The sequence below is a fragment of the Bradyrhizobium sp. BRP56 genome (genome assembly GCF_020194035.1).
In the GTDB taxonomy this organism is placed as follows: Bacteria; Pseudomonadota; Alphaproteobacteria; order Rhizobiales; family Xanthobacteraceae; genus Bradyrhizobium; species Bradyrhizobium australafricanum.
Window position 1 is genome coordinate 1 of sequence record NZ_JADYVV010000058.1, and the last position, 57,546, is coordinate 57,546.

Annotated in this window: 48 protein-coding genes and 1 pseudogene (1 of these 49 only partly in view); 24 read left to right on the top strand and 25 right to left on the bottom strand. The window is 64.9% G+C overall.

All coding sequences use genetic code 11. From position 1 onward, the window contains the following. A pseudogene (locus tag I6F38_RS31880) lies at positions 1 to 450 on the bottom strand (hypothetical protein); the annotation flags it as partial. A 477-nt stretch (positions 451 to 927) separates the two neighbouring features. On the opposite strand from I6F38_RS31880, the gene I6F38_RS31885 reads away from it, so the two are divergent. Together I6F38_RS31885 and I6F38_RS31890 are read left to right on the top strand one after the other, a co-directional pair. After that, positions 928 to 1,671, top strand: coding sequence for a thermonuclease family protein (locus I6F38_RS31885; RefSeq protein WP_225163201.1), 744 nt, complete (start codon positions 928 to 930; stop codon positions 1,669 to 1,671). Positions 1,672 to 1,743: 72 nt separating this feature from the next. Next, the gene (locus I6F38_RS31890) at positions 1,744 to 3,237 is read left to right on the top strand and encodes a M48 family metalloprotease (protein ID WP_225163202.1); all 1,494 of its coding nucleotides are present in this window, start codon (positions 1,744 to 1,746) and stop codon (positions 3,235 to 3,237) included. A gap of 114 nt (positions 3,238 to 3,351) precedes the next feature. Here the strand turns inward: I6F38_RS31890 and I6F38_RS31895 are convergent, their stop codons facing one another. Beyond that, a complete protein-coding gene (locus tag I6F38_RS31895; RefSeq protein ID WP_225163203.1) occupies positions 3,352 to 3,753 on the bottom strand; it encodes a c-type cytochrome in 402 nt (133 codons plus the stop codon). Between the two features lie 191 nt (positions 3,754 to 3,944). On the opposite strand from I6F38_RS31895, the gene I6F38_RS31900 reads away from it, so the two are divergent. Beyond that, entirely contained in the window at positions 3,945 to 4,754 is an 810-nt protein-coding gene (locus I6F38_RS31900) for a transporter (protein ID WP_225163204.1), read from the top strand. A gap of 137 nt (positions 4,755 to 4,891) precedes the next feature. Here the strand turns inward: I6F38_RS31900 and I6F38_RS31905 are convergent, their stop codons facing one another. Continuing rightward, complete coding sequence (locus I6F38_RS31905; protein WP_225163205.1) at positions 4,892 to 6,181, bottom strand: MFS transporter; 1,290 nt, start codon at positions 6,179 to 6,181, stop codon at positions 4,892 to 4,894. A gap of 232 nt (positions 6,182 to 6,413) precedes the next feature. On the opposite strand from I6F38_RS31905, the gene cyoA reads away from it, so the two are divergent. From cyoA to I6F38_RS31945, 8 genes are all read left to right on the top strand, one after another. Continuing rightward, the gene (cyoA, locus tag I6F38_RS31910; RefSeq protein ID WP_225163206.1) at positions 6,414 to 7,580 is read left to right on the top strand and encodes a ubiquinol oxidase subunit II; all 1,167 of its coding nucleotides are present in this window, start codon (positions 6,414 to 6,416) and stop codon (positions 7,578 to 7,580) included. 10 nt (positions 7,581 to 7,590) lie between these two features. Further along, positions 7,591 to 9,594 carry a cytochrome o ubiquinol oxidase subunit I gene (gene cyoB / locus I6F38_RS31915; RefSeq protein WP_225163207.1) on the top strand — a complete coding sequence of 668 codons (2,004 nt, stop codon included), beginning with the start codon at positions 7,591 to 7,593 and terminating at the stop codon, positions 9,592 to 9,594. Further along, positions 9,591 to 10,223 carry a cytochrome o ubiquinol oxidase subunit III gene (gene cyoC, locus I6F38_RS31920; RefSeq protein WP_225163208.1) on the top strand — a complete coding sequence of 211 codons (633 nt, stop codon included), beginning with the start codon at positions 9,591 to 9,593 and terminating at the stop codon, positions 10,221 to 10,223. The genes cyoB and cyoC overlap by 4 nt, the downstream gene beginning before the upstream one ends. Beyond that, complete coding sequence (gene cyoD / locus I6F38_RS31925; RefSeq protein WP_225163209.1) at positions 10,220 to 10,621, top strand: cytochrome o ubiquinol oxidase subunit IV; 402 nt, start codon at positions 10,220 to 10,222, stop codon at positions 10,619 to 10,621. Before cyoC ends, cyoD begins: the two co-directional genes overlap by 4 nt. A gap of 2 nt (positions 10,622 to 10,623) precedes the next feature. Beyond that, positions 10,624 to 11,454: an SURF1 family protein gene (locus tag I6F38_RS31930; RefSeq protein ID WP_225163237.1), complete on the top strand. Its 831-nt coding sequence runs from the start codon at positions 10,624 to 10,626 to the stop codon at positions 11,452 to 11,454. Continuing rightward, the gene (locus I6F38_RS31935; protein ID WP_225163210.1) at positions 11,426 to 12,811 is read left to right on the top strand and encodes an ATP-binding protein; all 1,386 of its coding nucleotides are present in this window, start codon (positions 11,426 to 11,428) and stop codon (positions 12,809 to 12,811) included. The genes I6F38_RS31930 and I6F38_RS31935 overlap by 29 nt, the downstream gene beginning before the upstream one ends. Beyond that, on the top strand, positions 12,801 to 13,337 hold the full coding sequence (locus I6F38_RS31940) for a response regulator transcription factor (RefSeq protein WP_057015515.1): 537 nt from the start codon (positions 12,801 to 12,803) through the stop codon (positions 13,335 to 13,337). Before I6F38_RS31935 ends, I6F38_RS31940 begins: the two co-directional genes overlap by 11 nt. 209 nt (positions 13,338 to 13,546) lie before the next feature. Then, positions 13,547 to 13,909, top strand: coding sequence for a hypothetical protein (locus tag I6F38_RS31945; RefSeq protein ID WP_225163211.1), 363 nt, complete (start codon positions 13,547 to 13,549; stop codon positions 13,907 to 13,909). A 335-nt stretch (positions 13,910 to 14,244) separates the two neighbouring features. Here I6F38_RS31945 and I6F38_RS31950 read toward each other — a convergent pair whose 3' ends face one another. The 6 genes from I6F38_RS31950 to I6F38_RS31975 all read right to left on the bottom strand — a co-directional run bounded on the left by I6F38_RS31950 (position 14,245) and on the right by I6F38_RS31975 (position 22,128). Continuing rightward, positions 14,245 to 14,799 carry a hypothetical protein gene (locus I6F38_RS31950; protein WP_225163212.1) on the bottom strand — a complete coding sequence of 185 codons (555 nt, stop codon included), beginning with the start codon at positions 14,797 to 14,799 and terminating at the stop codon, positions 14,245 to 14,247. A 292-nt stretch (positions 14,800 to 15,091) separates the two neighbouring features. Next, complete coding sequence (locus tag I6F38_RS31955) at positions 15,092 to 15,898, bottom strand: CarD family transcriptional regulator (protein ID WP_080686805.1); 807 nt, start codon at positions 15,896 to 15,898, stop codon at positions 15,092 to 15,094. Positions 15,899 to 16,308: 410 nt separating this feature from the next. Continuing rightward, entirely contained in the window at positions 16,309 to 16,647 is a 339-nt protein-coding gene (gene fdxA / locus I6F38_RS31960; protein ID WP_016844914.1) for a ferredoxin FdxA, read from the bottom strand. Between the two features lie 136 nt (positions 16,648 to 16,783). Next, on the bottom strand, positions 16,784 to 17,068 hold the full coding sequence (locus I6F38_RS31965) for an RNA-binding S4 domain-containing protein (RefSeq protein ID WP_225163213.1): 285 nt from the start codon (positions 17,066 to 17,068) through the stop codon (positions 16,784 to 16,786). A gap of 30 nt (positions 17,069 to 17,098) precedes the next feature. Continuing rightward, on the bottom strand, positions 17,099 to 20,632 hold the full coding sequence (locus tag I6F38_RS31970) for a helicase-related protein (RefSeq protein WP_225163214.1): 3,534 nt from the start codon (positions 20,630 to 20,632) through the stop codon (positions 17,099 to 17,101). Positions 20,633 to 21,315: 683 nt separating this feature from the next. Next, positions 21,316 to 22,128, bottom strand: coding sequence for a DUF3108 domain-containing protein (locus I6F38_RS31975; protein ID WP_225163238.1), 813 nt, complete (start codon positions 22,126 to 22,128; stop codon positions 21,316 to 21,318). 372 nt (positions 22,129 to 22,500) lie between these two features. Between I6F38_RS31975 and rpmB the strand changes: the two genes are divergently transcribed. From rpmB to I6F38_RS31995, 4 genes are all read left to right on the top strand, one after another. Next, entirely contained in the window at positions 22,501 to 22,809 is a 309-nt protein-coding gene (rpmB, locus tag I6F38_RS31980) for a 50S ribosomal protein L28 (RefSeq protein ID WP_016843498.1), read from the top strand. Positions 22,810 to 23,234: 425 nt separating this feature from the next. Then, positions 23,235 to 23,828 (top strand): hypothetical protein, encoded by a 594-nt coding sequence (locus tag I6F38_RS31985; RefSeq protein ID WP_225163215.1) that lies wholly within the window; start codon positions 23,235 to 23,237, stop codon positions 23,826 to 23,828. Between the two features lie 1,300 nt (positions 23,829 to 25,128). Beyond that, complete coding sequence (locus I6F38_RS31990; RefSeq protein ID WP_028336196.1) at positions 25,129 to 25,356, top strand: hypothetical protein; 228 nt, start codon at positions 25,129 to 25,131, stop codon at positions 25,354 to 25,356. A gap of 299 nt (positions 25,357 to 25,655) precedes the next feature. After that, positions 25,656 to 26,861, top strand: coding sequence for an ABC transporter substrate-binding protein (locus tag I6F38_RS31995; RefSeq protein ID WP_225163216.1), 1,206 nt, complete (start codon positions 25,656 to 25,658; stop codon positions 26,859 to 26,861). A gap of 269 nt (positions 26,862 to 27,130) precedes the next feature. Here the strand turns inward: I6F38_RS31995 and I6F38_RS32000 are convergent, their stop codons facing one another. From I6F38_RS32000 to I6F38_RS32015, 4 genes are all read right to left on the bottom strand, one after another. Then, on the bottom strand, positions 27,131 to 28,093 hold the full coding sequence (locus I6F38_RS32000; RefSeq protein ID WP_225163217.1) for an alpha/beta hydrolase: 963 nt from the start codon (positions 28,091 to 28,093) through the stop codon (positions 27,131 to 27,133). A 196-nt stretch (positions 28,094 to 28,289) separates the two neighbouring features. Beyond that, a complete protein-coding gene (locus I6F38_RS32005) occupies positions 28,290 to 30,068 on the bottom strand; it encodes an NAD(P)/FAD-dependent oxidoreductase (protein ID WP_225163218.1) in 1,779 nt (592 codons plus the stop codon). Between the two features lie 75 nt (positions 30,069 to 30,143). Next, positions 30,144 to 33,614, bottom strand: coding sequence for an acyl-[ACP]--phospholipid O-acyltransferase (locus I6F38_RS32010; protein WP_225163219.1), 3,471 nt, complete (start codon positions 33,612 to 33,614; stop codon positions 30,144 to 30,146). Positions 33,615 to 33,900: 286 nt separating this feature from the next. Then, on the bottom strand, positions 33,901 to 34,158 hold the full coding sequence (locus tag I6F38_RS32015) for a hypothetical protein (protein ID WP_092083143.1): 258 nt from the start codon (positions 34,156 to 34,158) through the stop codon (positions 33,901 to 33,903). A gap of 52 nt (positions 34,159 to 34,210) precedes the next feature. Here I6F38_RS32015 and I6F38_RS32020 point away from each other — a divergent pair, with 52 nt between their 5' ends. Then, positions 34,211 to 34,831, top strand: coding sequence for a TetR/AcrR family transcriptional regulator (locus I6F38_RS32020; RefSeq protein ID WP_225163220.1), 621 nt, complete (start codon positions 34,211 to 34,213; stop codon positions 34,829 to 34,831). A 20-nt stretch (positions 34,832 to 34,851) separates the two neighbouring features. Here the strand turns inward: I6F38_RS32020 and I6F38_RS32025 are convergent, their stop codons facing one another. Next, positions 34,852 to 35,850: a winged helix-turn-helix domain-containing protein gene (locus tag I6F38_RS32025; protein ID WP_225163221.1), complete on the bottom strand. Its 999-nt coding sequence runs from the start codon at positions 35,848 to 35,850 to the stop codon at positions 34,852 to 34,854. Between the two features lie 150 nt (positions 35,851 to 36,000). Here I6F38_RS32025 and I6F38_RS32030 point away from each other — a divergent pair, with 150 nt between their 5' ends. Beyond that, on the top strand, positions 36,001 to 37,179 hold the full coding sequence (locus tag I6F38_RS32030; RefSeq protein ID WP_225163222.1) for an ABC transporter substrate-binding protein: 1,179 nt from the start codon (positions 36,001 to 36,003) through the stop codon (positions 37,177 to 37,179). 160 nt (positions 37,180 to 37,339) lie between these two features. On the opposite strand, the gene I6F38_RS32035 is transcribed toward I6F38_RS32030, so the two are convergent. After that, positions 37,340 to 37,759, bottom strand: a complete 420-nt coding sequence (locus tag I6F38_RS32035) for a hypothetical protein (protein ID WP_225163223.1) — start codon at positions 37,757 to 37,759, stop codon at positions 37,340 to 37,342. A gap of 220 nt (positions 37,760 to 37,979) precedes the next feature. Between I6F38_RS32035 and I6F38_RS32040 the strand changes: the two genes are divergently transcribed. Together I6F38_RS32040 and I6F38_RS32045 are read left to right on the top strand one after the other, a co-directional pair. Then, complete coding sequence (locus I6F38_RS32040) at positions 37,980 to 40,247, top strand: DUF2235 domain-containing protein (RefSeq protein ID WP_225163224.1); 2,268 nt, start codon at positions 37,980 to 37,982, stop codon at positions 40,245 to 40,247. Positions 40,248 to 40,478: 231 nt separating this feature from the next. Then, entirely contained in the window at positions 40,479 to 42,161 is a 1,683-nt protein-coding gene (locus I6F38_RS32045; protein ID WP_225163225.1) for a phospholipase D-like domain-containing protein, read from the top strand. 66 nt (positions 42,162 to 42,227) lie between these two features. On the opposite strand, the gene I6F38_RS32050 is transcribed toward I6F38_RS32045, so the two are convergent. Both I6F38_RS32050 and I6F38_RS32055 read right to left on the bottom strand, forming a co-directional pair. Next, positions 42,228 to 43,328: an LLM class flavin-dependent oxidoreductase gene (locus I6F38_RS32050; protein ID WP_225163226.1), complete on the bottom strand. Its 1,101-nt coding sequence runs from the start codon at positions 43,326 to 43,328 to the stop codon at positions 42,228 to 42,230. A gap of 105 nt (positions 43,329 to 43,433) precedes the next feature. Beyond that, positions 43,434 to 44,072, bottom strand: coding sequence for a TetR/AcrR family transcriptional regulator (locus I6F38_RS32055; protein ID WP_225163227.1), 639 nt, complete (start codon positions 44,070 to 44,072; stop codon positions 43,434 to 43,436). A 55-nt stretch (positions 44,073 to 44,127) separates the two neighbouring features. On the opposite strand from I6F38_RS32055, the gene I6F38_RS32060 reads away from it, so the two are divergent. Further along, positions 44,128 to 45,639: an FAD-dependent monooxygenase gene (locus tag I6F38_RS32060; protein ID WP_225163228.1), complete on the top strand. Its 1,512-nt coding sequence runs from the start codon at positions 44,128 to 44,130 to the stop codon at positions 45,637 to 45,639. Between the two features lie 21 nt (positions 45,640 to 45,660). On the opposite strand, the gene I6F38_RS32065 is transcribed toward I6F38_RS32060, so the two are convergent. The 5 genes from I6F38_RS32065 to cobS all read right to left on the bottom strand — a co-directional run bounded on the left by I6F38_RS32065 (position 45,661) and on the right by cobS (position 51,311). After that, positions 45,661 to 46,773 (bottom strand): NADH:flavin oxidoreductase/NADH oxidase, encoded by a 1,113-nt coding sequence (locus I6F38_RS32065; protein ID WP_225163229.1) that lies wholly within the window; start codon positions 46,771 to 46,773, stop codon positions 45,661 to 45,663. A gap of 138 nt (positions 46,774 to 46,911) precedes the next feature. Continuing rightward, on the bottom strand, positions 46,912 to 48,000 hold the full coding sequence (locus I6F38_RS32070; RefSeq protein ID WP_225163230.1) for an esterase-like activity of phytase family protein: 1,089 nt from the start codon (positions 47,998 to 48,000) through the stop codon (positions 46,912 to 46,914). 3 nt (positions 48,001 to 48,003) lie between these two features. Then, positions 48,004 to 49,902, bottom strand: a complete 1,899-nt coding sequence (gene cobT / locus I6F38_RS32075; RefSeq protein ID WP_225163231.1) for a cobaltochelatase subunit CobT — start codon at positions 49,900 to 49,902, stop codon at positions 48,004 to 48,006. Continuing rightward, positions 49,899 to 50,309 carry a GNAT family N-acetyltransferase gene (locus I6F38_RS32080; protein WP_028343272.1) on the bottom strand — a complete coding sequence of 137 codons (411 nt, stop codon included), beginning with the start codon at positions 50,307 to 50,309 and terminating at the stop codon, positions 49,899 to 49,901. Before I6F38_RS32080 ends, cobT begins: the two co-directional genes overlap by 4 nt. Before the next feature lie 3 nt (positions 50,310 to 50,312). Next, positions 50,313 to 51,311: a cobaltochelatase subunit CobS gene (gene cobS / locus I6F38_RS32085; RefSeq protein ID WP_057015539.1), complete on the bottom strand. Its 999-nt coding sequence runs from the start codon at positions 51,309 to 51,311 to the stop codon at positions 50,313 to 50,315. Between the two features lie 292 nt (positions 51,312 to 51,603). Here cobS and I6F38_RS32090 point away from each other — a divergent pair, with 292 nt between their 5' ends. After that, positions 51,604 to 52,266: a DedA family protein gene (locus I6F38_RS32090; protein ID WP_225163232.1), complete on the top strand. Its 663-nt coding sequence runs from the start codon at positions 51,604 to 51,606 to the stop codon at positions 52,264 to 52,266. On the opposite strand, the gene I6F38_RS32095 is transcribed toward I6F38_RS32090, so the two are convergent. Next, positions 52,267 to 53,490: a citrate synthase family protein gene (locus I6F38_RS32095; RefSeq protein ID WP_225163233.1), complete on the bottom strand. Its 1,224-nt coding sequence runs from the start codon at positions 53,488 to 53,490 to the stop codon at positions 52,267 to 52,269. A gap of 76 nt (positions 53,491 to 53,566) precedes the next feature. On the opposite strand from I6F38_RS32095, the gene I6F38_RS32100 reads away from it, so the two are divergent. Beyond that, on the top strand, positions 53,567 to 54,661 hold the full coding sequence (locus tag I6F38_RS32100; RefSeq protein ID WP_225163234.1) for a citrate synthase/methylcitrate synthase: 1,095 nt from the start codon (positions 53,567 to 53,569) through the stop codon (positions 54,659 to 54,661). 325 nt (positions 54,662 to 54,986) lie between these two features. On the opposite strand, the gene I6F38_RS32105 is transcribed toward I6F38_RS32100, so the two are convergent. Then, complete coding sequence (locus I6F38_RS32105; protein ID WP_028338207.1) at positions 54,987 to 55,625, bottom strand: DnaJ domain-containing protein; 639 nt, start codon at positions 55,623 to 55,625, stop codon at positions 54,987 to 54,989. A 109-nt stretch (positions 55,626 to 55,734) separates the two neighbouring features. Here I6F38_RS32105 and I6F38_RS32110 point away from each other — a divergent pair, with 109 nt between their 5' ends. Beyond that, positions 55,735 to 56,010 carry a BolA family protein gene (locus I6F38_RS32110; RefSeq protein ID WP_028338206.1) on the top strand — a complete coding sequence of 92 codons (276 nt, stop codon included), beginning with the start codon at positions 55,735 to 55,737 and terminating at the stop codon, positions 56,008 to 56,010. Between the two features lie 118 nt (positions 56,011 to 56,128). Continuing rightward, the gene (locus tag I6F38_RS32115; RefSeq protein WP_225163235.1) at positions 56,129 to 56,578 is read left to right on the top strand and encodes a hypothetical protein; all 450 of its coding nucleotides are present in this window, start codon (positions 56,129 to 56,131) and stop codon (positions 56,576 to 56,578) included. Between the two features lie 146 nt (positions 56,579 to 56,724). Here I6F38_RS32115 and I6F38_RS32120 read toward each other — a convergent pair whose 3' ends face one another. Continuing rightward, on the bottom strand, positions 56,725 to 57,546 hold the 3' portion of the coding sequence (locus I6F38_RS32120) for an HlyC/CorC family transporter (RefSeq protein ID WP_057015543.1). The gene runs 486 nt beyond the window's last position; the window shows 822 of its 1,308 coding nt (coding positions 487-1,308); its start codon lies beyond the right edge, outside the window; it ends in the stop codon at positions 56,725 to 56,727.

Genomic DNA, 57,546 nt, shown 5'->3' on the forward strand with positions numbered 1-57,546 from the left:
GTTCAGCGTGACGTTGGCGTTCTGTCCGACGAACAGGCCGCCGCCGAGACCCGCGCCGCCGCCGCCACCGCCGACCCCGCCATTGCCGCCGCTCGCAACCGCGTTGACGATTGTGAGGTTCTTGAACGTCACCGTGCCTGAGGTGACGACGAAGCCTTGGTAGCCGCGCGCGTCGATGACGTCGCTATAGTCCTGTCCGCCGAGCTGATTGTTGTAGTCGGAGTTGCCGTCGAAGGTCAGCGTTGAGCCGTTCATCAGATTGATGGCCGGCAGATCGTCCAGCAATTGCAGCGTGCGCGCGCCGGACGAGAGCGAGAAGTTGATGACGTAATCGGTGTTGGCCGCAGCCAGACCACCGCCGACGCTGATCGCCGAGATCGCGTTGTAGAGCTGGAGATAATCGTGGAGCGGATCGCTGGTCGTCAGCGTCAGAACAACGGGATTCGACACAAGGACCTCGGCAATATGCGTGAGCGACCGCAATCGGTCGCCTTTCAAAAAATTGCCGAATAGTTACCTTGCGCCGCAAGTCATTGGCAACAATAACGAATTCTCATTCCGCGCACGGAGTTGCGATCATGAATGGGTAAGGTTGACGCGTGTGAGGGCCGCTCGACGCACGATCGGACGGCAATTTTCGTCACGACAAGGGGTGCTGAAGACGAGTTCGTCTCGCGACAGGCACGCATTGGTGTGAAACACCAATTTCGCCTGTGCACGCGATGAGAAGCGCCGCAGAAAAATTGACCACCGAATCAACGATGGCATCCCTCAATGCGATTTCGCTTCGCTGTGGTAGTTCTGAAGCGATCTTTCCGTCAGACTGTCCTTGTTGGCGACCACGATCCGAGCGGAGCGCGCCGAAGTGACGAGTGCCGCATGACACCTCCACGCGATAGAGCATGGCGTCGCCGTCCGCGGGGGGTGATGACAGCATGCGTCCTCGCGATCGGCGCGTGCATCGGACGCGCCGAAGCGGCTGGCTGCAATTTCGAGACTCAGGGCGAGGGTCGCGTCGCCGCCATCGTCGATGCGCGCAGCCTGCGGCTCGACGACGGCCGTGAGGTCAAGCTCGCCGGTATCGAGGTGGCCGACAAGGCGAAGACCATCGCTGCACTGACGGCGCTGCTGGTCGGCCGCGAGGTGACGCTGCGCGGACAGGACGACACGCCGGACCGCTATGGCCGGCAGCCGGCCTACGCATTCCTCGAAGGCAGTGAGAAGCCCGTGCAAAGCGAGTTGCTGCGCCAGGGCCTCGCTGTGGCGTCATCCGAGGTCGCCGACAAGGACTGTGCGGCGGCGCTGATGGCGGCCGAGGCCGAGGCCAGGGCCGCCCGATCGGGAACCTGGGCCGAGGCCACCGTCATAAAAAACGCCGAAAGTTCCGCCGATATTTTGACCGGGATCGGGCGTTTTACAGTGGTCGAGGGCAGGGTTTTGTCCGTGCGTCAGGCGGGCGCGACGACCTACCTGAATTTCGGTCGAAACTGGACTCAGGACTTTGCTGCGACTATTTCAAGGCGCATAGTCCCTGCGTTCGAGGCGGCCGGGCTTGCGCCCAAGTCTCTGGAAAATCGTAAGATTCGTGTACGAGGCTGGGTGGAAGCACGACGTGGGCCGCGAATCGAACTGCTCCGAGTGGGGCAGCTTGAAGTGCTCGGCGGGAACTAGAGGCCCAAGGGACTCAAGAAACCCAGGGGCCCTGCCCCGGTCTTTTTACGGGACAATTTGTGAGTTTTTGACGTGATTGAGCGCGCAGGACGGCGTGAAGAGGGGACTGGCCGCCGCCTTTTGGCTGCGCCGGCGCTCGTCTGCGCCGCCCTGACGCTGTCGGCCTGCGGCAATGTCGGCCGGTTCGAGCAGGCCGCGCCCACGGCAGCGGCGGCGCCGGTAAAGCCGAACCGCGCGGTGCAGCAGACGCCCACGAGCGAACGCGAGCATGAGCGCATCCTGTCGTCCTATGGCGGCGCCTATGACGACCCGAAGCTCGAGGCCCTGATCAGCAAGACCGTCGAGCGGCTGGTCGCCGCCTCCGAACGGCCCGACCAGGCCTACAAGGTCACCATCCTCAATTCCGGCGCGGTCAACGCCTTCGCGCTGCCGACCGGCCAGCTCTATGTCACGCGCGGCCTGATTGCGCTCGCCAGCGACACCTCCGAGCTGTCCTCGGTGCTGAGCCACGAGATGGCGCATGTGCTGGCCAAGCACGCGGCGATGCGCGAGGACCAGGCCCGCCAGGCGGCGGTGGTGACGCGCGTCGTCACCGACATGAGCACCGATCCCGATCTCACCGCGCTGGCGCTCGCCAAGACCAAGCTGACGATGGCGAGCTTCTCGCGCCAGCAGGAGTTCGAGGCCGATGGCATCGGCGTCGGGATCGCCGCGCGCGCGCATTTCGATCCCTACGGCGCGGCGCGCTTCCTGACCGCGATGGAACGCAATGCCGCGCTCAAGATCGGCAAGACCGCGCTCGATCCGCGCGCGCAGGACTTCACCTCGTCGCATCCGGCGACGCCCGAGCGCATCAACAACGCGCAGACCACCGCACGGCAGTACTCATCGCCCGAGAGCAACGAGCGCGACCGCGAGACCTATCTCGCCGCGATCGACAACATCGTCTATGGCGAGGATCCCAGTGAAGGCTTCGTGCGCGGCCGCCGCTTCCTGCATCCCAAGCTCGGCTTCACCTTCACCGCGCCCGATAATTTCACGCTCGACAACACCGCGCAGGCGGTGATCGGCGTGCGCGAGGGCGGCAGCCAGGCGATGCGCTTCGACGTGGTGCGGGTGCCGGCCGAACAGTCGCTCGGCGATTACCTGAATTCGGGCTGGATGGAAGGCGTCGAGAAGTCATCGACCGAGGACCTCAACATCAACGGCTTTCCGGCGGCGTCGGCCACCGCGCATGGCGACCAGTGGCAGTTCAAGGTCTACGCGCTGCGCTTCGGCAGCGACGTCTACCGCTTCATCTTCGCCGCCAAGCAGAAGTCCACCGAGAGCGAGCGCAACGCGCGCGAGACCGTCAATTCGTTCCGCCGCCTGACGCTCGACGAGATCCAGGCCGCGCGCCCGCTGCGCATCAAGGTCATCAACGTGCAGCCCGGCGACACCGTGGAATCGCTGTCGCACCGCATGTCCGGCGTCGACCACCCGTCCGAGCGCTTCCGCGTGCTCAACGGCCTCGACGCCCATGCCCAGGTGAAGCCGCGCGACCGCGTCAAGATCGTGGTGGATTGAGGCAGCAAGAAAACGTGACCCATAGCCCGGATGAAGCGAAGCGCAATCCGGGACGTGTATCAGTGGAAGGAAAGTCCCGGATTACGCTGCGCTCCATCCGGGCTACTAGGAATACTACTTCGCCTTCTCCTTGAGGAAGGCAATGATGTCGGCCCGATCCTTCGGATCCTGAACCTCGTAGAACATTTTGGTGCCCGGAACCATCGTGTCCGGGCCGGTGAGCCATTTGTCGAGATTTTGCTCGGTCCACACGATCTTCGAGTTCTTCAGCGCCGGCGAGTAGTCGTAGCCTGCGACGGAGCCGGCGAGGCGGCCGACGACACCCTTGTGCATCGGGCCGACGTCGTTCTTGTCGATCGAGTGGCAATCGCCGCAGCCCTGGTACAGCGTGGCGCCGCGCGCCGCATCTCCCGCGGCACGGGCGCTGTTCAGGGTGAGCAGAATCGCGATGGCCGCCATCGCGGCAATTTTGGCTTGCCGCGGCGCCAGCACGCCTGCGATCGAACGAATGGTCATTCCCGGGGTCTCCTGTTTGCCACCACAACAGGAGCAGCCATGCTGCCATTCTATTCCCTGAAATGCCGCGCGCTCGCGCCGCCGACGACTGACGAAGATTTTTGAGCCAACCGGGAATTTCCCCGCGCGCCGCCGATCTCTATCGAAAGCTGCCACCTCCGCAGCGGCGCCGGGCTATTGGAGCATCCCCAGTGTTTCAGAATCGGTTCGGCGCCGTCGCTCGACTTGCCGAACTCGGGTGCGTGCTTGCTGCGCTCACACTCGCAGCAGCCACCGCCGCGCGCGCGGACGGCTGTCCCAAGCCGGGCGACGAAATCGCGACCGACCGGCCCGACGTCACCAATTCGAGTATCGTCGTGCCGGTCGGGAGCTTGCAGAACGAGAACGGCATCAACCTGACCGGCCGCAGCAGTGGCCGCAGCATCGACGGCAGCAATAGCCGCTGGCGGCTCGGGATTGCGCCCTGCCTCGAAGTGCTGGTCGACCTGCCGAGCTATGTCGGCACTGTGAAGTCGCCCGGCGCCTCGGGCTTTTCCGACGTCGCGCCGGGGATCAAATGGCAGATCAGCCCGGTGCCGGGAAAGATCGACCTGTCGATCACCGCCGGTGTCGCGCTGCCGACCGGCGCGGCCGAAATCGCCGGGCGCGGCGCGCAGCCCTACATCCAGCTGCCATGGTCATGGGAGCTGCATGACGGCTGGGGCCTCAGCGGTATGTTCACGGAATTCTTCCGCCCGGCCGAGCTGACCGGCCAGCACGTGTCGGAAACGACCTTCGTGATCGAGAAGAAATTGACCGAGCGGATCAGCGTGTTCACCGAATATGTCGGCGACTATCCCGATGGTGCGCGGCCGACCCAACTCATCAACTCCGGCGGCCTGTACCAGATCACGCCGACCCAGCAGGTCGATTTCCACGTCGCGTTCGGGCTCAACCGCAACTCACCGAACTACATCGTCGGCGTGGGCTATTCGTTTCGCGTCGACGGATTGTTCCGCTAGCCCACCTCCCCTTGAAAAGGGGAGGTCGCTTTGCTCGCCAGAGCAAAGCGGGTGGGGATCTGCTCTCTCCGCTTGCAGCGGAGCCTGTGGCTGACCCCCATCCCAACCTTCCCCCTTTCAGGGGGAAGGAGAAGAGCTCAACCCTCCGCTTCGCGCAATCCGCTCAGCCACAGCGCCAGCAGCGTCCACACCGCGCCCGACAACAGGTAGGCGCCGGCCGAGATCAGGCCGAAATGCGTCGCCAGCAGCAGCGCCGCGAGCGGCGCGAAGCCGGCGCCGAACAGCCAGGCGAGATCCGAGGTCAGCGCCGAGGCCGTGTAGCGATAGCTGCGCGCGAAGCTCGAGGCGATCGCGCCTGACGACTGGCCGAACGACAGGCCGAGCAGTACGAAGCCGAGCACCATGTACACCGTTTCGCCGAACGCCCCGGCATCGAGCAGCTGCGGGGCAAAGCCGCTATACACCGCGATCGCGACCGCCGAGCCCAGCAGCAGCGGCTTGCGCCCGACGCGGTCGGCGATCATGCCGGAGGCGATGATCGCGACCACGCCGACCATGGCGCCGATCATCTCGATGATCAGGAAGCGCACCGGGCTTTCCTTGGTGAACAGGAACACCCAGGACAGCGGAAACACCGTGACCATGTGGAACAGCGCAAAGCTCGCCAGCGGCGCGAAGGCGCCGAGCAGGATGTTGCGGCCCTCCTGCGCGATGGTCTCGCCGACCCGCGCCGGCTCCAGATCGCGGCTTTCGAACAGCTCGGAATATTCATCCGTCGCCACCATGCGCAGCCGCGCGAACAGCGCCACCACGTTGATCGCGAAGGCGACGAAGAACGGATAGCGCCAGCCCCAGTCGAAGAAATCATCCGCCGAGAGGTTGCCGGCGAAGAAGGCGAACAGCGCGCTGGCCACGATCAGCCCGAGCGGCGCGCCGAGCTGCGGCACCATCGCGTACCAGCCGCGGCGATGCGCCGGCGAATTCATCGCCAGCAGCGAGGCAAGGCCGTCCCAGGCGCCGCCCCAGGCGATACCCTGCAGCACGCGCGCGGCGGCCAACAGCCAGATCGCCGCGACGCCGATCGTGTCGTAGCCGGGCAGGAAGGCGAGCGCGACCGTGGCGGTGCCGAGCAGGAACAGCGCGATGACGAGCTTGGCGCCCTTGCCGTGGCGGCGGTCGACCGCCATGAAGATGACGGTGCCGAGTGGCCGCGCGGCGAAGGCCAGCGCGAAGATGCCGAACGAATAGAGCGTGCCGGTCAGCTCATTGACGAACGGGAACACCAGCTTCGGGAACACGATGACCGAGGCGATCGCATAGACGAAGAAATCGAAGAATTCCGACGTGCGTCCGATGATGACGCCGATGGCGATTTCGCCGGGTTTCGCCTGCCCGTGACCCGATGCGGTCGGGGTGCCGTGAGCCATTGCTGGGGCTTGTGCCATCGCCGGAGAACCGTCCTTTGGAGCACGATCAAACGGTTTTCCGAACAGACCGTGCTCAAACGAGAAGTGAGGCCACGGGCAGATTGCCACGCGGTCCACCTCACCTTCTGACCTTCCATCCCGCAGTGCAACATTGGACAAATTGTCCAATGTGAACTTTGCTGCATCGCAGCTACCCCTTGGCGGAACTCATAAAATTCAAGTGGGGTGAGCCGTGCGCGCCTTGAAATTATTGGCCTTATTGCCGTTCGCGGCGCTCCTTGGCGGGTGCGATTTCGTCGTCCTGGCCCCTGCCGGCGACATCGCCGCCCAGCAGCGCGACCTCGTCGTCATCTCGACCGTGCTGATGCTCATCATCGTGCTTCCGGTGATGGCGCTGACCGTGTTCTTCGCCTGGCGCTACCGCCAGTCCAACACCGCGGCCCCCTACGAGCCGGAGTGGGATCACTCCACCCAGCTCGAGCTCGTGATCTGGTCGGCGCCGCTGCTGATCATCATTTGCCTCGGCGCGCTGACCTGGATGGGCACCCATCTGCTCGATCCCTACCGCTCGCTCGGCCGCATCGCCGCCGACAAGCCGATCGAGAGCAAGGACGCCCCGCTCAATATCGAGGTGGTCGCGCTCGACTGGAAGTGGCTGTTCATCTACCCGGACTACGGCGTCGCCGCCGTCAACGAGCTCGCAGCTCCGGTCGACCGCCCGATCCGCTTCCGCATCACGGCGTCCTCCGTGATGAACTCGTTCTACATCCCCGCGCTTGCCGGCCAGATCTACGCCATGCCCGGCATGGAGACCAAGCTGCACGCGGTCGCCAACAAGGAAGGCACCTATCGCGGCTTCTCGGCCAATTACAGCGGCGCCGGCTTCTCCGGCATGCACTTCGACTTCAAGAGCCTGTCTGGCGCCGACTTCGACAAGTGGATCGCCACCGCCAAGACCAGCGCCAATATGCTCGGCCGCACCGACTATCTGCAGCTCGAGCGTCCGAGCCAGAACGATCCGGTGCGGCTCTACCGCTCGGTCGACCGCGATCTCTACAAGGCGGTCCTCAACATGTGCGTCGAGCCCGGCAAGATGTGCATGAGCGAGATGATGGCGATCGACGCCAAGGGCGGCCTCGGCCGCGAAGGCTTCAACAACACACTGCCGCTGACCTACGACAAATACGCCCGCCGCGGTGCGCCGCTCGGCTCTGAGCCGACCTTCGTCGCCGGCATCTGTTCGATGGACGAGATCAAGGACGCGCCGTCGCACGAGATTACCGCGCCGCTCGACCTGACGCCGCTGCGCGGCTTCGGGCTGAAGCGCCCGCCGTTCTCGCCCGCGCATCCCTCGTCGACATCCTTGCTGCTCGGTCAGCGTCCGAAATCAGAGTCCTGAGGAGGACCGCATGAATCCCGATCTCGTCAAGATGATCTTCGGCCGCCTCAATCTGGAGGCGCTGCCGATCCACGAGCCGATCCTGGTCGGCACCTTCGCGGTGGTGGCGACCGGCGGCCTCGCGCTGTTTGCGATCGTCACCTATTTCCGGCTCTGGACCTATCTGTGGCGCGAGTGGTTCACCACCGTGGACCACAAGCGCATCGGCATCATGTACATGATCCTCGGCATCGTGATGCTGCTGCGCGGCTTCGCGGACGCGCTGATGATGCGGCTGCAGCAGGCGATCGCCTTTGGCGGCTCCGACGGTTACCTCCCGGCCCATCATTACGACCAGATCTTCACCGCGCACGGCGTGATCATGATCTTCTTCGTGGCGATGCCGCTGGTCACCGGCCTGATGAACTACGTGGTGCCGCTGCAGATCGGCGCCCGCGACGTCTCCTTCCCGTTCCTCAACAATTTCAGCTTCTGGATGACGGTCGGCGGCGCCGTGCTGGTGATGATGTCGCTGTTCGTCGGCGAATTCGCCCGCACCGGCTGGCTCGCCTACCCGCCGCTGTCGAACATCGGCTACAGTCCCGATGTCGGCGTCGACTATTACATATGGGGACTACAGGTCGCCGGCGTCGGCACGACGCTGTCGGGCATCAACCTGATCTGCACCATCGTCAAGCTGCGCGCGCCGGGCATGACGATGATGAAGATGCCGGTGTTCACCTGGACCTCGCTCTGCACCAACGTCCTGATCGTCGCCTCCTTCCCGGTGCTGACGGCGGTGCTGGCGCTGCTGTCGCTCGATCGTTACGTCGGCACCAACTTCTTCACGAACGACTTCGGCGGCAACCCGATGATGTACGTGAACCTGATCTGGATCTGGGGCCACCCCGAGGTCTACATCCTGGTGCTGCCGGCGTTCGGCATCTTCTCCGAGGTGACCGCGACGTTTTCCGGCAAGCGGCTGTTCGGCTACACCTCGATGGTCTACGCCACCGTCGTCATCACCATCCTGTCCTACCTGGTCTGGCTGCACCACTTCTTCACGATGGGCTCCGGCGCCAGCGTGAACTCGTTCTTCGGCATCACCACCATGATCATCTCGATCCCGACGGGCGCGAAGATGTTCAACTGGCTGTTCACGATGTATCGCGGCCGCATCCGCTTCGAGCTGCCGATGATGTGGACGGTGGCATTCATGCTGACCTTCGTGATCGGCGGCATGACCGGCGTGCTGCTCGCGGTGCCGCCGGCCGACTTCGTGCTGCATAACAGCCTGTTCCTGATCGCGCATTTCCACAACGTGATCATCGGCGGCGTGCTGTTCGGCCTGTTCGCCGGCATCAACTACTGGTTCCCGAAGGCGTTCGGCTTCAGGCTCGATCCGTTCTGGGGCAAGCTGTCGTTCTGGTTCTGGGTCTCGGGCTTCTACTTCGCCTTCATGCCGCTCTACGTGCTTGGCCTGATGGGCGTGACCCGAAGGCTCCGCGTGTTCGACGATCCGTCCCTGCAGATCTGGTTCATCATCGCGGGCTTCGGCGCGTTCCTGATCCTGCTCGGCATCGTCGCGATGCTGGTGCAGTTCGCGGTCAGCATTCTGCGCCGCGAGCAGCTGAAGGACACCACCGGCGATCCCTGGAACGCGCGGACGCTGGAATGGGCGACCTCGTCGCCGCCGCCGGACTACAACTTCGCCTTCACGCCCGTGGTCTACGACAACGACGCCTGGTGGGACATGAAGCGCCGCGGCTACAGGCGCCCGCTGACCGGCTTCAAGCCGATCCACATGCCGTCCAACACCGGCACCGGCATCATCCTCGCCGGACTTGCGACGGTGATGGGGTTCGGCCTGATCTGGTACATCTGGTGGCTCGCCGCCGTCAGCTTCGTTGCGCTGCTCGCGGTCGCGATTGGCCACACCTTCAACTATCACCGCGACTTCCACATCCCGACGGATGAGGTGGTGCGGACTGAAGACGCGCGAACACGCGTGCTCGCCGCGGGAGCCCAGACATGAGCGTAGCAACAACCGTCTCCACCCAGGACTCCGAGCCGATCTTTCACGTTGTGGACGAGCACGATCATCCGGAAGGCGCCAGCACCATGCTGGGCTTCTGGATCTACCTGATGAGCGATTGCCTCATCTTCGCGATGCTGTTTGCGACCTATGGCGTGCTCGGCGGCAACTATGCCGCCGGCCCATCGCCGAAGGACCTGTTCGACCTCAAGCTGGTCGCGCTCAACACCACGATGCTGCTGCTCTCCTCGATCACCTATGGCTTCGCCATGCTGACGATGGAGAAATCGAGGATCGGCGCGACGCAAGCCTGGCTCGCCATCACCGGGCTGTTCGGCCTCGCCTTCCTCGGCATCGAGCTCACCGAGTTCGCGCATATGATCCACGAGGGCGCGACGCCCCAGCGCAGCGCCTTCCTGTCGTCATTCTTCACCCTGGTCGGCACCCACGGCCTGCACGTCACTTTCGGCCTGGTCTGGCTGGTGACGCTGATGGTGCAGACCGCGCGCTTCGGCCTCACCGAAGCCAACCGGCGCCGGCTGATGTGCCTCTCGATGTTCTGGCACTTCCTCGACGTGGTCTGGATCGGCGTCTTCACCTTCGTCTATCTCCTGGGAATGCTGCGATGACAACAAACGCTCCCGCCAAAGCTCATACGCTCGAAGCCAATGCCAGCCACGGACATGGCGATCACGGCGGCGCGGCTCACGGCTCGCTGCAGAGCTATCTGATCGGCTTCGGTCTCTCCGTCGTCCTCACCGCGGTGCCGTTCTGGCTGGTGATGACCGGCGCGATCGCCGACAAGCAGGTCACCGCGCTGATCGTGCTGGTGCTCGCCGCGGTGCAGATCGTCGTTCACATGGTGTACTTCCTGCACATGAACACGCGGTCCGAGAACGGCTGGACAATGATGGCGATGATCTTCACCGTGGTCATGGTGGTGATCGCGCTGACCGGCTCGCTGTGGGTCATGCATCACCTCAACGTCAATATGATGCCGCTGCACGACATGAGCCAGATGCCGTGACGATGCGGTCTGCCAGGCCCCCGCTTGTGCTGCTCACGCTCGGCATGCTGGGCGTGATGCTGCTGAGCGCGCTCGGTATCTGGCAGATCGAACGCCGGGCCTGGAAGCTGGCGCTGATCGAGCGGGTCGAGCAGCGCATGCATGCCGCGCTGGTCGCGCCGCCGCCCCCATCGTCATGGCCGGCGGTCACGGCCGCGAGCGATGAATACCGACGCGTCACCGTACGCGGCACGTTCCTCAACGCCGATGAGACGCTGGTGCAGGCCGTCACGGCCGAAGGTCCCGGCTTCTGGGTACTGACCCCGCTGCAAGCCGCCGACGGAACCACCGTGCTGGTCAACCGCGGCTTTGTTCCCGCTGATAAACGCGATCCCGCGACACGGCGCGATGGCGAGCCGCAGGGCGCCGTCAGCGTCACCGGACTGCTGCGGATGTCGGAGCCGAAGGGCGGCTTCCTGCGCAGCAACGATGCTTCGGCCGGCCGCTGGTATTCCCGCGACGTCGCCGCCATCGCCGCCGCGCACGGACTGTCGCATGTAGCCCCCTTCTTCATCGACGCCGATGCGACGCCAAATCCGGGCGGCTACCCAATCGGCGGGCTCACGATCGTGCGGTTTCCGAACAACCACCTGATTTACGCGCTGACATGGTTCACACTGGCCCTTATGCTGGCGGGCGCGCTCCTGCGCGTCATCAGCGGCAGGAGCCGCGCCGGCGCCTCCGATCCAAGGTGGGGCTCACGGCGCGCCGCCGTGCGCCGCTTGATCGGCGCAGCCCGCAATCTGTCTCGCGACACAGGCCCAGATGCTCGAGCGCACATCGGATCTGCATGACGACAAGGCCGCGACCGGCGCGGCGGTGACGCCGTCCGCCGCGGGCGCGGCCGCCGGCATGCCGTTCGACCTCGCAGCGCCCGCCGACATCGCGACCAATCGCAAGAACATGGCCCTCCTGGTCCAGCTGCGCTGGATCGCCGTGATTGGCCAGATCGCCACCATCGGCTTCGTGCAGTTCTGGATGGGCGTCGCGCTGCCGCTGCTGCCCTTGGCGGCCGTGATCTCCGGGCTGGTGGCACTCAATGTCGTCAGCCTGCTGTGGCTGCGCTACCGCGCCGACATCAACAATCGCGAGCTGCTGGTCGCGCTGGCGCTCGACGTGGCGGCGCTGACCGCCCTGCTCTATCTCAGCGGCGGCGCCACCAACCCGTTCACCTCGCTCTATCTGCTGCAGGTGACGCTTGGCGCGGTGCTGCTCGACGCGCCCTCGACCTGGTCGCTGGTGGCGCTGGTCTGCATGAACTTCGCCTGGCTGACCAGCTATTACCGGCCGCTGGAGCTGCCGCAGCAAGGCTTCGCCGATGCCTTCAACCTCTATATCGCCGGCACCTTCATCGGCCTCGTGCTCGACGCCGTGCTGCTCGTGGTGTTCATGACCCGGATCAACCGCAATCTGCGCGATCGCGACCTGCGTCTCGCGGCGCTGCGCCAGCACGCCGCCGAGCAGGATCACATCGTCCGGATCGGCCTCCTGGCCTCCGGCGCCGCGCATGAGCTGGGCACGCCGCTCGCCTCGCTCTCGGTCATCCTCGGCGACTGGCGCCGGATGCCCGCGCTCACCTCCGATCCTGAAATGTCGCAAGACCTCGGCGAGATGGAGATCTCGGTGCAGCGCTGCAAGTCGATCGTCACAGGCATCCTGCTCTCGGCGGGCGAAGCCCGCGGCGAAGGCTCCTCGCCGACCACGGTCACGGCGTTCCTGACGGCATTGGTGGAGGAATGGCGGACGACGCGGCCCTCGGCCACGCTGTATTTCCGCAACGCCTTCGGCGCTGATCTCGCGATCGTATCCGACATCGCGCTCAAGCAGGCGATCTTCAACGTGCTCGACAACGCCGCCGAGGTGTCGCGCGACTGGATCGAGCTGACCGCCGAGCGCAATGCCGACACGCTGGTGCTGTCGGTGACCGATCGCGGCCCGGGCTTCTCGCGCGAGATGCTGGCGCATATCGGCAAGCCGTATCAATCGACCAAGGGCAGCCCCGGCAGCGGCCTCGGCCTGTTCCTGGTGGTCAACGTGGTGCGCAAGCTGGGCGGCGTGGTGACGGCGCGCAACCGGCCGGACATCGGCGCCGCGGTCAGGCTCGAGCTGCCGCTCTCGACGCTCGCGATCGGAGACCATCTTGACGGATGAACGCCAGCTCCTGATCGTCGAGGACGATGCGGGTTTCGCCCGCACATTGAAGCGCTCGTTCGAGCGCCGCGGCTATGATGTGGCGGTGTCGGCCTCGCTCGACGAGGTCCGCCAGCTGCTCGAGCAGCAATCGCCCGGCTATGCGGTCGTCGACCTGAAGCTCGCCGGCGGTGCATCGGGCCTTGCCTGCGTCGAGGCGTTGCACACGCATGATCCTGAGATGCTGATCGTCGTGCTGACCGGCTTTGCCAGCATCGCAACCGCGGTCGAGGCGATCAAGCTCGGCGCCTGCCACTATCTGGCCAAGCCGTCGAACACCGATGACATCGAGGCCGCGTTCCTCAAAGCGCAAGGCAATGCCGCCATCGAGGTCGGTGCGCGGCCGACGTCGATCAAGACGCTGGAATGGGAGCGCATCCACCAGACCCTGATGGAGACCGATTTCAACATCTCCGAAGCCGCCCGCCGACTCGGCATGCACCGCCGGACATTGGCGCGCAAGCTCGAGAAGCAGCGGGTGAAGTAGCACAGGCTAGCGTAGCCCGGATGGAGCTGCGTAGCCCGGATGGAGCGAACCGCAATCCGGGATCGAACCATCCGCGGTCAAGCTGCGCTTCATCCATGCTACGGATCCGCCACGCCGTTGCCGTTCGCTTCGCCGCGGATGTATAGCAGCGGCCGAGCAGTGCCGACAACCTCTTCCAGCCCAGCACGGATGACGCCGACGACGCGGCCATGATCGCGGCGGCGATCCGCTGCATCGACGATTTCACCGACCGCTTCAACGCTCGCGATCTCGCCGGCATGGACGCGCTGCTGCACTTCCCGCACGTCATCCTGTCCGGCGAGCAGCTCGTGATCTGGGATGGCCCGGGCCAGCTGCCGCCGTCGTTCTTCAACGATCTGGCGCGCACCACGGGATGGACGAAGAGCACCTATCAGCGCAAGGAGCCGGTGCTGGTCGGGCCGCGCAAGGTGCATCTGCTGGTCGAATACAGCCGCGACCGCGCCGACGGATCGATTGCCAGCCGTCACCGCAATCTATGGATCGTGACCTCCGAGAACCGCCGCTGGGGCATCAAGCAGCGCTCGTATTGAGCACGCGGCGCGGCAGCATCAACGGCGTAGCCGACGGGCTACCGCCGAGCCAGGAAGACCCCCAGCAAGAATGCAACGGCAAGCGATTGAAGCGGAGCCGCCCTGGTCGCTTCACTCAAGTGATGCAGCCACCGATCTTGCTGCGGCAAAGGTTCGAATACGCCGCGCTCAGCCATCTGACGGATCGCCTCTGACGCCTGCTCTATGCGTTGTTCAGAACTGGCAGTTGAAGCAATGGAATTTTCGTTAGCCATCAGACGAACGGGCCTTCTGTATCAGCACTAACGTCCCTCGATTGCGGACTGTTCCTCGGCTCCTTCACTAAAGCGATGCGCTCAGTCATTCCTGAAGAAATTCGCGAACGGACGCGGCGGGGAGTCATCGTCTTCAGACGCCATGATCGGCACTTCGTGGCGTCGCGCCTGCTCCAAGAGCACCGGAGCTTCGCGGCGTTGCTCGCCTTGTTCGATGCGCCGCTGTTGACGCCTCGCCTGCTCGGTCGCGACGCGCTTCGCCTTGCGTTCGGCGTAGCGCTTACGCCGCTCCTTTTCTGCAATGTCAGATTTTCTCGTGTCCGCCACGTCCGCCTGCTTCTCGACAGGCGCTTGTACGTCCTTGACCGGCTCCAGTGGCGGCTGCGGCGGTGAGGCTGCGTCTGGCGTGGCGGGCTCTCGTTGGGTGGCAGGCTGCGGTGGCTGCGCGGCTTCTGCCGTGGATGGCAGGATAACGCGCGCTGGTTCCGCAGGCGCTGGCGAAGAGACGCGCGCGGGGGCGCCGGCAGAATCCTTAAGCGCCGAATTCGCCATGAACAGTCCACCACCGAACCCAGCGCCTAGGATAATAAAAGTTGTTCCAACGCCTGCGAAAAAAATGCCTGCCTTTGATGTCATGGTCCGCTCTCCTCATTGGCGAGCGAACGCGCGAAAGTTACCGGCGTTCCGTTTCGGGATAAGTCGGCAACGAGTGCCGCTGGTCCAAGAGTCCAGCGGCGCGGACAGTTTGGAATATCGATCTGCCCGGGCGAAGATCGCGGTCGAGGGGCTGCAACTTGCGGAGAGCCTGCACCCTCACCCGGATTGCATTTGCCATGCAATCCGACCTCTCCCACAAGGGACGGACACGCCGCCAAAGCAAAAAGCCCGGTCTTGCGACCGGGCTTTTGTTTTCAATCCGTCGAACCCTTCAGGCGGCTTCGTCCTCGACGGCGGTATCGTCGCCATCGGTATCGGCATCCTCGCCGTCGGCATCGCCCTCGCCTTCACCCTCGGCTTCTGCCTTGGCGCCGCGGCGCGGGCTCTTGGCGAGCTGGCCTTCGATCTCCTTGATCGCCTCGGTCTCGGTCGAGTGCTGCACGACCGCGATCTCGCGCGACAGACGGTCGAGCGCCGCTTCATAGAGCTGGCGTTCGCTATAGGACTGCTCGGGCTGCGATTCCGAACGATAGAGGTCGCGGACCACCTCGGCGATCGCGACGATGTCGCCCGAGTTGATCTTCGCTTCGTATTCCTGGGCGCGGCGCGACCACATGGTGCGCTTGACGCGGGCGCGGCCCTTCAGCGTCTCCAGCGCCTTCTTGACCAGCGCCGGCTCCGACAGCTTGCGCATGCCGACATTGGCGACCTTCGCCGTCGGGACGCGCAGCGTCATCTTGTCCTTCATGAAATTGATCACGAACAGCTCGAGCTTGGCGCCCGCGATCTCCTGCTCCTCGATCGCCAGGATCTGGCCGACGCCGTGAGCGGGATAGACCACGAATTCATTGGCCTTGAAGCCCTGGCGCTGGGTCACGACCTTCTTCGGCTCCTCGACGCGCGGCGCGGCGGCCGGCTTGGCGGCGGCCTTCGGAGCAGCGGCGGGGACGGCAGCCTTCGGGGCGGCCGGCTTCGGCGCAGCAGCCGTCTTGGTCGCGGCAGGCTTGGGGGCGACCTTGGCAGCAGCGGGCTTCGCAGCTGCCGCTTTCGCGGCAGTCTTGGCAGTCTTTTCTGGCATCACGCTTCTTTTGTTCTTTGAGGACTTTGCAGCCGCCGCCTTCTTGGCCCCCTTCACGGACGCCTTGGCACGGCCCTTGGTTGCGCTGCGAGCAACGACAGCGGCTTTTTTCGTCGTCTTTGAAGCACTCTTTTTACGCGTTTTCTGTGACACAGCCTGCGCGCGGAAACTGCCACGCCCCTGTTCGAGTTTGCGGGAACCTCGAAGCCACAAGGTACGCATGGCAGGGGGTTCTTGGCCTGTAATGTGTCAGATATAGCACATTTTCCGCAAAAATCAATGGTTTACGCCCGATTCCGGGCATAACAGGGGCCGTTCAGGTCATATGTCCGTCATTAGGGTTAAATCGGCGGCAGAACGGAGGGCCGCGGCGGACCAGAGTCCGACCTTACCACGGTATTCCCGGCGAATCAGTCGCCGCTGCCGGGATTCGGAGAAAAATATTTCTCGAACTTGCCTTCCTTGCCTTCCCACTCCTTGGCGTCTTCCGGCGAGTCCTTCTTCTGGGTGATGTTGGGCCAGCTCTTGGCGTAGTCGCGGTTGACCTCGAGCCACTTTTCCAGGCCCGGCTCGGTGTCCGGCTTGATGGCGTCCGCCGGGCATTCCGGCTCGCACACGCCGCAATCGATGCATTCGTCGGGATGGATGACCAGCATGTTCTCGCCCTCGTAGAAGCAATCGACGGGGCAGACCTCGACGCAGTCGGTATATTTGCACTTGATGCAGGCTTCAGTGACGACGTAGGTCATCCAAAACTCCGGAACGATCGATTTTTCTGGGGTTGCGTAGCGCAGGAATACCGGGGCCGCAAGGGAAGCGGCCCTCGAAAAACGCCAGTATTCTCACGCTCCTGCCACCCAAATTGAGATAGCAAGCGCTAGATAACTACTCCTTACCGGCCTGCAAATTGCCGGCCTGCAAATCCTCGTACAGCACCCGCGCCGAGCTGGCATCGCCGCGCCGCTCGGCAAAGCCGATCACCTTGAGCACGCAGACGCTGTTGTCGAGCGCGACGGTGACGACATCACCCGCCTTCACCGCATGGCCCGGCGATTTCTCGCGCGTGCCGTTGATCCGGACATGCCCCGATACGACGAGTTCAGCGGCGCTGGTGCGGGCCTTCACCAGGCGCGCATGCCACAGCCATTTGTCGAGGCGCTGTCGATCCAAACTAGACCAAGCGTTAAACCAAGGGTTGGACTATTCCTTCCGGCCTGCGAGCTGCTCTTTCAGGGCAGCGAGCTTGGCGAATGGCGAATTCGGATCGATCGGCCGGTCGCGCTCGCGCGGCGCGCTCGAGGCGTAGGGCCGATGCGACGGGCCGCCCTCGCGCTTGTCGCGGCCGCCCTTGCTGAAATCGCGGCCGCCGCGATCACGATCGCCGCGCTCGCCCTTGCGGTCGCCGCCGAACTTGTTGTCGCGGCGACGCTCATTGTCGCGATCGCGACCCTTGCCTTCGAAGCGCTCGCGGCGCTGGCCCTTGTCGTCCCTGTTGTCGCGGGCCTGCGCGCCCTCGGCGGGCGCCGCGGCCGGATCCGCGGGCGCGCCTGGACGCGGCGCGCGGAAATCCTGGTGACGGCGCGGACGGCGATGCTGTTCGCGCTTGCTGTCGCCCTCGCCGCCGCCTTCAGCGGCCTGCGCGCCCTCGGCGGGCTTGCCCTGGTGACGGCCGCGGTTGCGATCGTGGCCGCGATGATGCGGACGGCGCTCGTCGGAGCGGCCACCGGGACGCCAAACTTCGACCAGTTGCGGCTCGGCCGGCGTCTCCGCGGCGGCGGCAGCGGCTTCAGCCGGTGCTGCCTCGGCACTCGCGGTCTCCGCGGGGACCTCTGTGGCGGTCTCGGAGGGTGTCTCTGCAGTGGCTTCCACGGCAGGCGCGGGCTCGGGTACCGCTTCCGCAGCGGGCGCCTCAGCAGCGGGCTCTTCGGCGACAGCGGCGGGCTCCGCGGCAACTTCTGCCACGGGCTCGGGCTTGGTCTCGACGACGACCGGCGTCGCCTCGCTGGACACCACCTCGGCAAAGCCGACATCGGGCAGCAGCGCGGCCGATGGTGCGGGATCGCCGGACACCGGCTGATCCGTGACAGCCTCCGGCGCTTCGGCCACAACCTCGGCGGTGGCACCGACCGGCGCATCCACGGCGGCGTCAGAGGTCGCCTCGACCGGCGGCGTCTCGGCGGCGACCGTCTCGGTGGTCTCGGCCACGGTCTCCGTGGTCTCGGCGACGGCCTCCGTGGCCTCGGCCGGCGCGGCCTCGACGGGCTTCGGCGGCAGCGGCGGACGGCGGTCCATGCGGTAGCCGAGCGCGCGCAGGATCGAGGCAAAATCCTCGCCCGCAGAGCCGGTCAGCGAGGTCATCGCCTGCGTCACGACAAAGCCGCGGCCGTCGAACGCACCCGCAGGCTTCTCGCCCGGCGAGGTCTCGCGCCAGGCCAAAGCGGGGCGGATCAGGTCGGCGAGCCGCTCCAGGATGTCGACGCGCACCGCGCGCTCGCCGCACTGGCGATAGCCGAGCACGCGATAGGCATCGCGCGGCAACGCCTTATCGACCGGGAACGAGGTGCGGCCGCTGGAGGCGAGATGCTGCACATTCGACAGCGCCGCCATGTCGGCATTGCTCTGCTTCTCGGCCCACAGCAGCGAGGCCAGCGAGCGCGCCGCGGGCTTCAAGAGCTGCGGGAAATAGATGTGGTAGGCGCCGAACCGCACGCCGTATTTGCGCAGGGCCGCACGCGAGGGCTGGTCGAGATCCTTCATCTCGGCCGCGATCCTCGCGCGTTCGAGCACGCCGAGCGCCTCGACCAGCTGGAAGGCGATGCCGCGGGCGATGCCCTGCAGATCCTCGGCCTTGGACAGTTCGAACAGCGGCCCGAGCAGCTTTTCGATATGCGTCTTGAGCCAGAGATCGAGCCGGGTCTGCACCGCTTCGCGCGAGGCGCCGGTCAGCCGCTCGTCGGAGATGATGCGCAGCCGCGGATGCAGCGCGTCCTCGGCGGCCACCAGCTTGGCCACCGCATCGCCGGTCCAGCGGATGGTGCCGTCGGAGGTCAGCACGAACTGCTCGTCGGGGGCGGCGCCCAGTTTCTCGGCGCGCGCATCGATCTCGCGCGCCAGCACCTGCTGGGCGGCGGCTTGCAGCGCCTTGGCGTCGCTGCCGGCCTCGGCCGCATCAGGTGCGAAGGTGAAACCATCGAGCCGGCCGATCACGTGGCCTTCCACGATCACTTCACCGGTCTTGCCAATTTCCGTATTCAAAACTGAGTTCTCCCGCAGGCGGCGCATCAATACACTGGTCCGCCTGTCAACGAAACGCTCCGTGAGCCGTTCATGCAGCGCATCGGATAATTTATTTTCGAGCTCGCGCGTGATCCCCTGCCAGTGGTCCGGGTCGTAGAGCCAGTCCGGCCGGTTGGCAACAAAGGTCCAGGTCCTGATCTGCGCGATCCGGCCCGATAGCGTGTCGATATCGCCGTCGGTCCGGTTGGCCTGGTCGACCTGGGCGGCAAACCATGCGTCAGGGATACGCCCCTTTTGCATCAGGAAGCCATACAGCGTGGTCACGAGTTCGGCATGGGCGGCCGGCGACAGCTTTCGGTAGTCTGGAACCTGGCAGGCCTCCCACAGCCGCTCCACCGCGGCCGCCCCATGCGCGAGATTGCGCACCTCGGCGTCGCGCGCAACATGCTCGAGCACGCGCAGATCCTCGGCCACCGGGGCCCGCGTCAGTGCCTCATGATTGGGCGACAGCGCCAGCGACACCTGCAACGCGCCGAGCGAGGCGAAGTCCAACTTCGCGTTGCGCCATTGCAGCACCTTGACGGCATCGAAGGTGTGGTTCTGCAGCGCGTTGACGAGCTCGGGCTCGAACGGCGCGCAGCGCCCGGTGGTGCCGAAGGTGCCGTTGCGCGTGGCGCGGCCGGCACGGCCCGCGATCTGCGCGAATTCGGCCGGCGTCAGGCGGCGGAACTGATAGCCGTCATATTTGCGGTCGGAAGCGAAGGCGACGTGATCGACGTCGAGATTGAGCCCCATGCCGACCGCGTCGGTGGCGACGAGGTAATCGACGTCGCCGTTCTGGAACATCGCGACCTGCGCATTGCGCGTGCGGGGCGACAGCGAGCCCAGCACCACGGCCGCGCCGCCATGCTGACGGCGGATCAATTCGGCGATCGCGTAGACTTCGTCGGCCGAGAACGCGACGATTGCCGTTCTGCGCGGCTGCCGCGTGATCTTGCGGTCGCCGGCGAATTCGAGTTGCGAGAGCCGCGGCCGCGTGATGATCGACGCGCCCGGCAGCAGCCGTTCGATCATTGGCCGCATGGTCGCAGCGCCCAGCAGCAGCGTCTCGTCGCGGCCGCGGCGGTTGAGGATGCGATCGGTGAATACATGCCCGCGCTCGAGATCGGCCGCGATCTGGATCTCGTCGACCGCGAGAAAGGACACATCGAGATCGCGCGGCATCGCTTCCACGGTCGAGACCCAGAAGCGCGGCGCCTTCGGCTTGATCTTCTCCTCGCCCGTGACCAGCGCGACGTTATCGACGCCGGCACGATCCGCGATCTTGTTGTAGACCTCGCGCGCCAAGAGCCGCAGCGGCAGCCCGATCAGGCCCGACGAATGCGCCAGCATGCGCTCGATGGCCAGATGCGTCTTGCCGGTGTTGGTCGGCCCGAGCACCGCGGTGACGCCTGCACCGGGCACGCGGTCATTTCCGAACGAAGTTGAGAAAGCCATATTTTGCAGGTGTTTCTTGAATTTGTTGGGGCGCTCTCTGATCCGTCATCCCCGGTACAACGGCGAATTCGCCGTTGTACCTGCAAGGAGCGCGTCAGCGCGTCTCGAAGGATGCACGGCCGAGATCGACCCGTTTGCGGCGATCTTGATGAGACAGCAGGGCCGTCGCCCTTCGAGACGGCCGCTGCACGGCCTCCTCAGGGTGACGGTGAGGGATTGACGCTCTGGTCTTCACTCCTTCACGCGTCCTTTCACAAAATCTGTCTCACAATGCGACGCTTTCCGCGCCTACCTTAAGCTCTGGAACGACTCTAGAACGAATCGCGGCCGAATCGCTGACTCGATTTGGGACCTGATACGTTCACCGCAACATCTCGGGTAGGCTGACGGCGGCGGCACTAGATCAAGTTTGAGAGGGCTCCACAAGCACAGGATATGCGGACTGAATTCCTTAAGTTCCAGGGGTGGCCGAGTCGAATCAGAAGCGGACAAGAGTCAACTGGATTCCGGTGACGTTCGTTGCATGCCTTGGAGGCTCTCATTCTCTCAGACCGTCACCCTGAGGAGGCCGCGCAGCGGCCGTCTCGAAGGGCGACGCCACCAGCGGGGCCGTTCATCCTTCGAGACGCGCTTCGCGCTCCTCAGGATGACGGGTCCGGCAGCGGCGGCCGCGATCAGGATCCCTACTGCGTCTTCGCCACGCGCGGCGGCGCGGCTGTGGTGACGAACGAGGTGGCTTCCAGCATGGCCTGGCCGAGCGGGGTCGGGATCGTCATGCGGAACGGCACCAGCAGGCGGGTGCCGGCGATCGGCACGAAGGCGATCTCGATGTTGCGCTGGGCGGCGAGATATTTGATCACGGGCCGATCCGGGATGTAGCCCGAGATCGGCACGAAATAGAGCGCGCAGACCAGCGCCGGGCCGTGATAGCCGCGCTCGGCTTTGACGATCTCGACCCGCTTGAAATCGAGCTTGAGGTCGTAGCGCATGCGGCCGTCGAAGATGCCGGCGCCGCTGCGGCAAATATCCGGGCTCATCAGTTCGGCATTGCCGGGCGCGCGCAAGAACGAGCCGGTCATCGGATCGAACACGTTCTTCTTCTGCGCATCCGTCACCGGCAGACGGTCGGGATCCACCGGCGGCTCCGGCTCGATCGCGGATTCCTTGATGCCGCCATTGGCCAGCACCATCCGGATCGTCTCCGACTTCTTCGAGGTGGTGGTGGTCGCGGTGTAGGAGGAGGCCGCCAGCGCCCCGTTGACGACGCGGCCCTGCGAGGCGCCCGCGCCGGAGCCGCCGGAAAACGCCTTCAGAAGGCCCGCGGTGCCGCCCTGGGCCGAGGCCGAGAAGCTGTCGTCGCCGATTTCGATGGTCCAGCTGCCCTTGCCGACCGGGATACCGGCCAGGGTCGCCTCATACTGGGCGTCGAGCCGCCCCTGCGCGCTGGCGCGCTCGGCGCAGAACAGCAGCAATGCGCCCGCGCACAGGCCGAGCAGCCGGCCGAGCGGGGGCAAAATGGCAATGGCGGTGGTCACTTAACCTACCTGACGGTCCTGCTATCGGCGCTCTATCCGTTGTCCATTTCGGCGTTCAATTCGGCCGGACAACAAGGCGCATCTTGTATGGAACCTAGACTTGCAGTCGAATACGCCCTTTATATGGTTGCCATATCTGCCGTTAAGTGGCTGGAAGACCTTATGAACCGGCATTTCCGGTGCCCCGCATGCGGCGATATAATCTTGACGCTCGGGTATTCTCCCCCTATACACCCGCGGTTCCTGGAAAATGGACGCGAATTCAAAACCCCCGCGCGGGCCGTGTGATTGCACGCCCTTCGAGCGGCGGGGATGCAATAAGGATTTTGTAAGATGTCCCGGCGCTGCGAACTGACGGCCAAGGGCCCCCAGACGGGCCACAAGGTGAGCCACTCGAACATCAAGACCAAGCGGCGCTTCCTGCCGAACCTGGCCAACATCACCTTCATCTCCGAAGCGCTCGGCCGCAACGTGCGCCTGCGCGTCTCGACCAACGCGCTGAAGAGCGTCGACCACAATGGCGGCCTCGATGCCTACCTGCTCAAGGCCAAGGCCGACGTGCTCTCGCCCCGCGCCCTCGAACTGAAGCGCGCGATCGAGAAGAAGGTCGGCAAGCCCGCGCCGGTGAAGAAGGCGAGCTGAGCTAAGCCGCACACGCGGAATTCGCGGGAAGAGAGATTTGAACGGCCGGGTCGATGACCCGGCCGTTTTTGTTTTGTCAGTTTGACGTATCGGCTGCGACTTTCGTAGCGCCGTAACATTGCCGTACCCTCACAGGAAAATTGAGCTAGATTTCGACCATTGGTTGTTCAACCGGTGCGATTATTTGCAAATGCTCTCGCTTTCAGTTTTGATCCGCGCAATTTGTCTAGGAGCTGCGGCAACGACTTTGATCGCACTTGGCGCTTACGACCAAGACAACAACTCGATGAGACGGCGCCTTCACATTTCGGGGTAAAAACCGCTTCACCAGCCGCGTCCATCTGGAGGACGGAATCGTCATGGCTCGCATCAGCGCTGATCCCGCGGAGCCATGATAGCTAATCGATCGCATTAAGGGGGGGCCCATGGAGCGGCTTACATCACTCGGACTCAGCGTCTTGCAGTTGTTTCTGACGTTGCCACCAATTACGCAATGGGCGGTAGCGATGCTCATCGTCTGCGCCTTATTGGCTCACATATTCGCTTACAACGAAACCACGATTCACGAAGGTCCATCAATCTTCACTACGGCAGGCATCTTCTTCACGTTTTTGGGCATCGCTGAAGGATTGTATGAATTCGATCCGCAGAGGATAGACGCCAGTATCCCCGCACTTCTCGACGGACTGAAGACTGCCTTTATCGCCTCGGTTGTCGGAGTGGGTGCAGCTCTCTCAATAAAGCTCCGATATGTGACGCTCGGGGTCAAACGGTTAGACCCTGCTGTCTCAGCCAATGGCGCCACCGTCGACGATCTTTACATTCAACTTGTCAATGTCCAGCAATCGTTGGTCGGCGACGAAGAGGCGACTTTAATTTCGCAACTCAAACTCAACCGGCAGGACATGAATGATCGTCTGGACGCCTTGGGACGATCACAAACGGCATTCATGCAAAAGCTGGCTGAGAGTAACACCATATCGATGCCGACAAGTCTGACAGCCACCCCACGAACATAAAGCTGCTCTGCATCCGGTGTCACGCGGGTCAATTTCAGCATGCGCACCTGAAGGACAATCCAGACTATTCAGTTTTCTGCCGCAAGTATCCCAAGATCGATCGAAATGCGGCTTGCTAGATCCAAGCGCACGATCTTCATGAATAAATTGACTCCGATTGACCCAAATTCGCCCGTCAGTGCCGCGCCAAGAATCGAATTTCCTCAGTTTTTGAACGCGACACACCCTGTCCAGTCCTCGCAAAGAAAATATTCCTTTTCCCCATCACGCTAACTCACGAGTACAACCTCCGCGTCCCGCCTCCTCTGAGAGGGGCGTATCGCGATCGTCACGGACGTTGGGTGCGGGATGCGGTGGACGCGGGTGGCGCGCGAGACGCATCGCGGACGGTGAAAGTGTGTGGTCCTGACGCCCCAGTGGCTGGTGTCCTCTCGCGAAACGCGAAAGCGTCTTGTGAGGGCGGTGGCAAACAAGCCCTGTCTCGCCGGGGAGAGCACGTATGAGCCGTAACCCATCCGCGCGGGGAACGCCGGGATCGCCGACCGTACCTGTGGTCCTACCTCCCGAGCTTTTTATTGCTCGGGACCCATGGGTGCGTGCTGGCCCCGGCGTTCCCTGCGCCCTCCAGCGAGGGTCAAGCTGCCGCAAAGCTCGGGCCTATCGCGCCGCGAGACTACGCGCGCACACCCTCTCCCGCTGTCTGACAGGTGAATCGAACCGACCGACTCGCGCACATGCGGATGCGTAACGAATGGAATCTTCTTTACGCAATGACGCGTGAAGTAAAATCGTCCATCGCGTCGCGCGAGAAGAGATGGATTGCTTCGTCGCTTCGCGCCTCGCAATGACAGTCGTCGCTATTGACTACGACAGTCCGCTGACAGCTGTTGCCAATGACAGCGGTGTCATTCATCCATCACGCGCACATCACACGAATCTCTGCTTGATGCGTCGAGAGCGCGTGAAGAAAGCCTTAACGCGCGGGCCGCGCACAACGAAGAAAGCCTCTAAATCACGGCAAAAGCGGCTTGTCGCGGCAACGTTAGTCACAACCTCACGCGATCGATCACGAGCGCATGAGGCGCATGCAAAACGCCACGATCTCTTCCAGATATTAGTGTGCAAACAAGCCGTCCGACACGAATGCGATTCGACGCGGTACGCCGCATCGTCTCGAAGACCGTGAGGGACATCACGGCCAGCACAACTGATTGTGAGGCATGTGCGCCGCACTCTTGGGAAGAAGCCTGGCCGTTCCTATGTCACGTCCAAAGAACGACCCCGATAAAGGAATTGCTCGATGCAAGTTCGCGCAGCCGATCCGCGCGGAAGACTGGTGCCTGCGATTGCAACCGCCGCCGTGGCGGTGCTCGCCACGGCCGCCCTCGTCATCCTCGAATTCAACCCGCCCCGCAATGTGCAGGCCGCGGCCGAGCCCGGCATGATCACCTCCGCCGCCGCCAGCAGAGCCGGCGCTACCGTGCTGCCGACCGATCCGGTCACGACCGGCAGCGTGCGGGTGCGCTGAGGCGCGACTCTCTCATCATCGTCGTCCCGGCCGAGTGCGCAATTGCGCACGGGGGCCGGGACCCATTATCACTAAAGTTTGCCGTTACGCGGAATGTTGCCCCAGCGTCGCTCCAAATAGGCAGTTGGGGTAATGGGTCCCGGCCTTCGCCGGGACGACGCTGGTGGTTACACCGTGCCGCTATCGCACCAGCCGCATTTTCGCATCCCTGCCCCGGCATCTCGTCGCAAGCCCACCTCCCTCGACCTGCGTAAGCTCTCCCTCGCGAACAAAACAAAAAAGTCACAGGGAGGCTCACGATGATCTGGAAGGCCGTCACGGCAGCCGTCGCGCTTGCGCTCGCGACGCAGGTACACGCCGCCGAGAAGAAATATGGCACGGGCGCCAGCGACACCGAGATCAAGCTCGGACAGACCTCGCCATTCTCCGGCGCGGCGTCGGCCTACAGCGTGATCGCGAAGACGCAGGCCGCCTACTTCAAAATGATCAACGACCAGGGCGGCGTGAACGGGCGCAAGATCAATCTGATCACGCTCGACGACGGCTACTCGCCGCCGAAGACGGTGGAGCAGACGCGCAAGCTGGTGGAGCAGGAGGAGGTCGCCGCGATCCTCAATCCGCTGGGCACGCCGACGGGCCTGGCCGTGCGCAAATATCTCAACGACAAGAAAGTGCCGCAGCTGTTCGTCGGTGCCGGCGCCACGCTGTGGGGCGACTACGCGCATTATCCGTGGACGATCGGCTTCCAGCCGTCATACCAGGCCGAGACCGCGGTCTACGCCAAGTATGTGCTGACCAACAAGCCGGACGCGAAGATCGCGCTGTTCTACCAGAACGACGACGCCGGCAAGGATTACGGCAACGGCTTCAAGAAGGGACTGGGGCCGGAGAACACCGCGAAGATGGTGGTGGCGGAAACGACCTATGAATCGACCGATCCCACGGTCGACAGCCAGATCGTGAAGCTGAAGGCCTCCGGCGCCAACGTGCTGTTCATGCACGCGATCCCCAAGCAGGCGGCGCAGGCGATCAAGAAGATCGGCGAGATCGGCTGGAAGCCGGACCTGTTCTTCCTCGCGGCGACCTCGACCTCGGTGTCGTCAGTGCTGAAGCCGGCCGGCTTCGAATACTCCAAGGACATCATCTCGTCCTACTCGCTGAAGGATCCGAACGATCCGCAATGGAAGGCGGATCCGGACGTGATCGCCTGGCAGGACTTCATGAAGAAGTACTTTCCGGACGGCAATCTGCAGGACCAGCTGATCGTCTACGGCTATGTGGTGGCGGAGGCGACGGTGCAGGTCTTGAAGCAATGCAGCGACGACCTCACCCACGAGAACATCATGAAGCAGGCCGCCAATCTCGACATCGCGCTGCCGATGTTCCTGCCCGGCATCAAGGTGAAGACCTCGCCGACCGACTACTTCCCGGTCGAAGCAATGCGGCTGCAGAAGTTCAACGGCGAGACCTGGCAGCTGTTCGGCGACACCATCGGGAACGATTGATGGGTGAGAGAACTGAGTGGGAGTTGAAGGCGGAAATTGTAGAATGCGAAACCATCCACATCGTCCCGGCGCAGGCCGGGACCCATTACCCCGACTGGATGGCGTGGCGTGACGCTGGGGCCGCAGCCTGCTCCTGCAACAGGCTGCGGTGGTTATGGGTCCCGGCCTTCACCGGGACGACGAGGAGGTTAGAGTCCGTTCGCCAACAAAGGCCGGGACAACGCGGAGGTTAGAGTGCCATTGCCAACAACGGCCGGGACGACGGGAGCTTAGACGCCCTGCTCCAGCAACACCCGAAAATCCGCCCGCGCGCGCTGCGCCTCGGCGCGTGCGGCCTCTGACGCGTCGCCAAGACCAAAGTAGCCGTGAATCAGGCCCTCGCCGGAATGATAGCTCACCGGCACACCCGCCGCCTGCAACGCCTTGGCGTAGGCGTGGCCCTCGTCGCGCAGCGGGTCGAACCAGGCTGTGGTGACGACGGCTGGCGCCACGCCTTTGAGGCTCTTCGCGCGCAGCGGCGAGACGCGCCAGTCGGCGCCCTCAGCCTTGTCGGCGAGATAGTGCCCGCAGAACCACTGCATCGTCGCCCGGGTCAGGAAGTAGCCGTCCGCATTCTCGGCGCGCGACGGAAATTTGGCATTCTCGTCCGCATCGGCGAAATTGCCGACCACGTCGGTGACGGGATAGACCAGCAGCTGCCCGGCGAGCCTGATGCCGGCGTCGCGGCAGGCCAGCGCGGTGGTGGCGGCGAGATTGCCGCCCGCGGAATCGCCGGCGACGCCGACGCGGGAAAGATCGCCGCCGAACTCGGCGATGCGCGCGACCACGTCGCGGATCGCGGCGAACGCATCCTCGAACGCACCGGGAAAGCGGGTCTCCGGAGGCTGGCGGTAATCGACCGAGATCACGACAGCGCCGGTGTCGATCACGAGGTTGCGGGCCTGGCGATCATGGGTCTCGAGATCGCCGGCGACCCAGCCGCCGCCGTGGAAGAAGATCACGGTCGGCGCCGTGCCACGGCCGTTGCGATAGAGCCGCGCGCCGAGCTTGCCGGCGGCGCCAGCGACCGCGATATCGCGTGCCACGTCGACCGGTGGCGGCGGCACCGCCTTGCGCGCCTCGGCCAGCGCGCGGAGCGAATCGCGACAGCTCTGCGGCGTCATGGTTTCGGGATCGCGCAGCGGCAGCAGCGGGATGATCTTCTCAATGACGGGATCGAGCGGAAGCGGCATGGGAGTCCTTTAGTTCAAGTGAGCAACGATGGGGCAACTTGCTTGACCTCGCCCCGCTTGCGGGGAGAGGTCGGCGCGCAGCGCCGGGTGAGGGGGAATCTCCACGAGTCGAATGCGCGGACGGAGCCCCTCACCCCAACCCTCTCCCCGCAAGAGCGGGGAGAGGGAGAAGAAGACAGCAGGTGAGATGATCTCGTCAAAACTCTACCTGCTTGGAAAGCGTGCCGGCCTCGATCGCTGCGATCTGCAGCGCGATGAAGCGGCTGTAGATGCGGGCCTGTGAGAACGCGCCGCCGGCGAACCAGAGGCCGGGCTGCGGCGTGCGTGTCCACATGTTGCGCAGCTCCTGGCTCGCATCGTCAAAGCCCCAGACGCGGCCGACGCGCTCGGCGACGTCCTCGCCGAACAAGCTGCCGACCAGATGGTCCGGGCCCTTGTAGCCGGTGGCGAGCACGAACAGCTCGGCGGCGAGCGACGTGCCGTCCTTCAGCGCGAGGCCGGTGGCGGTGATATCAGCGATATCGGCGGCCTGGATCAGGCGAATCTTGCCGTCGGCGATCAGCTCGGAGCAGCCGACATTGAAGTAGTAGCCGCCGCCGCGGGAGCGGAATTTCAGCGGCCAGCCGGTGCCGTCCTCGCCGAACTCGAGCCGGAAGCCGGCGCGCTCCAGCCGCGACAGTAAGGGCGCATCGAGCCGCTTCACCTCGTCGGTGATGATCCTGTGCGCGATCTTCATCACCGGGAGCGGCACGCCGGAATTGAGGATGTCGCGCACCTCGATCGGCGGGCCGTCGCCGAGATAGGTCTTGTCGTAGAGCTGCGCGGGCTCGACATTGACCACCATGGTCGGGCTGCGCTGCACCATGGTGACGTCGGCGCCCGCGGCGTGCAGCTCCTGGCAGATGTCATGCGCGCTGGTGCCGGTGCCGAACACGACGACCGAACGCCCGGCCCATTCGCGCCCGGCCGCGAACGCGCTGGAGTGCAGCACCTTCCCTTCGAAATTCCCGATGTCGTCGATCCTGGGAATGTTCGGCGTGCCGCTGACGCTGGTCGCAAGCACGACGTGCTTCGGATGCAGCGTACGCGGGCCACAGTTGCGTTGCAGTGTCACCGTCCAGCGTTGCGTCGTATCGTCATAGCGCGCGCCTTCGAACGAGGTCTCGGTCCAGAAGTCGAGCTCCATGATGTCGACATAGCTTTCCAACCAGTTCGCGATCTTGTCCTTGGGGATGTAGTCTGGAAAGCTCGGTGGGAACGGCAGGTAGCGAAACAGATTGACTGGCGTCTTGTTGTGCAGCTTGAGCCCGCGATAGCGCAGCCGCCAATTGTCGCCGATGCGCCGCCCGCGATCGACGATCAGGGCATCGAGCCCGATCCGCTTGCACTCGACCGCGGCCGCGATGCCGGCATGGCCGCCGCCGACGATCAGCACGTCGGGCTCGCGGTCGGCATAGGCGCGCGAGGCCTGCCGCTGCTCCAGCCAGTCGGGTGCGGCGAAATCGCGCGCGTGGGATTGCTCGGCGGCGCCGTCGGCGCGCGCCTCGCAGATGCGGTTGAAGTCGAGCATCGTGGAGAACGTCCACGCCGCGGAATTTCCGCTGCTCTCATGCAGCAGGCGGACCGCGCCGGTGCCGGGACCATTCGACGTGTCGAAGGTGAAGACAGCCTCGATCGCCTCGCGTCCGGCCACCACAGCCCGCCGCGGTATCAAGGCACGGTCATCGAGACGAAATCCGCGCGCGACGACCGCTTCAGCGCGCGTCAGCAGTTCGGCAACGATGCGCTGCCGTCCGCTGAAGGTCGCAAACCGCCAGGAGATGCCGAAGATATTGCGCCAGTGGCTCTCGGGCGCAAACAGCGCGGCGAGAGCCTCGGCGGAGCGGCTCGCGAACGCCGCATCCAGCGCGCCGATCCATTGCTCGGCGGCAAGTTCAGGCGCGTCCTCCGTAGCCGGGTTCAGTTTGTCCAACATGATCGTGCTTTCTCGGGAGCAGTTGCCGTCTATCTGACAACATGCTCCCGAAAAGCATAACCATCATGCCAAGCCTCATGCAACGTGTTGCGCCAGCCGCGCCGGCTCGGCCTCGCCCTCATCGCCGGCGGGCTCGGCCTGCGGCGCAGGCGCCGCGGCGAGTTCCGCTGCTATTTCCTTGGCCAATGCAGTGGCGCCGACATAGTCGGTCTTGCCGGTGCCGAGCAGCGGCACCTTGTCGATGACGCGGATATCGGCCGGCACCGCGAGCTCGGAGGCGCCGACGCTCTTGGCCTGGCGCTGCATCGCGGCGCGGTCGGCGTCCTTCTGCGTGGTGAGCAGCACGATGCGTTCGCCCTTGCGCTGATCGGGCAGCGTGACCGCAACCGATATTGCCTGCGGCCAGATCGCAGCCGCGATCGCCTCCACCGCCGACAGCGAAACCATCTCGCCGGCGATCTTGGCGAAGCGCTTGGCACGACCCTTGATCGCGATGAAGCCCTGCGCGTCGACCGTGACGATGTCGCCGGTGTCGTGCCAGCCTTCAGGCAGCGGCTCGAGCACGCCGGGATTCTCGGCACGGAGATAGCCGAGCATCACGTTCGGGCCCTTCACCGACAGGCGGCCGCCTTCCTCGATGCCGGGGACCGGATCGAGACGGTACTGCATCAGCGGCGAGATGCGGCCGACGGTGCCCTGGCGATTGGCCATCGGCGTGTTCATCGCCAGCACCGGCGCGGTCTCGGTGACGCCATAGCCCTCGAGGATGCGGATGCCGTAGCGCTCCATGTAGATCTGCCGCGTGCGCTCCTTCACCGCCTCCGCACCGGCGATGACGAGCCGCAGCGTGCGGAAGTCATAGGCATGTGCCGAGCGGGCATAGCCGGTGAGGAAGGTGTCGGTGCCGAACAGGATCGTCGCGCCGGTTTGGTAGATCAGCTCGGGCACGATCCGGTAATGCAGCGGCGACGGATACATGAAGATCGGGATGCCGCCGAGGATCGGCATCATCATGCCGCCGGTCAAACCGAACGAGTGGAACACCGGCAGCACGTTGAACACCTTGTCGTTGGCATTGGCATCGACCCGCGCCAGCGCCTGTGCCGCGTTGGCGAGGATGTTGCGATGGGACAGCACGACGCCCTTCGGTGTGCCTTCCGAGCCCGAGGTAAACAGGATGACCGCGGGATCGTTGGCCTTGCGGGCGACGCGCGGCGCGATGCCGGCGCGGAAGCCCGCGACCTTGTCGGCGAGGCCGATGCCGGCCCTGACATCCTCGAGATAGACGACGCGCGCCTGCCCGGCGAGCGCCGCGATCAGCTTGTCAAGCTTGCCCTTCTCGATGAAGGCCTGCGAGGTCAGCACGGTCTTCACCTGCGCCGCCTTCATCGCCGCCAGCACATTGACTGGACCTGCCGAGAAGTTGAGCATCGCCGGCACGCGGCCGATGGTCTGCAGCGCCATGAACACGACGGCGACGCCGGCCGAGTTCGGCAGCAGCACGCCGACATTCTCGCCGACCGCGGTGCCCTGCTCGAGCTTGCGGCTCAGCACCTGGGCGCCGAGGATCAGCTTGCGATAGGTCAGCTTGGTGCCGAGCGCATCCTCGATGATCGGCTTGCCGGTGTCGCGGTCGCGATAGGCGTGGCCGAGGCCCTCGAACAGCGTGTGGTCGAGCATCGCGTTCTGGACCATGGCGTTGATCATCACGTCCTGCAGCGCGGCGCCGGCGGCATTGCGGCGCGCCTTGCCTCGCAGCGATTCGTCGACCGGCAGCTTCACCGGCGGCAGGATCGAGATCGTCACCTTGGGGAACCAGGAGCGCTTGATCTCGCCATTCTTGAGATAGCTGAGATGCGAACGCTGCGCGCCCTCGATGCGGACCGGGACGACGACCGCATCGGCCTTGTCGGCGATCATCGCCGTGCCGTCATAGACCTTCATCAACGAACCGGAGACCGTGATGCGCCCTTCCGGGAAGATCACCACCGGCTCGCCGGCGGCGACCAGCTTGATCAGGTCGCGCGCGGCCAGCGGCTTCGACGGGTCCATCGTGTAGTGCTTGATCATCTTCAGGAACGGCTTGGCCCACCACGCCTTGGAGATGCCGGTGTCGACCGCGAAGCTCGCATCGATCGGCAAGGTGGCGTGCAGCAGCGGGCCGTCGACCAGGCTGACATGGTTGGGCGCGATCAGCATCCGCGTGCCCGATGGCGGCAGGTTCTCCATGCCACGCACCTCGACGCGGAACAGCGCCCGGAACAGCAGCGCGCCGAAGTCGCGCACGCCCTCCTTGCCCCACTTGCTCAGCACGAACCAGACCGTGCCGAAGCTCGCGACGGCCAGGCCGAAAAAGATCCAGGCGATCGGCAGGCCGATATATTGCAGGGCGCCGACGAACACCGCGCCGGCGACCATGAAGCCGGCCTGCAAAATGTTGCCTGCGGCGATGATGCGGGCGCGCTCGGACGGCGCGGTCCAGGCCTGCACGGCGGCGAACGACGGCACCACGAACAGGCCGCCGCCGAACGCGAACAGGAAGAAGTCGGCCAGCATGCGGAAGCCGCCGAACGAGGTCGCAAACGCGGCCGCGGTGACGTCCTTGCCGAGCGAGGTGGTGGCGATCGCCCAGGCGAGGTCGAGGCCGACCACGCCCATCACGATGGCGCCGATCGGCACCAGCGCGAGGTTCGGGCGGACATGGCTCAGCTGCGCGGCGAACAGCGAGCCGGCGGCAATGCCGATCGCGAACACGGCAAGGCACAGCGTGACCACGCCTTCGGTGCCGCCGACGCCTTCCTTGATCAGCGCAGGCAGCAGCGACAGCACGATCGCGCCGACCATCCAGAACCAGGACACGATCACCATGCCGTCCCACAGCCGCGGCTCGGCATAGAGCGACTTCAACAGGCGCACGGTCGAGGTCCAGGGATTTTTGGTGATCGGCAGATCGGGCGCCGACGGCTGCGTCACCGGGATGCGCGATGCAAACGCCCAGGACAGCACCGACAGGCCGACCACGGCGGCACAGATCCAGCCCATGTGGCTGGCGCCGGCGACGAACATGCCACCCGCGATGGTGCCGATCAGGATCGCCATGAAGGTTGCGCCCTCGACCAGCGCATTGCCGGTCGCGAGTTCGGACACCGACAGCTGGTCGGGCAGAACGGCATATTTCACCGGGCCGAACAGCGCGGCGACGATGCCGAACAGCGCCAGCGCGATGAACAGCAGCGGGATCGAATGGGTGAAGAAGCCGGCGGCGGCAAAGGCCGCGGCAAAGATCTCGAAGAACTTCAGCCGGCGGGCGACGACGGACTTGATGTAGCGGTCGGCGAGCTCGCCGCCGAGCGCCGACAGCACGAAGAACGGAGCGATGAACACCGCCCCCGCGAGCTGAACCAGCGCCGGCCCCTGCTCGTTGGCGACGCCATACAGCAGCATGATGACGAGCGCGTTCTTCAGCACGTTGTCGTTCAACGCCGAGCAGAACTGCGACCAGAACAGCGGCGCGAAGCGGCGGGACGTCATCAATTCCTTGATCATGACCGGTTCCTTGGGTTAGCGCGCACGGCGCTGGCAGGTCTGCGAATTCGGGTGGCGGAGAATGGTGAGCGTGGAGAAAATGACGGAGATGCCGCAGCCTTTAGTCTTTTCCGCAACGTATCGGTTCGAAGGCGCGCAAAATCGGGCGCACCGGGACGTCGCGACATTGCCCGCCAGAGATGTACGAGACCTTATCCAGACCTGGGGTTGACCGACGCCGGATAGGCTCGCAGAGGACATGGTGAGCGCTTTGTTGAGGTTTCGCCGACAATTGCGGCCGCGTGCTTCAGGTCAGTTCACTCAAGCCGCCGAACGGTGACCATCGGCAGTTGCGCGGCTTGCAGCGGCCTCCGCTCGCAGCCGCCTGGCGCGGCGCGCGCCGATCCGCGCGCCGCTGCTCCAGGACGCCTGCGACGTCGCAGGCGCGGGCAATCCGCTCGATCGGCGCGGTCGCCAGATTGAGGACGGCGCGGCCGAAGCCCTTCACGAGCTCGATCGCGTCATCGACAAGGGTGGTGGTCAATTGAAGTGCTAGGGTCTGCATCTGAGTGGCCTCCTATGCCAACTTGAGCAACGCTCAAATTAGTAGTATGAAAATGAACATTGTTCAAGAAGAATCGCGACGAGACCGAAAAAAACTTCAGCGGCGAGCCCTGCTGATCGAGATCGCGCGCCGGTCAATCGCCACTAAGGGATTGAGATCACTCAAGGTTCGCGATGTCGCCGAAGCCGCCGGCTGCTCCATCGGCAGTGTCTATAATGAGTTCGGCGACTTCGACGGGTTGATCCTGACCGTGAACCGGGAGACCGTTCACGCCCTGACCACTCGGCTCAAGGCGGTCCCGGCCGACGATCCCCTGCACCAGCTGCACGGACTTGCCGACGCCTATCTCGGCTTCGCCACCGAGCACGCCAATCTGCTGCGCTCGCTGTTCGAGCACCGGATGGAGGACGACCGGCCGTTTCCGGAAGACATCCTCACGATGGTGATGGACGCGTTCGCACTGATGCATGCGCCGCTGCTGCGGCTGCTGCCCGATCGTTATCCCGGCGACGTCGCGCTGCTGTCGCGGACGATGTTCTCCGCGGTCCACGGCATCATCTCGCTCGGCCTCGAAGAGCGCATGGTCGCGGTCCCACCTGAGATGCTGCGCGAGCGCCTCGCGCAGTTCGTCGACACGCATCTGGCGGGGCTCGGTGTTTCGCGGCGCGCGTAATCACACCGGGTGCGCTTCGATCAGGTTTGATTGCGTGCAATGGGGCCTGGGTGGGCAAGGGTCCAGAGCGGTTCGAGGAACACGACACCGGTACCTCCCTCGCGGAAGACGAGCTTGAACTCGATCCGTCCATCCGCGGTGATGGAGGCAGAATGCAGTCCCGTATTGCCGTCATAGCGCAAGACGTCGTCGAGGACATATCCGGTGAAGCCGCCGGAAAAGCCGGGCCCGGGTACACGGCTGTGCGGCATCGCCGGTCCGTTCACGAGATAGCCGGTCGCGACACCGTCCCGATCGACATTGGTGACGATCATCATGAATTGGCGGTGCGAATTGATCCATCCCTCGGCGCTCACCCACACGCCGAGAAAGCGGCGGACATTGTCCGGTACGTCACTTGCCGGCGCGCGAACGCGATAGGCGGGAAGCGGCAGCTGCTTCTCGGCGGCCAGCGCGGTGATCCGCTCGACATCCTGCTCCGGCACGATGCCGTGATCCTGCGGCACAAGCCAGTGCGCCAATTCGGCCAGAGGATGCCACATCCCGTTGGCGAGCGGCGGCACGGATGCGAATGATGCGAAGGCGATCACCGACAGGCCGGCGATCATCAACCATCGGGGAAGCGCGGCCAAGCGTGCCGCGATGCCGCGGGGAGCGGACGTTCGGCGCGAGACGTTCTGCGATCCATGATCGTGCGGCGGCGGCACCGGCCTGGCGTCGAGGCGATAGCCGCGGCGAGACACCGTCTTGATGATGCGGTGGTCATCATCGCGCAGCTTCAGGCGCAGCTCGCGGATGCACTGGACGAGCGAGTCGTCCGAAACCGCGACGTTACCCCAGACCGCCTCGTGCAGATCCTGCTTGGATGCCAGCCGCCCGGCATTGCCGGCGAGATAGCCGAGCACCGCGAATGATTTCGGCCTGAGATCGAGATCGACGCCATCCACGCGGGCTACGCCGCGGGCGAGATCAAGCTCAAAGGAATCAAATATCAAAACGGAATCAGTTGCCGGGTCCATAGAGGTCACTCCATGCCCACAGACGGCACCAATCGGGAAAATTTAGCAGTAAATTCGCCGTTCTGTCACTTCTTCATCAGGACTTCCCTGGCGCGAAGCCGACAGTCGCGAACCGGCCCGGCATCATTCCGGGCTCGCGGGAGGTTGGCCATGTCGAGCACCCGGTTTGCCATGTTGGTCGGGGCTGTTCTGTCGCTTGCGGCGGTGCGACCGGGACTCACCCAGGCGCAGGACGTCGTAAGGGTCGGGCTGGTGATGCCATTGACCGGCGTTCTGGGGCCGGTCGGCAAGCAGGCGGTCGCCGGGGCGCGGCTCTACATGGCGCAGCACGGCGACATGGTCGCCGGCCGCAAGGTCGAATTGATCGTCCGGGACGATGCCAGCGTGCCCGACAATGCCAAGCGCATTGCGCAGGAGCTGATCGTCAACGACGGGGTGGCGATCCTCGGCGGCGGGTTGACGCCGAGCGTGCTGGCGCTCGCGCCGCTGGCCAATGAGAGCAAGACGGCGACCGTCGTTATGGTATCGGGCACGTCGATCGTGACCGAACGGTCGCCTTACTTCGTGCGCACCAGCTGGACGCACGCGCAGCAGGCCAGCGTGCTGGCGGATTGGGCGGCGAGGAACGGATCGAAACGGGCCACCATCATCGCATCCGACTGGGCACCCGGGCGCGAAGCCGCCGGCGTATTTTCGGCGAGCTTCACCGCGGCAGGTGGAACGATCGTCGAAGCGCTGAAAGTGCCGCTGGTGAACCCCGATTTCGCGCCGTTCCTGCAGCGCGCGCGGGATGGCAATCCCGACACCCTGTTCATTTTTGTCCCGACAAGCCAGGCCGGTATCCTGGCCAAGCAGTTTGTCGAGCGCGGGCTCGACAAGAGCGGGATCAAGCTGATCGGCCCCGGCGACATCGCCGACGACGAGGACCTGCCGGGTATGAGCGATGCGATGATCGGCATGATCACGGCGGGGTTCTACTCCGCCGCGCATCCATCCGACCTGAACCGCGACTATGTCGCGGCGTTTCGCAAGGCCAACGCGAATGTTCGACCGAACTTCATCAGCGTCAGCGCCTATGACGGCATGCATCTGATCTACGAGGCGCTGAAGGTGACCGGCGGCAAGACCAATGGCGATGCGTTGGTCGAAGCCATGAAGGGCATGGCCTGGGAAAGCCCGCGCGGCCCGATGTCGATCGACCCGACGACGCGCGAGGTCGTCCACGACATCTACATTCGCAAGGTCGAGAAGGTCGGCGGCGAGCTCTACAGCATCGAGCAGGAGACGTTCAAGGCGGTCAAGGACCCCGCCAAGGTCGCGAACCGATGAGGGAGGCGGAGTAGCAACTGATCCGGCTTGGCGTAGGCCTTTGCGGTGTCCCGGCGTAGCGGGTGACGGCCGACACAGGACTTGCGTTCAGACCATCCCCCCTGCAACACGACCGATCCCGAGCCAGCAAACCAGCCTCGTCCAACGCCACTCCGACGCTTCAGGCGCGCGCCCGCGCAATCGTGCCGCCGACGATCTGCATGGCAACGCCGAGCACCCAGCCCGCCATGATGGCCGCGGTCCAGCCGATCTCCGGCTCGCTGCGCAGCACGACGACGCCAACCGAGAAGAACGCAACCATCGTCGCGAGGAAGGTCCCGATCGCGCCGAGCAGCTCCGCCGCGTCGATCTTGCGCATCGACGCCGTATCCTTCGGATGGAACAGCTTGGGGGGTGTATCGATGCCGAGATAGAAGCCGATCGCTCCGCCCAGCATCATGACGAGCAGGAACGCCTGCGAGGTCAACGCCGAGACGCTCGAGCCGACATGGATGGCGACAAACAGACCGCTTGCGGCTCCCGCCAAAGCAAGGCCGAAGCGCTCAAGGACGTGGGCAAATTTTCTGACGTGGCTGCGCATGGCTGTGCCTCATCAATGAATTGCGCCGCTATTAGGCTAGGCCTTTTCGCAGCAACGCGAAAGCGGTCACCTCTCACATGGCCGCGACCACGTGACGCTTTGTGCGCTAGTTCACACCTATCGCGGCATGGAATGATTAAAGAGCGATCAAAGGTAGCAATCGATCCGGTCCCTGCTACGCTGCGCCACCCGCTTCATTCGTTTCAGCGAGCGTCTTTCAATGCCGAGTCCGAAGATCATTATTCTGTCCGACGGCACCGGCAATGCCGCATCCAGCGTCTGGCGAACCAATGTCTGGCGGATATTTCAGTCGCTGGATCTGCAGGGCAATACGCAGGCCGCCAAGTATGATGACGGCGTCGGCACGTCGAAATTCATTCCGCTGGCCATCCTCGGCGGCGCCTTCGGCTACGGCCTCAAGCGCAACATCCTCGACGCGTACAAGTTCATCTGCCGCAACTACGACCACGAGAACGATTCGAAGGTCTACCTGTTCGGATTCAGCCGCGGCGCGTTCACCGTGCGCACGCTCGCCGCACTCATCCTCGATCAGGGCCTGATCGTCGCGGACACCGAATCCGAGCTGCACGACGGCGCGGTGAAGGCCTATCGCGCATACCGGGCCGAGGGCTACCACTCGATCTGGCGCATCGAGGTGCTGTTCCGCGCGCTGCGCGACTATGTTCTTGTGCCGCTGTGGGATCGCCTTCGAGGCAACAAGCCGTATGCAAGGATCGCGCGGAAGCCGGTGCCGGCGATCGAGTTCATCGGCATCTGGGATACCGTCGCGGCCTATGGCCTGCCGATCGACGAGATGACGCGCGGCATCTCCAACTGGGTGTGGCCGCTCGAACTACCGAACCGGATTCTCAGCCCGAAGGTCAAGTGCGCGCGACACGCGCTGGCGCTCGACGACGAGCGCACGACCTTTCATCCGGTGCTCTGGACCGAGCAAGAGCCGGGACAGCCCGCACCGGCCGCGCCGACCAGCATCGATGGCGAGCGCCTCGTCCAGGTCTGGTTCGTCGGCATGCACGCCAATGTCGGCGGCGGCTATCCGGACGACGCTGTCGCATTCGTGCCGCTGGCCTGGCTGGTCGACGAAGCCGTCAAGCGCGGCCTCGCATTCAAGAGCGCACCGATCGCCGACCCTGACGCGATCAAGTCAATCAAGTCCTCCGAGGACAAGGATGGCCGCCTCTACGATTCGCGGGCGGGCCTCGGCGCGTACTACCGGTACGGTCCGCGCAAGGTCGCCGACCTCTGCAACGATCCCTATGCCGGCGTCAGCGTGCCGATGCCGAAGATCCACGAGAGCGTGTTCGAGCGGATCGACAGCGGCGCCAATGCCTATGCCCCGATCGGACTTCCGCCGAACTACGTGGTCGTCTCGCGCAGCGGCGAGGTCACCCCGCTCGGCGCCAATACGTTTGAGACGCCTGCGGGCGCACCGGCGCGCTATGCCGCGCAGGAGAAGCTGTGGAACTACGTCTGGATGCGCCGGATCGCCTACTTCGCCACGCTGGCGGCGTCGCTGCATCTGGCCGCGTTCTGGCTGTTCCACAACCAGCACAAGGAGCACGAATTCAGCTCACCTGTCAGGATGATCTCGGAGCTGGTGCGCTTCGTTCAATCGTTCCTGCCCGATTCCTTTCATTGGTGGACCGATTGGTACGCCGGCAACCCGGAATGGTTCGCGGGCGGCATCCTCGCTGTCATCGTGCTGATGGGTGCAGGCAGTTCGCTCAGCGCGACGATCAGCGACAGGATGCGGATCATCTGGCGTGACCGCGCGAAGCCGACGCCACTCTCCGGGTTCATGCACGATGCGATCTATCGATTCCGTACCAGCGCGGTCTATCAGTGGATCCTCAATGTCGGAAAGCGGCATGTCGTCCCGTTCCTGCTCACGGCCCTGCTGGTCTGGTTCAGCGCGACGCTGGTCAGCCACTTCCTGTTCAATCTCGCCGATTCGACGGGGGCATTCTGCAAGGGCACTGCAACGGACCAACTTGTCGCCGTCGACAAGGGCATCCCGCAGGATGCCGCCGACTTCGACACGGGCGCGATCTGCGCGCCGACCGGCCTCAAGGTCCGCACCGGGTTCAAATACGAGATCGCGATCACGATGTCGGAGCCCTGGGAGGACGCCGGCCGTGCCGTGACGCCGATCGGGTACCGGACCTCGACCATCGAAGGCACAAGGCAGTTGCGCGGCTATTTCGCGATCTTCCTGCGGCGGATCCTGTTCCGGCCATGGTTCAGGCTGATCGCACGGGTCGGAGAGACCGGCGTCGACGAGTATTTTCTCGACCCCCTGCCGGTGTCGAACACCGACCCGCAGGTCTACAAGGCGCGTTTCACCGCCGATCGCAGCGGCGAGATCTTCCTCTACGTCAACCAGGCCGTCATCAGCCTGCCCTGGGTCTGCGGATGGTTCTACGGCGACCATAAGGGCAAGGCGAAGGTCACGGTGCGGTTGCTGTAGGAAGCCGCGATCGGGCCCACAGCATCGCGGCCCAACGGGTGCGCACGACGTGACCGATCTGTGATCCTGCCGACAGACCAGGTTGTAGATTGTCTGGCATACTCTCCTTGCTAGAACAGCTGCCCCGACGCCCGGAACGATCCGACCCGACTTCAGGGATCGCCGGGCGACGTTGACGCGCCAGGTTCATGTCGACCGGATATTTCTCAGCCGCGATTTGGAGGCATCACCATGATTTCCACAATTCAGGCGTTCCCGACCACCGACGGCATCTTCGTGGTCTGGGAGGTCGCGGCAATGATCCCGGACTGCCTCGGCTTTGCGCTGTATCGTCAGCAGCAGGGCAAAAGTGCAACCGTGGTCGACACCTGGGTCGGGTTCGAGGACCAGGCGCAGGATCACAAGCCGGGCGAACATCGGCCGAGCACCGAATGGCCGGTGCAGAAGACGAACTGGACCGATTTCCTGGCGCCAACCGACGCGCCGGTCCGCTATGGCGTCGTTCCGGTTCTCAAGGACGGCGCCACCAAGGTGAAGCCCGCCTACAGTGCGCCAGCGACATGGACCGAATACGTCTCCGCAATGCCGTCGGGCCCCCTCAAGCCGTGGTTCAACCGCGGCACGATCTCGGCGCAATGGCTGTCGCGCGCGATCGGCAAGGACAAGAAGCCGGCGCAAACCCTGGAGAAGGCGATCTCGACCAAGGGCAACAAGATCCGCGACTTCCTCAAGGGCCAGCTCGGCGCCCGACTGCTGGCGCTGTTGGCTGAAGCCAAGAAGAGCAAGCGTGACGTCTATCTGGCGCTCTACGAGCTCAACGACCCTGAGCTGATCGCCGCGCTCACCGCGATGAAGAGCAAGGCGCACGTCGTGCTCGGCAACAGCACCGGCAGGTCCGACGCCACCGCCACGGACACCGAAAAGAACGCCGGCGTGCTGAAGAAGGCCGGCGTCGACATCGTCCGCCGCAAGATCGCGCCGAGCCGCTACGCCCACAACAAGTTCGCGGTGTTCTGCGACGGCGCGCAGAAGCCGAAGGTGGTCTGGACCGGCAGCACCAACTGGACCCGAACCGGACTGTGCACCCAGAACAACAACGGGCTCGAGATCACCGACGACAAGGTCGCGGCGGCCTATCACGACCATTGGAAAGCGATCTACGCCGACGGCAGCAAGTCGCCGAAGGCGCTGGCCGTGGCCGGCGATCATGAATGGCCCTTCACCATCGGCAAGTCGAGCCTCAGCGTCTGGTTTACGCCCACCACCAGGAGCGGCGACCTCAAGGAAGCCACCAAGATGATCGAGGACACCGAGCATGGCGCGGTGTGCCTGATGCTCAACCCCGGCAACAAGGGCCTGCTCGGCCCGATCCTGGAGAAGGCGCAGGACAAGAAGCTTTATGTGCGCGGGGTGCTCAACAATTTCCCGGCGCAGGGCAAGGACAGCCCGAAGGATCAGCTGCAGCTCCTGGCCGGCGACGGACAGCAGCAGGTCTTCAAGGGCAAGCAGATCGCCGACGTGATCCGGCCCGCCGGCATCGACAAGACCGCGGACTGGTGGGAGCACGAGATCAAGAACACCGGAAAGTTCATGATCGCCGTGCACAGCAAGGTGGTCGTGCTGGATCCGGCCGGCAAGAACCCGGTGGTCATGACCGGCTCGCACAATTTCTCCGACCGCGCCAGCACCAAGAACGACGACAACCTCGTTATCATCAGGGGCGATTCGCAGCTGGCGCTGACCTATGCCGCGCGCATCGTCAGCATCTACGGCCAGTATCGCTGGCAGGCCTGGCGCAACACGCCGGAGGGCCAGAAGGACAAGGGTCTGAAGCGCAGCGACACCTGGCTGAGCAACCGCATCGGCAAGGGCTGGGCGGAAACCGAAACGCGGTTCTGGCTCGGCACCACCTGACGCCGGCGATCCGTCATGAACACGGGGCAGCGTTACCGCTGCCCCGCGCTATCCTCACCGCCAAACCTACGCCGCGCGGCCGACCGAGGCGTCGAGATGCTTCAGCCGCGGCAGCACCTCCTGCTTCAGGAGCCGCAGCGAATTGTGCCAGGCTTCCGGCTTGTGCTTGTAGTCGAAGCCGAACACCAGCAGCACGCCGAAGCCGCCGACCTCCTGGTAGATCTTCTCGATCTTCTCGGTGACGGTCGCCGGCGAGCCGACGATCCAGTTGTTGCGCGCGCAATATTCGACCGTGACGTCGCTGTCCGGAACGTCGGGCGAGGCCTTCAGATAATCCTTGAAACCAAAGTGGCCGAGCAGCGGCAGGAAATACTCGCCCATCATCCGGCCCATCATGTCGCCGGTCGACAGCTTCCACGCTTCCTCATCGGTGTCGGCGACGAATACCTCGCGCACCATCCGCCAATCCTTGCGGCTCGGCGTGCGGCCGGTCTTGGCCGCGCCCGCCTCCACCGAGTCCCAGTGGCTGCCGACATAGGCGGGGTTGAGGTTGAGGCTCATCGGAATGAAGCCGCGCTCGCCGGCAAGCTTCAGCGTGTCCGAATTCTTGGAGAGCCCCGCGACGCCGATCGGCGGATGCGGCGCTTGCTGAGGCTTGATATGCGGCTTGAGGAAATCGAACATCGTGTCCGGCTTGGTCACGGTCCAGAACTTGCCCTTGTGGGTCCAGGGAGCCGGCTCGGTCCACATCTTCAGGATGATCTCGAGCGCCTCGCGGGTCATGTCGCGGTTCTGTCCTGACATGCCGTCGACATTGAACATGGCCCAGTCGCTCGGCAGCCCGGAGGCCGCGACGCCGAAATTGAGCCGCCCGTTCGAGAGATGATCGAGCATCGCAACGCGGTTGGCGAGTTCTGCCGGGTGATGATACGGCAGCAGGAAGCCGCCGGGCCCGATGCGGATATTCTTGGTCTGCAGCAGCGCCTGCGCGATCAAGAGATCAGGCGACGGATGCGGCTCCCAGGGCGCGGTGTGGTGCTCGCCGATCCAGGCTTCCTGATAGCCGAGCTCGTCGAGCCAGCGCAGCACCTGCAGGTCCCAGTCGTGGCCCTCCTTCAATCCGCACTCCGGCGGATGCGACGGCATCGCGAAGTATCCGAGTTCCATGGGTTTCCTCTCTTTGTTCGATGCGTGTCTTTCGCACGCGCTTCGAGAGTAGCTGCCCCGGCTACGGCAGAACAATGGCCTTGTCGCATCCGGCTCGGCCAGGATCTATGCGTAGGGCGTATCCTTCAGCATGATCGCGATACCGGAAAAGCTTCGCTCCATGATCCGCAGGAAGGTCTCGCGTGACGACGCAGCCGACCTGCGGGCCTTGTGCTCGCGAAGCCCTTCCGCATAGGCGACGGTCAGCGCCGTGACCACCATCGACGCGGCGAGCCGGGCATCGGCATCGGCGAGCGGGCGCTTGATGGCTGCCGCCAGCACCGTTGCGAGATCATCGACCAGTTCGTCACGCATCTCGCGCGCCCGCGCCGAGAGCGCCGGGCTCTCGGCGACGGTGCGCCAGAATTTCGCCGTTGCGTCGGTGAATTTCGCGAACGGATGCACGCGATCCGCCAGGCTGTGCACCAGCTTGCGGAGGGTTGCGATCGGCGCCTCGCCGGACGGACGCTCGGCAAAGGCGACCCGCAGCATCTGCCGGCTTTCCTCCTCACGGTCGAAGAACAGGTCTTCCTTGCGTGGAAAGTAATTGAACACCGTCATCCGTGAGACCTCGGCGGCCTCGGCGACTTCGGCCACCGAAACATTGTCGAAGCCGCGTTCCAGGAACAGCTCGGTGGCGACATCCGAGATCGCCTGGCGCGTCGCCTCCTTCTTCCGCTCCCGCAATCCGCCCTGATTTGACATGCGGGAATTTGTACCATAGTAAATATTATACTGAGTATAATTTTATGGTGACGACGTGACGCGTGACCGAACCGATGTGGTTGTGGTTGGTGCCGGGCCGACCGGACTGCTGCTGGCGATCGAACTGACCCTGGGCGGCGCCGACGTGATCGTCATCGAGCGGCTGACCGAGCCCGACCAGACCATCAAGGCCGGCGCGATCGGCGCGCTGGCTGGCGAGGCACTGGAGCGCCGCGGCCTCGGCGACGCGATGAATGCGGTCGAACGCAGCATGGCGGACAGCATGTCCAGGCTCATGAGGGGCGCGGGCGATGCGAGCGAACTGCCGTTCAAGAAATTCGGCGGTCACTTCTCGGGCATTTTCCTGATCGACCAGACGCGTCAGCGCGAGCCGGACCGGCGGTTGCGCGGGGTGAACCAGCAAGCCCTGGAAACCATGCTCGCCGAGCGCGCCCACGCGCTCGGCATCGAGATCAGGCGCGGCTGCGAGTTGATCGATTTCGAGGATAGCGGCGACGGCGTCGTGGCGCGGACCAGGGACGCGTCCGGCAATGCCACGCTGCACGCGGCCTATCTGGTCGGCTGCGACGGCGGACGCAGCGCCGTGCGCAAGCGCGCGGGCTTCGTATTCCCCGGCACCGAACCGACCCTCACGGGACACCAGGCCATCGTCGACCTCGATCATCCGGATCGACTTCTGCCGGTCGGCTGGCGGCGAACGCCGATCGGCATGATGGCGTATGGACCAATTCCTGGCCGGGTGTTCCTGGCCGAGTTCGACGGACCGCCGGCCGATCGCAGCGCGCCGGTGACGCGCGAGGAGATCGAGACCACGCTGCGCCGGATCAGCGGCGTCGACGTTCGCGTCACCGCCGTCAAGACCGCGACGCGCTTCACCGACAATGCGCGGCAGGCCGACAGCTATCGCAGGGGCCGCGTCCTCTTGGCGGGCGATGCGGCGCATGTGCACTCGCCATTCGGCGGACAAGGCCTCAATCTCGGCCTGCTCGATGCGGTCAATCTCGGCTGGAAGCTTGCGGCGGTCGTGTGCGATCGCATGCCCGAAAGCCTGCTCGACAGCTACGCGGAAGAGCGGCATCCGATCGCGGCAAAAGTGCTCGCCAACACCCGCGCCCAGGTCGCCTTGATGCGGCCTGACGTCATGACGGACGCCTTGCGCGAGATCGTCGCGGACCTGATGAGCCTCGACGAGGGCACCCGCTACTTCGGCGAAATGATCAGCGGCATCAGGATCCGTTACGATCTCGGCAGCGACCATCCATCGGTCGGCCGGCTCTCCGGCAATTTTGCTCTCGGCGACGACGGCGCGGAAACAACCCTGTTCGATCAGATGGAGGACGGCAGGGCCGTGCTGGTCGATGCGACTGATGGAGCCGCGTCAGCGATCGCGGCACGCTGGGATATCTTCGTGCGATGCGTGCCGCGGCGTAGCGGCGCTTCGCTGCTGATCCGCCCGGATGCCTGCATCGCCTGGGCGGCCGACGACGCCGACACGACGGGCCTCGACGCCGCGCTGACGCGCTGGTTCGGGCCCGCCATGCCGTGACCTCGCAAGCGAGGTGCGCTGTCAGCGCGTCCCGAACGTGGTCTTGCCGAACAGCGCTTTCTGCGTCGAGGGCTGCGAGCGCCAGTATTGCGGCGGTGCGCTCACCTCGCCACCGAGCTCGGCGGCGGCGTGCCAGCCCCAGCGCGGGTCGTAGAGCATGCCGCGGGCGAGCGCGACCATATCGGCCTTGCCGGACGAGACGATCTCCTCCGCCTGCTTCGCTTCCGTGATCAGGCCGACCGCCATCGTGGTAACGCCGGTCGCCTCCTTGACCGCCAGCGCCGCCGGCACCTGATAGCCCGGCCCGAGCGGAATCTTCTGCAACGGCGAGACGCCGCCGGACGAGACATCCATCCAGTCGACGCCGCGCTTCTTCAGCTCCCTGGCAAACTCGATGGTCTGCGCAAGGTCCCAGGCGCCCTCGACCCAATCGGTCGCCGACACCCGCATGCCGATCGGCTTGTGATCCGGGAATACGGCGCGCACGGCGTCGAACACTTCCAGCGGAAAGCGCATGCGATTTTCCAGCGAGCCGCCATAGCGGTCGGTCCGCTTGTTGGCGATCGGCGACAGGAACTGGTGCAGCAGATAGCCGTGCGCGCCGTGCAGCTCGAGCGCATCGATGCCGAGCCGGTCGGCGCGCTTTGCCGACGCGACAAAGGCCTCGCGGATGCGCGTCAGGCCGGCGTCGTCGAGCGCCAGCGGCGCGGCCTCGCCTTCCTTGTGCGGGACATTGGATGGTCCGACCGTCTGCCAGCCGCCTTCGGCAATCGGGATCAGTTGCCCGCCCTCCCAGGGGCGCTGGCTCGACGCCTTGCGGCCGGCATGGGCGAGTTGCATCGCGACCGCCGCCTTCGAATGCTTGCGCACCGAGGCCAGGATCGGCTTCAGCGCCGCCTCGTTGGCGTCGTTGTAAAGACCGAGGCAACCCGGCGTGATCCGCCCGATGTCCTCGACATGGGTGGCCTCGATGCAGAACATCGCCGCGCCGGACAGCGCCAGCATGTTGATGTGGGTGAAGTGCCAGTCGTTGGCGGAGCCGTCGATGGCCGAATACTGGCACATCGGCGAGACCATGATGCGATTGGAGAGCTTCAGGTCGCGCAGTTCGATCGGGGAGAACAGGGTGCTCATGCGGCGGATATCCGGGATCGGGGAAGAGGGCCCGGTTAAGATAGAGGCAGCACGGCCGATCACCAACCGTCCGGAAGGCCGCGCAGGCCGGGGCGCAGATCAGCAATGTCCTGACGGGGTCCCTCCGGGCCGGCGCCCTCAGTCCACCAGCGTGAACTGCAGCAGCAGATTGCGCTGGATCAGGGAGAAATTGTCGTCGGAGACCATGGTCAGCACGGTCTCGCCCTCCTCCGTGACATGGGCGTCGATGCCTTCCATGTTGTCGATCTCGTTGCCGAGATCGGCATTGAAGATCGCGGGGCCGTCGATCACGGCGCCGGGCGCGATCTCGGACAGCGCGAGACGGCGGATGCGGATGCCGACGCCGCCGAACCAGGAGAATTTCCGCTCCAGAATCAACAGGCCGCCCGACGGCAGCAGGACCGCGTCGCTGATGTCGAAATTCTCGCTGCGGCGGACGCTGAACTGGCCTGGAGTCTTGCCGCCGACCAGGAAGGCGATCAAATTGCCGCTCGCATCGAGCCCGCGTTCCGAGAACGCGATCAGCGTGCCGGCGAGCCGCTGGCCCGTGGCCTTGGGCACGAAGACGAGGCCCTCCAGCCCCTTGTTGTTGGGAAGCTTGCGTGCCGCCGGCGGCAGCGCAATCACCTCGCCGCGCGAGCGGGTAAAGCCCTTGGCGAAATCGAAGCGCAGCACCTGGTTGACCCGCTCGAGCCCGACATAGGCGAACGAGCCGTCGAGCGCGAGCGATTCCGAATCATACCAGCCACGGGTCACGGTGATCGGCCTGCCGTCGGCGCCGAGCAGCGGCGCCGCCTCGACATCGTCGAGCCCGACCATCTCCCGGCCGCGATAGACGATGCGGCCGGTGAACCAGCTGCCCTGGTCGCTGACCGCGATGAAACGTTCGCCCTTGGGATCGAGCCGTAGCGCGGACAGGCCGCCGAAGCCGGAGAACGACGAGGTCAGGATCAGGCCGCTGCGATATTCCAACGCGCCGAACCGCGTGCGCGCGCGATCGCGGATGTCGAACGACGGCAGCGGCCGTGCGTTGACGTCGATCGAAACCGGTTCGTTGACCCGGTAGGGGCTCGGCCTCGCAGCCGGCCTCGGCGTTGCCGGCGGCTGGGTCGCGCTCTGCGCCTGCGCAAGACGCGGTAATGCGGCGGCCGACAGCCCCGCCGCCATACCCTGGAGGAAACGGCGGCGGCTAGGGGATGAGCGCATGTCTCACGAGTGGAGACGGCGCCGGATGCCCGGCGCGGGCGCCGAGCCGTGGGTCTCGCTGAATAGCTCGGCGAGCTTTTCGGTGATGGCGCCGCCCAGCTCTTCGGCGTCCACGATGGTCACGGCGCGGCGATAGTAGCGCGTCACGTCGTGACCGATGCCGATCGCGATCAGCTCGACCGGCGAGCGGGTTTCGATCTCGTCGATGATGTGACGCAGATGCCGCTCGAGATAGTTGCCGGGATTGACCGACAGCGTGGAGTCGTCGACCGGCGCACCGTCGGAGATCATCATCAGGATGCGGCGCTGCTCGGGACGCGCGAGCAGGCGCTTGTGCGCCCAGTCCAGCGCCTCGCCGTCGATGTTCTCCTTGAGCAGGCCCTCGCGCATCATCAGCCCGAGATTCTTGCGCGCGCGGCGCCAGGGCGCGTCGGCCGACTTGTAGATGATGTGCCTGAGATCGTTGAGGCGGCCCGGATTGGCCGGCTTGCCGGCCGCGAGCCACGCCTCGCGCGACTGCCCGCCCTTCCAGGCGCGCGTGGTGAAGCCGAGGATCTCGACCTTGACGCCGCACCGCTCCAGCGTGCGCGCCAGGATGTCGGCGCAGGTGGCGGCGACCGTGATCGGGCGGCCGCGCATCGAGCCGGAGTTATCCAGCAGCAGCGTCACCACGGTGTCGCGGAAGGTGGCCTCCTTCTCATGCATGAAGGACAGCGGGTGATAGGGGTCGGTAACGACGCGCGACAGCCGCGCCGGATCGAGGATGCCCTCCTCGAGGTCAAAATCCCAGGCGCGGTTCTGCTGTGCCATCAGGCGGCGCTGCAGGCGGTTGGCGAGCCGCGCCACGATGCCCTGCAGATGCGCGAGCTGCTTGTCGAGATAGGAGCGCAGCCGCTCCAGCTCGTCGTGATCGCAGAGGTCTTCGGCGGCGATCACCTCGTCGAACTTCGGCGCGAAGGCGTGATATTCCGGACCGCGCGGCTCGTTCTGGCCGCGCGCATTCGGCCGCGTCGCCTCGCCCGGCGTCTCGTCGTCGCCGAGCTCGCCGTCGTCGAACGTGTCCGACGTGGAGGCCTGCGCGCTCTCCATCGCGCTTTCGCTCATCTCTTCCGCGGACGTCTGCGCCTGGTCGGCGCTCATTTCCTGAGCGGCATCGGAATCGGGCGAGCCCTCGGCGCCGGACTGATCGCTCTCGCCGTCCTGGTTCTCGTCCTGGTCGTCGTCATCGTCGGAATCCATGTTGCGTTCGTCGCCGAGATCGAGCGCCGACAGCAGATCGTGGACGAGGTCGCCGAACCTCGCCTGGTCCTCGGTGAAACGGCTGAGCTTGTCGAGCCGCGAGCCGATCTTGTCCTCCAGGGTCGGACGCCAGAGATCGACCATCTTCTTGGCGGCGGCGGGCGGCGCCATGCCGGTGAGGCGTTCGCGCACCAGCATCGCCAGCGCATCCGATAGCGGCGCGTCGGCGCGATCGGTGATCTCGTCATACTTGCCGCGGTGGAAATGATCGTCGAGCATCGCGGTGAGGTTCTTCGCGACGCCCGCCATCCGCCGCGAGCCGATCGCCTCGACGCGCGCCTGCTCGACCGCCTCGAACACGCCGCGCGCCTGCGGATTACCCGGCATCAGCTTGCGATGCACCTTGGGATCGTGACAGGCGATCTTGAGCGCGATCGAATCGGCGTGGCCGCGCACGATCGCCGCATCGCGCTTGGTCATCTTGCGCGCCGGCTCCGGCAGCCGCGCCTTGCCGGGCGCGAGCCCGGGGCGCTCGGCGGCGAAGGAGACTTCGAGCTCCGGCTTCTTGGCGATCGCCTTCAGGCACGCCGACACCGAGCGCTTGAACGGCTCGGTCGGCGCTTCCTTGGATCCGGGACGGAATTTGATGTTGGAGGTTGTCATAGCGATTTCGTAAACCAATGGCGCGTTACGCCGCCGGGATACCCCTCAATCGAACCGAACTCTTTATATCCGTTGGCGCGGTAGAAGCCCGGCGCCTGGAAGCTCATCGTATCCAGATAGGATCGCGTCGCTCCGAAGCGCCGCGCCTCGTCCTCGATCGCCTTGATCAGCTTCGCGCCAAAGCCCTTGTTGCGAAACTTCTGCTCCATCCAGAACAACTGGATGAACAACACCGCGGTCCAGACCTCGCCGACGATGCCGCCGACAATCTCGTCGCCTTGCCGCAGCGAGATGGCGAAGCGCTTGTACTTCTGCTTCCCCATCTTCTCGTTGTTGTAGTGGAGCAATCCGCCGAGCACCGCCTTCTTCGTCTGTGTGACTGTGCGCTCGACGGAGATTTTCGGCATGGATTAGCTGAGCGCCACGTTGACCGAGGATTCCGGCAGCTCGACGTTGAAGCAGCGCTGGTAGAACTCGGCGACCAGCGGCCGTTCCAGCTCGTCACACTTGTTGAGGAAGGTGACGCGGAACGCGAAGCCGATGTCGCTGAAGATGTCGGCGTTCTCGGCCCAGGTGATCACCGTACGCGGACTCATCACCGTCGACAGGTCGCCATTGGCGAACGCGTTGCGGGTCAGATCCGCAAGCCGCACCATCTTGTTGACGATGTCGCGACCTTCCTGGGTGCGATAGTGCTTCGCCTTCGCCAGCACGATCTCCACTTCCTCGTCATGGGCGAGGTAGTTCAGCGTGGTGACGATCGACCAGCGGTCCATCTGGCCCTGGTTGATCTGCTGGGTGCCGTGATAGAGGCCCGAGGTGTCGCCGAGGCCGACCGTGTTGGCGGTCGAGAACAGGCGGAACGCCGGATGCGGCTTGATCACCTTGTTCTGGTCGAGCAGCGTCAGGCGGCCGGAGACTTCCAGCACGCGCTGAATCACGAACATCACGTCCGGGCGGCCGGCGTCGTATTCGTCGAACACCAGCGCGATATTGTGCTGCAGCGCCCAGGGCAGGATGCCGTCGCGGAATTCGGTGACCTGCTTGCCTTCCTTGACCACGATGGCGTCCTTGCCGACGAGGTCGATACGGCTGATGTGGCTGTCGAGGTTGACGCGCACGCAGGGCCAGTTGAGGCGCGCCGCAACCTGCTCGATGTGGGTGGACTTGCCGGTGCCGTGATAGCCGGTGACCATCACGCGGCGGTTCTTGGCAAAGCCGGCGAGGATCGCGAGCGTGGTGGCGCGGTCGAAGCGGTAGTCGCTGTCGACTTCCGGCACATGCGGATCGACTTCGGAATAGGCGGGAACTTCCAGGTCGCTATCGATCCCGAAGACCTGCCGGACCGACACCTTCATGTCGGGCAAGCCGACGGGTTCCTGAGCTTTGGTCTGGACGGCGGTCGTCATTCATCCTCCGAGGTCCCGGGCGTTCCCGAAACCAGATTAATCGTTTGGCTGCGGATGGGGTGCTTCGCATAAGCCTAGCAGAGAGCAACGGTTGGCAGAAGCCCGCGAGCAAATCAAAGTTCCGTTGTTCTATCATAAAGATAGGAGCGAAACTCGGTTTTTGGAAGGCAGCCCTGCAAATCCCGCCGTACTTTTGCCGCAGCACCACGACGGCCGGCCCGGGCCGGGCACTTTTCAGCCCGGCGGGGAGTTGTTAGCTCTCAAATCGATAACACCGCCACATGGGAATTTTGTGACTTCATTCCTTGACCCTTTGATCGCGTTCGTTTCGGCCCATGCCTGGCTTGCCTATCTGACGCTGTTTCTGGCCGCCCTGCTGGAGGCGGTGCCGGTGATCGGCTCCCTTGTGCCGGGTTCGACCATCATCCTGGCGTTGAGCGCGCTGGTGCCGGGCGGCGAATTAAAGCTGTTGCCGGTGCTCGCCGCGGCGGCCGCCGGCGCGATGCTCGGCGACGGCACCGCCTACCTGATCGGCCACCGCAGCCAGCGCGAGATCCTGTCGGCCTGGCCGCTTTCCAACTACCCGCGCGTGGTCGCGCAGAGCGAGGCCTTCTTCAACCGCTGGGGCGTGCTCGCGGTGTTCTTCGCCCGCTTCGTGCCCCCGATCCGCGCCTTCGTGCCGATCACGGCCGGCGCGCTCGACATGCCGCCGGCGCGCTTCTACGCGGTCAACATCCCCGCGATCCTGCTCTGGGCACCGGCGCATGTGCTGCCCGGCGTGCTCGCCGTCACCGCGCTGCACGACTATGCCGGCCTGCCGCACCATGGCCATGTCGGCAAGCATCTGTGGATATTTGCGGTCGCGGGCGGCGCCGTGATCCTGGCGCTGGCCGCCTGGACCATCCGCCGCCGGCACGGCGGCAGCCTGATCGAACCGGCCAAGCCGGCCAAATAGCTAGATGCTGTTGGTCGTTCCCGCCCGCCCGGGCGCCGGTCCGACATAGCGCGCGCGAGGCCTGATCAACTTGCCGAGCTGAAGCTGCTCGCTGGCATGCGCGATCCAGCCGACGCTGCGGGCCATCGCAAACAGCGCGAGCTCGCTGCCCGCTGGCATCCGCAGCGCATGCACCAGCACCGCCAGCGCGTAATCGATGTTGACGAATTCGCCGGTCGCCTCCGCGATCCGCTCCGGCACTTCCCTGGTGAATTTGCGCGGCGCGCCGGCCCGCGTCAGCGCTTCGAGCAGCGAGATCGCGCGCGGATCGCCCTTCTTGTAGACGCCGTGCCCAAAGCCGGCGAAACGCTCGCCAAGCGCGACGCGCTCGCGGACCACCGGCGCAACGTCACTATCGAGCATCGTCTTGACGAGGCGCGAGGCGAGCACGCCGGCGCCGCCATGCATCGGTCCTTTCAGTGCGACAAGACCCGCGATCACGGCGTCGTACAGATTGAGTCCGGTCGACGCCGCGCAGCGTGCGGTGAAGGTCGACGCATTCAGTTCGTGATCGGCGAGCAGCACCAGCGCGCGGCGGATCAGGTCGGGCGCGTGCTTGTTGTCAGGCGTCCAGACCTGCGCCACCTGCTCGTGCAGCGGCTCGTTCGATGGCGCAGCGTTCAGCATGGTCGCGACCAGCAGCCGCAGGATGCGGCCGCCGACCATGGCGCGGCCGTCCGGCGCGCGCGTGAAGGCGCCGGGATCGGCGCTTGCCGCCAGCGCCAGCACCGCGACCGTGCGGTCGATCGGCTGGGCGCGGCGCGCGGCTTCGGCGATCGCGCGCATTTCGTCCGAGAGGTGCGGGCAATTGTCCGGTGCGAACGGATCGACGCCGGTGACATCCCACAGCAACGTCGCGGTGTGCTCCAGCGTGTCGCGCTCGGCGAGCTCGACGCAGCTGACGCCGCGATAGATCGGGCCCTGCTCGGTGATGGTCGCGATCGCCGAATCCATCACCGGCAGATCGGCGTCGAAATTACGGAAGCCGCGCGGCTCCGGCGACGGCACGCGGCGCTCCTTCAACCCCCTGATGTCCTCGGCGCGGTAGCGGTGGCTGCGCGAATCCGGCGACGGCTCGGAGCGGATCAGCCCGCGGCTGACATAGGCGTAGAGGGTTGCCGGCGAGATCGCGAGCTCGGCGGCGGCTTCGCGAGCGGAGAGGTAAAGCTCGGCGGATTTTTTCATATTGATTTATATAATCAAGATTGATCAACTCGTCGAGAGGCCGGACCTTGAGGGGGTGAAGCAAGGAGATCAGGCCATGAATATGCATCTCACCAAGAGCCAGATCGGTCTGGACGGCGTTCCTGCCGCCGAGACCGTGTTGAGCCATGTCGACGGCGAGCGCGGCGAATTGATCATCGCCGGCGAGCACGTCGCGGACCTCGCGGACAAGTCGAGCTTCGAGGGCGTCACGGCGCGGCTGTGGAACGGCGCCACCGGCAAGTCGCTGAGTGAAGCCAATGTCCGCGCCAGCCTCGGCGCCGCCCGCGAACGCGCCTTCGCCCGCCTGCCGGACCTGCTGCCGACGACGCGCGGCATGTCGATCGTCGACGGCTTCCGGGCCGCGATCGCGGGCCTGCGCGGCGAGAACGGGCTTGAGCATGAGGCGACCATCGTCGGCGCCTTCCCGGTGATTGCGGGCGCCTTGGTCCGGCACGCCAAGGGACACGACCCGATCGCGCCGGACCCGAATGCCGGCCACGCCGCCGACACGCTGCGGATGCTGCTGGGCCGCAAGGTCGAGCCGCGCGAGGTCGCAGCGCTCGACGCCTATCTCGTCACGGTCTGCGACCACGGCATGAATGCGTCGACCTTCACCACGCGGGTGATCGCCTCGACGCAGGCCGATCTGTTCGCGGCGATCACCGGCGGCTATTGCGCGCTGACCGGCCCGCTGCATGGCGGCGCACCTGAGCCGGTGCTCGAAATGCTGGACGCGATCGGCACACGCGAGCGCATCAAGCCCTGGGTTGACGGCGCGCTGGCGCACGGCGAACGGCTGATGGGATTCGGTCACCGCGTCTATCGCGTGCGCGACCCGCGCGCCGACGTGCTGAAGGTCGCGATCGAGCGCCTCGAGGCCAGTGGTGCCGACCTGCCGTTTGCCGGCGAGGTCGAGGCCTACATCCGCGAGGCGCTGCGGAAAAAGAATCCGGAGCGGCCGCTCGAGACCAATGTCGAGTTCTTCACCGCGATCCTGCTCGACGGGCTGGAAATCCCGCGGCAGGCGTTCACGCCGATCTTTGCCACCGCGCGCGCCGCCGGCTGGACCGCGCACGCCCTGGAGCAGCGGCGCACCGGGCGCCTGATCCGGCCGAGTTCGTCCTATGTCGGGACGGTGCCGAAGGGGTGAGGGCTAACCACGAACCGTAGCCCGAATGGAGCCAACGGGTCGCGCGAACGCGCGCCCGACGACAGGCTCCGCGAAATCCGCGAACGGTCTTGCCACGGATCGAGGGGTCCCGGATTGCGCTGCGCTTCATCCGGGCTACAAAACTGCACCGTTGGACGATGGCGGAGCCACACACTCCGCCGTCGTCCCGGCGAAGGCCGGGACCCATACGCCGCGGCCCATCGATGGGGCAATCGGGCAGACATCTTGTGCAAACGATAACGGCCGGTGGTTATGGGCCCCTGCTCCCGTGCGCAACTGCGCACTAGGCAGGGGCGACGAGACTTCAGGCCTCGCGCACCACGGTCTTCAGATAATTGTACGCCTTGATGATCTCGATCAGGCGATCCTCGGTGGAGCGGTCGCCGCCATTGGCGTCGGGATGGTGCTGCTTGACCAGCGCCTTGTACTTCGACTTGACGTCTTCGAGCGTCGCCTCGGCCCCGAGCCCCATCACCTGCAGCGCCTTGCGCTCGGCGTTCATGACCTTGCGGGTCTCGGGCTTGGGCTCCGCGCCACCCGGTCCGGGGCGCCAGCGGCCGCGGCCGTTGAGCTCGGAGAATACGTGGAACGGATCGGAGGCGGCATCGAGACCGCTCTCGCCCTTCTTGCCGTTGTTGGCGCCCATCTTCCAGGTCGGACGGTGGCCGGTCAGCGCGTCCTTCTGGTAGCGCGCGACGTCGTCAGGATTCATACCCTGGAAGAAATTGTAGGACTGGTTGTATTCGCGGACGTGGTCGAGACAGAAGTGCCAATACTCGCGCGAATTCTCGCGGCCTTTCGGGGCGCGATGCGCGCCCTTGTTCTGGCAACCCGCCCACTCGCAGGTCACGGCCTGCTCGCCGGCCTGCGCCTGGCGCTTCGCACTGACCTTGGTCGGCTTGATGCGAATGGAGTCGAAGAATTTTGATGAATCGATCGGCATGTTCTCTTTGACTACGCAATGCACAAATCTTCAAGTCTTGACATTGCGCGGACCTCGTTTCCCGCTTGCACCATTGACGAAAAGCTGTCGCGAACCTAACTCCGCCGCCATGAGCACCAAAGACGCTATCATAAACAAGTTGCGTGAAGCTTTCTTGCCGGAAAGCCTCGACGTCGTCGACGAGTCACATCTGCATGAGGGCCACGCCGGCCACAGGCCAGGCGGGGAGACGCACTTTCGGGTATATATTGTGTCTCCGGCCTTCGAAGGGAAGAGCCGGATCGAACGGCATCGCATGATAAATGCGACGCTGGCGCAGGAACTCGCCGGCTCGGTGCATGCGCTGGCGATCCACGCCCACGGCCCCGGGGAAAAGCCGCGCTAGTTCGCGCTTGCCTCAAGACGAAGCAGTGGTTTTCCTCTATGAGAACAGGATGGACCTGCTCCCTGCGTGAGCAGGTGAAACTACGGATTGCACCGCCACGCATGATATGGGGCCATTGATGATCCCTTGCTGGCCACGTTTCCGGTCGATCGTCACCGCCGCCGGCCTGCTCCTGATCTGCGCGATGCGCCCGGCCTCGGCGCTGGACATGCCGAGCCCGTTCGTCCAGGAGGTGCTGATCAAGAGCATCCTGGTCTCGCTCAACGATGCGGTGGCGGCGAACAATTTCACCGTGTTCCACGCCAAGATCTCAAAGCCGTTCCGCGACCAGTTTCCGCCCGACAAGCTCAAGACCATCTTCAAGGATCTGGTCGACAAGCACGCGGTGTTCGACGCCGTGGTCGCCAAGCCGATCGTTCTCGACGATGACGCCAAGATCGACGACAAGGGCGTGCTGCGGCTGAAGGGGCATTTCGACACCACGCCCAAGCAGGTGAAGTATCAGCTCGGCTTCATCCCCTCCGACGGCGCCTGGAAGCTGTCGGGCATCTCGATCGATATCGAGTAGGCCAGCTCGCTTCGTGAACCGTCATCCTGAGGAGCGCGCAGCGCGTCTCGAAGGATGCACGGCCCGGCCGGTGGCCGTCGCCCCTTCGAGACGCGCGCGATGCGCGCTCCTCAGGGTGACGGTTCTGGCAAACTGCCCAATGCGACCTAGAACGCCGTCCCCGCCCGCTTCGGCTTCTTCTCCTCCAGCTCGGCCTCGCGCGGGACGGCGACGATGCGCAGCGCGGTGATGCGGTTGCGCTCGCGGCGGAGCACGCGGAAGCGGAAGCCGTGGAAGGTGAAGCTCTGGCCGCGCTCCGGGATCGAGCGCGCCTCGTGGATCACGAGGCCGGCGACGGTGGTCGCCTCCTCGTCCGGCAGGCGCCAGTCCATCGCGCGGTTGAGATCGCGGATCGGCACCGAGCCGTCGACCACGACCGAGCCGTCCGGCTGCGCCCGCACGCCGGCAACGACGACGTCATGCTCGTCGGAGATGTCGCCGACGATCTCCTCCAGAATGTCCTCCAGCGTCACCATGCCTTCGACCTCGCCATACTCGTCGACCACGAGGGCGAAGTGGGTCTTGCGGCGACGGAACGCCTTCAGCTGTTCGGAGACCGGACGCATCTCCGGCACGAACCAGGGCGGCAGCGCGATCGCGGAGGCATCGATCGCCGACATGTCACCCTCGTTGGCGCGCATCGCGCGCAGCAGGTCCTTGGCGTGGAGCACGCCGACGATGTTCTCCGGCTTCTCCCGCCACAGCGGGATGCGGGTGTATTCGCTCGCCAGCACCTCGCGCACCAGTTCCTCGGGCGGCAGGTCGGCGTTGACCATGGTCATCTCGGTGCGATGGACCATGACGTCGGAGACCTGCAGCTCGCTGAGATCCAGCAACCCGCCGAGCATGTCGCGATCCTGCTTCTCGACCTTGCCCTCGTGATGCAACAGATCGACCGCACCGCGCAGACGTTCGGTCGGCGACAGCAC

What these genes read in the sequence shown, in the direction of transcription:
- I6F38_RS31885 (WP_225163201.1), top strand. Translation starts at nt 928, where the DNA reads ATGACAGCATGCGTCCTCGCGATCGGCGCGTGCATCGGACGCGCCGAA.
- I6F38_RS32020 (WP_225163220.1), top strand. Translation starts at nt 34,211, where the DNA reads ATGAACATTGTTCAAGAAGAATCGCGACGAGACCGAAAAAAACTTCAG.
- I6F38_RS32110 (WP_028338206.1), top strand. Translation starts at nt 55,735, where the DNA reads ATGAGCACCAAAGACGCTATCATAAACAAGTTGCGTGAAGCTTTCTTG.
- I6F38_RS31995 (WP_225163216.1), top strand. Translation starts at nt 25,656, where the DNA reads ATGATCTGGAAGGCCGTCACGGCAGCCGTCGCGCTTGCGCTCGCGACG.
- I6F38_RS31950 (WP_225163212.1), bottom strand. Translation starts at nt 14,799, where the DNA reads ATGACATCAAAGGCAGGCATTTTTTTCGCAGGCGTTGGAACAACTTTT.
- I6F38_RS31990 (WP_028336196.1), top strand. Translation starts at nt 25,129, where the DNA reads ATGCAAGTTCGCGCAGCCGATCCGCGCGGAAGACTGGTGCCTGCGATT.
- I6F38_RS32080 (WP_028343272.1), bottom strand. Translation starts at nt 50,309, where the DNA reads ATGCCGAAAATCTCCGTCGAGCGCACAGTCACACAGACGAAGAAGGCG.
- I6F38_RS32025 (WP_225163221.1), bottom strand. Translation starts at nt 35,850, where the DNA reads ATGGACCCGGCAACTGATTCCGTTTTGATATTTGATTCCTTTGAGCTT.
- I6F38_RS31985 (WP_225163215.1), top strand. Translation starts at nt 23,235, where the DNA reads ATGGAGCGGCTTACATCACTCGGACTCAGCGTCTTGCAGTTGTTTCTG.
- I6F38_RS31945 (WP_225163211.1), top strand. Translation starts at nt 13,547, where the DNA reads ATGATCGCGGCGGCGATCCGCTGCATCGACGATTTCACCGACCGCTTC.
- I6F38_RS31905 (WP_225163205.1), bottom strand. Translation starts at nt 6,181, where the DNA reads ATGGCTCACGGCACCCCGACCGCATCGGGTCACGGGCAGGCGAAACCC.
- I6F38_RS31895 (WP_225163203.1), bottom strand. Translation starts at nt 3,753, where the DNA reads ATGACCATTCGTTCGATCGCAGGCGTGCTGGCGCCGCGGCAAGCCAAA.
- cyoD (WP_225163209.1), top strand. Translation starts at nt 10,220, where the DNA reads ATGACAACAAACGCTCCCGCCAAAGCTCATACGCTCGAAGCCAATGCC.
- I6F38_RS31955 (WP_080686805.1), bottom strand. Translation starts at nt 15,898, where the DNA reads ATGCCAGAAAAGACTGCCAAGACTGCCGCGAAAGCGGCAGCTGCGAAG.
- cobS (WP_057015539.1), bottom strand. Translation starts at nt 51,311, where the DNA reads ATGACGACCGCCGTCCAGACCAAAGCTCAGGAACCCGTCGGCTTGCCC.
- fdxA (WP_016844914.1), bottom strand. Translation starts at nt 16,647, where the DNA reads ATGACCTACGTCGTCACTGAAGCCTGCATCAAGTGCAAATATACCGAC.
- I6F38_RS31935 (WP_225163210.1), top strand. Translation starts at nt 11,426, where the DNA reads ATGCTCGAGCGCACATCGGATCTGCATGACGACAAGGCCGCGACCGGC.
- I6F38_RS32035 (WP_225163223.1), bottom strand. Translation starts at nt 37,759, where the DNA reads ATGCGCAGCCACGTCAGAAAATTTGCCCACGTCCTTGAGCGCTTCGGC.
- I6F38_RS32030 (WP_225163222.1), top strand. Translation starts at nt 36,001, where the DNA reads ATGTCGAGCACCCGGTTTGCCATGTTGGTCGGGGCTGTTCTGTCGCTT.
- I6F38_RS31930 (WP_225163237.1), top strand. Translation starts at nt 10,624, where the DNA reads ATGCGGTCTGCCAGGCCCCCGCTTGTGCTGCTCACGCTCGGCATGCTG.
- I6F38_RS32105 (WP_028338207.1), bottom strand. Translation starts at nt 55,625, where the DNA reads ATGCCGATCGATTCATCAAAATTCTTCGACTCCATTCGCATCAAGCCG.
- cyoC (WP_225163208.1), top strand. Translation starts at nt 9,591, where the DNA reads ATGAGCGTAGCAACAACCGTCTCCACCCAGGACTCCGAGCCGATCTTT.
- I6F38_RS32050 (WP_225163226.1), bottom strand. Translation starts at nt 43,328, where the DNA reads ATGGAACTCGGATACTTCGCGATGCCGTCGCATCCGCCGGAGTGCGGA.
- I6F38_RS32065 (WP_225163229.1), bottom strand. Translation starts at nt 46,773, where the DNA reads ATGAGCACCCTGTTCTCCCCGATCGAACTGCGCGACCTGAAGCTCTCC.
- I6F38_RS32015 (WP_092083143.1), bottom strand. Translation starts at nt 34,158, where the DNA reads ATGCAGACCCTAGCACTTCAATTGACCACCACCCTTGTCGATGACGCG.
- I6F38_RS32045 (WP_225163225.1), top strand. Translation starts at nt 40,479, where the DNA reads ATGATTTCCACAATTCAGGCGTTCCCGACCACCGACGGCATCTTCGTG.
- rpmB (WP_016843498.1), top strand. Translation starts at nt 22,501, where the DNA reads ATGTCCCGGCGCTGCGAACTGACGGCCAAGGGCCCCCAGACGGGCCAC.
- I6F38_RS32000 (WP_225163217.1), bottom strand. Translation starts at nt 28,093, where the DNA reads ATGCCGCTTCCGCTCGATCCCGTCATTGAGAAGATCATCCCGCTGCTG.
- I6F38_RS32100 (WP_225163234.1), top strand. Translation starts at nt 53,567, where the DNA reads ATGAATATGCATCTCACCAAGAGCCAGATCGGTCTGGACGGCGTTCCT.
- cobT (WP_225163231.1), bottom strand. Translation starts at nt 49,902, where the DNA reads ATGACAACCTCCAACATCAAATTCCGTCCCGGATCCAAGGAAGCGCCG.
- I6F38_RS32115 (WP_225163235.1), top strand. Translation starts at nt 56,129, where the DNA reads ATGATCCCTTGCTGGCCACGTTTCCGGTCGATCGTCACCGCCGCCGGC.
- I6F38_RS32010 (WP_225163219.1), bottom strand. Translation starts at nt 33,614, where the DNA reads ATGATCAAGGAATTGATGACGTCCCGCCGCTTCGCGCCGCTGTTCTGG.
- cyoB (WP_225163207.1), top strand. Translation starts at nt 7,591, where the DNA reads ATGAATCCCGATCTCGTCAAGATGATCTTCGGCCGCCTCAATCTGGAG.
- I6F38_RS32070 (WP_225163230.1), bottom strand. Translation starts at nt 48,000, where the DNA reads ATGCGCTCATCCCCTAGCCGCCGCCGTTTCCTCCAGGGTATGGCGGCG.
- I6F38_RS32005 (WP_225163218.1), bottom strand. Translation starts at nt 30,068, where the DNA reads ATGTTGGACAAACTGAACCCGGCTACGGAGGACGCGCCTGAACTTGCC.
- I6F38_RS32095 (WP_225163233.1), bottom strand. Translation starts at nt 53,490, where the DNA reads ATGAAAAAATCCGCCGAGCTTTACCTCTCCGCTCGCGAAGCCGCCGCC.
- I6F38_RS31970 (WP_225163214.1), bottom strand. Translation starts at nt 20,632, where the DNA reads ATGGCTTTCTCAACTTCGTTCGGAAATGACCGCGTGCCCGGTGCAGGC.
- I6F38_RS32055 (WP_225163227.1), bottom strand. Translation starts at nt 44,072, where the DNA reads ATGTCAAATCAGGGCGGATTGCGGGAGCGGAAGAAGGAGGCGACGCGC.
- I6F38_RS32040 (WP_225163224.1), top strand. Translation starts at nt 37,980, where the DNA reads ATGCCGAGTCCGAAGATCATTATTCTGTCCGACGGCACCGGCAATGCC.